Annotated in this window: 50 protein-coding genes, 1 pseudogene and 1 riboswitch (1 of these 52 cut by a window edge); of the genes and pseudogenes, 34 read left to right on the top strand and 17 right to left on the bottom strand. The window is 72.9% G+C overall.

Annotated features, from left to right (window positions below; all coding sequences use genetic code 11):
* Positions 1–4,944, top strand: partial view of a DNA repair ATPase gene (locus FGW31_RS07085; protein ID WP_142192503.1) — the 3' portion only. 6 nt of this gene lie to the left of the window's left edge; only the last 4,944 of its 4,950 coding nucleotides appear in the window; its start codon lies off the left edge, out of view; its stop codon occupies positions 4,942–4,944.
* Here FGW31_RS07085 and FGW31_RS07080 read toward each other — a convergent pair.
* Genes FGW31_RS07080 through FGW31_RS07065 form a run of 4 tightly spaced genes read right to left on the bottom strand, consistent with a single transcriptional unit; the run spans position 4,862 to position 7,997 of the window.
* Positions 4,862–5,776 (bottom strand): energy-coupling factor ABC transporter ATP-binding protein, encoded by a 915-nt coding sequence (locus FGW31_RS07080; protein WP_142192502.1) that lies wholly within the window; start codon positions 5,774–5,776, stop codon positions 4,862–4,864. The genes FGW31_RS07085 and FGW31_RS07080 overlap by 83 nt on opposite strands.
* Complete coding sequence (gene cbiQ, locus FGW31_RS07075) at positions 5,773–6,522, bottom strand: cobalt ECF transporter T component CbiQ (RefSeq protein ID WP_142192501.1); 750 nt, start codon at positions 6,520–6,522, stop codon at positions 5,773–5,775. Before cbiQ ends, FGW31_RS07080 begins: the two co-directional genes overlap by 4 nt.
* Positions 6,523–6,528: 6 nt before the next feature.
* A complete protein-coding gene (locus FGW31_RS35555; protein ID WP_233452420.1) occupies positions 6,529–7,290 on the bottom strand; it encodes an energy-coupling factor ABC transporter substrate-binding protein in 762 nt (253 codons plus the stop codon).
* Positions 7,287–7,997, bottom strand: coding sequence for an energy-coupling factor ABC transporter permease (locus FGW31_RS07065; protein ID WP_142192500.1), 711 nt, complete (start codon positions 7,995–7,997; stop codon positions 7,287–7,289). Before FGW31_RS07065 ends, FGW31_RS35555 begins: the two co-directional genes overlap by 4 nt.
* A gap of 30 nt (positions 7,998–8,027) precedes the next feature.
* Positions 8,028–8,210, bottom strand: a riboswitch (cobalamin riboswitch).
* 201 nt (positions 8,211–8,411) lie between these two features.
* Here FGW31_RS07065 and FGW31_RS07060 point away from each other — a divergent pair.
* From FGW31_RS07060 to FGW31_RS07040, 5 genes are read left to right on the top strand one after another with little or no spacing between them, the layout of a single operon-like run.
* Complete coding sequence (locus FGW31_RS07060; RefSeq protein ID WP_142192499.1) at positions 8,412–10,001, top strand: ABC transporter substrate-binding protein; 1,590 nt, start codon at positions 8,412–8,414, stop codon at positions 9,999–10,001.
* A 20-nt stretch (positions 10,002–10,021) separates the two neighbouring features.
* A complete protein-coding gene (locus FGW31_RS07055; RefSeq protein ID WP_142192516.1) occupies positions 10,022–10,990 on the top strand; it encodes an ABC transporter permease in 969 nt (322 codons plus the stop codon).
* A 5-nt stretch (positions 10,991–10,995) separates the two neighbouring features.
* Positions 10,996–11,898, top strand: a complete 903-nt coding sequence (locus tag FGW31_RS07050; RefSeq protein ID WP_142192498.1) for an ABC transporter permease — start codon at positions 10,996–10,998, stop codon at positions 11,896–11,898.
* Positions 11,895–12,881, top strand: coding sequence for an ABC transporter ATP-binding protein (locus FGW31_RS07045; protein WP_142192497.1), 987 nt, complete (start codon positions 11,895–11,897; stop codon positions 12,879–12,881). The genes FGW31_RS07050 and FGW31_RS07045 overlap by 4 nt, the downstream gene beginning before the upstream one ends.
* On the top strand, positions 12,874–13,581 hold the full coding sequence (locus FGW31_RS07040) for an ABC transporter ATP-binding protein (RefSeq protein ID WP_142192496.1): 708 nt from the start codon (positions 12,874–12,876) through the stop codon (positions 13,579–13,581). The genes FGW31_RS07045 and FGW31_RS07040 overlap by 8 nt, the downstream gene beginning before the upstream one ends.
* A gap of 346 nt (positions 13,582–13,927) precedes the next feature.
* Here FGW31_RS07040 and FGW31_RS07035 read toward each other — a convergent pair whose 3' ends face one another.
* Positions 13,928–14,665 (bottom strand): SAM-dependent methyltransferase, encoded by a 738-nt coding sequence (locus FGW31_RS07035; protein WP_142192495.1) that lies wholly within the window; start codon positions 14,663–14,665, stop codon positions 13,928–13,930.
* Positions 14,666–14,828: 163 nt separating this feature from the next.
* Positions 14,829–15,956 carry a hypothetical protein gene (locus tag FGW31_RS07030; protein WP_220510652.1) on the bottom strand — a complete coding sequence of 376 codons (1,128 nt, stop codon included), beginning with the start codon at positions 15,954–15,956 and terminating at the stop codon, positions 14,829–14,831.
* A gap of 812 nt (positions 15,957–16,768) precedes the next feature.
* Here FGW31_RS07030 and FGW31_RS07025 point away from each other — a divergent pair.
* The 18 genes from FGW31_RS07025 to FGW31_RS06940 all read left to right on the top strand — a co-directional run bounded on the left by FGW31_RS07025 (position 16,769) and on the right by FGW31_RS06940 (position 31,654).
* On the top strand, positions 16,769–17,608 hold the full coding sequence (locus tag FGW31_RS07025; RefSeq protein WP_142192494.1) for a sensor histidine kinase: 840 nt from the start codon (positions 16,769–16,771) through the stop codon (positions 17,606–17,608).
* The gene (locus FGW31_RS07020; protein ID WP_142192493.1) at positions 17,605–18,267 is read left to right on the top strand and encodes a response regulator; all 663 of its coding nucleotides are present in this window, start codon (positions 17,605–17,607) and stop codon (positions 18,265–18,267) included. Before FGW31_RS07025 ends, FGW31_RS07020 begins: the two co-directional genes overlap by 4 nt.
* A 144-nt stretch (positions 18,268–18,411) precedes the next feature.
* On the top strand, positions 18,412–18,534 hold the full coding sequence (locus tag FGW31_RS07015; protein WP_142192492.1) for a lasso RiPP family leader peptide-containing protein: 123 nt from the start codon (positions 18,412–18,414) through the stop codon (positions 18,532–18,534).
* A 167-nt stretch (positions 18,535–18,701) separates the two neighbouring features.
* On the top strand, positions 18,702–19,625 hold the full coding sequence (locus FGW31_RS07010; protein WP_142192491.1) for an ABC transporter ATP-binding protein: 924 nt from the start codon (positions 18,702–18,704) through the stop codon (positions 19,623–19,625).
* On the top strand, positions 19,618–20,388 hold the full coding sequence (locus tag FGW31_RS07005; RefSeq protein ID WP_142192490.1) for an ABC transporter permease subunit: 771 nt from the start codon (positions 19,618–19,620) through the stop codon (positions 20,386–20,388). The genes FGW31_RS07010 and FGW31_RS07005 overlap by 8 nt, the downstream gene beginning before the upstream one ends.
* Before the next feature lie 162 nt (positions 20,389–20,550).
* Positions 20,551–20,676 (top strand): lasso RiPP family leader peptide-containing protein, encoded by a 126-nt coding sequence (locus FGW31_RS07000; RefSeq protein WP_142192489.1) that lies wholly within the window; start codon positions 20,551–20,553, stop codon positions 20,674–20,676.
* 305 nt (positions 20,677–20,981) lie between these two features.
* A complete protein-coding gene (locus FGW31_RS06995; protein ID WP_142192488.1) occupies positions 20,982–21,116 on the top strand; it encodes a lasso RiPP family leader peptide-containing protein in 135 nt (44 codons plus the stop codon).
* Between the two features lie 88 nt (positions 21,117–21,204).
* Positions 21,205–23,040, top strand: a complete 1,836-nt coding sequence (locus FGW31_RS06990) for an asparagine synthase-related protein (protein WP_142192487.1) — start codon at positions 21,205–21,207, stop codon at positions 23,038–23,040.
* Positions 23,037–23,297 carry a lasso peptide biosynthesis PqqD family chaperone gene (locus tag FGW31_RS06985; protein WP_142192486.1) on the top strand — a complete coding sequence of 87 codons (261 nt, stop codon included), beginning with the start codon at positions 23,037–23,039 and terminating at the stop codon, positions 23,295–23,297. Before FGW31_RS06990 ends, FGW31_RS06985 begins: the two co-directional genes overlap by 4 nt.
* Positions 23,294–23,725, top strand: a complete 432-nt coding sequence (locus tag FGW31_RS06980) for a lasso peptide biosynthesis B2 protein (protein WP_142192485.1) — start codon at positions 23,294–23,296, stop codon at positions 23,723–23,725. The genes FGW31_RS06985 and FGW31_RS06980 overlap by 4 nt, the downstream gene beginning before the upstream one ends.
* On the top strand, positions 23,722–24,687 hold the full coding sequence (locus FGW31_RS06975) for an ATP-binding cassette domain-containing protein (RefSeq protein WP_142192484.1): 966 nt from the start codon (positions 23,722–23,724) through the stop codon (positions 24,685–24,687). Before FGW31_RS06980 ends, FGW31_RS06975 begins: the two co-directional genes overlap by 4 nt.
* A gap of 2 nt (positions 24,688–24,689) precedes the next feature.
* Positions 24,690–25,589, top strand: a complete 900-nt coding sequence (locus tag FGW31_RS06970; protein ID WP_142192483.1) for an ABC transporter permease — start codon at positions 24,690–24,692, stop codon at positions 25,587–25,589.
* Between the two features lie 107 nt (positions 25,590–25,696).
* Positions 25,697–26,914: a sensor histidine kinase gene (locus FGW31_RS06965; RefSeq protein ID WP_142192482.1), complete on the top strand. Its 1,218-nt coding sequence runs from the start codon at positions 25,697–25,699 to the stop codon at positions 26,912–26,914.
* The gene (locus FGW31_RS06960) at positions 26,911–27,594 is read left to right on the top strand and encodes a response regulator (protein ID WP_142192481.1); all 684 of its coding nucleotides are present in this window, start codon (positions 26,911–26,913) and stop codon (positions 27,592–27,594) included. Before FGW31_RS06965 ends, FGW31_RS06960 begins: the two co-directional genes overlap by 4 nt.
* 33 nt (positions 27,595–27,627) lie before the next feature.
* Positions 27,628–28,839, top strand: a complete 1,212-nt coding sequence (locus FGW31_RS06955; protein ID WP_142192480.1) for an FAD-dependent monooxygenase — start codon at positions 27,628–27,630, stop codon at positions 28,837–28,839.
* 102 nt (positions 28,840–28,941) lie between these two features.
* The gene (locus FGW31_RS06950; protein ID WP_142192479.1) at positions 28,942–29,718 is read left to right on the top strand and encodes a hypothetical protein; all 777 of its coding nucleotides are present in this window, start codon (positions 28,942–28,944) and stop codon (positions 29,716–29,718) included.
* Positions 29,718–30,476: a hypothetical protein gene (locus FGW31_RS06945; RefSeq protein ID WP_142192478.1), complete on the top strand. Its 759-nt coding sequence runs from the start codon at positions 29,718–29,720 to the stop codon at positions 30,474–30,476. Before FGW31_RS06950 ends, FGW31_RS06945 begins: the two co-directional genes overlap by 1 nt.
* 11 nt (positions 30,477–30,487) lie before the next feature.
* Entirely contained in the window at positions 30,488–31,654 is a 1,167-nt protein-coding gene (locus FGW31_RS06940) for an inositol-3-phosphate synthase (protein ID WP_142192477.1), read from the top strand.
* Positions 31,655–31,949: 295 nt separating this feature from the next.
* On the opposite strand, the gene FGW31_RS06935 is transcribed toward FGW31_RS06940, so the two are convergent.
* Positions 31,950–32,735, bottom strand: a complete 786-nt coding sequence (locus tag FGW31_RS06935; protein ID WP_142192476.1) for an AfsR/SARP family transcriptional regulator — start codon at positions 32,733–32,735, stop codon at positions 31,950–31,952.
* Positions 32,736–32,950: 215 nt separating this feature from the next.
* Between FGW31_RS06935 and FGW31_RS06930 the strand changes: the two genes are divergently transcribed.
* Both FGW31_RS06930 and FGW31_RS06925 read left to right on the top strand, forming a co-directional pair.
* Complete coding sequence (locus tag FGW31_RS06930; protein WP_142192475.1) at positions 32,951–33,643, top strand: DUF3105 domain-containing protein; 693 nt, start codon at positions 32,951–32,953, stop codon at positions 33,641–33,643.
* Positions 33,640–34,302: a DUF305 domain-containing protein gene (locus FGW31_RS06925; RefSeq protein ID WP_142192474.1), complete on the top strand. Its 663-nt coding sequence runs from the start codon at positions 33,640–33,642 to the stop codon at positions 34,300–34,302. Before FGW31_RS06930 ends, FGW31_RS06925 begins: the two co-directional genes overlap by 4 nt.
* A gap of 43 nt (positions 34,303–34,345) precedes the next feature.
* On the opposite strand, the gene FGW31_RS06920 is transcribed toward FGW31_RS06925, so the two are convergent.
* From FGW31_RS06920 to FGW31_RS06885, 7 genes are all read right to left on the bottom strand, one after another.
* Positions 34,346–35,614 carry an ABC transporter substrate-binding protein gene (locus tag FGW31_RS06920; protein ID WP_142192473.1) on the bottom strand — a complete coding sequence of 423 codons (1,269 nt, stop codon included), beginning with the start codon at positions 35,612–35,614 and terminating at the stop codon, positions 34,346–34,348.
* Positions 35,611–36,633: a hypothetical protein gene (locus tag FGW31_RS06915; RefSeq protein WP_142192472.1), complete on the bottom strand. Its 1,023-nt coding sequence runs from the start codon at positions 36,631–36,633 to the stop codon at positions 35,611–35,613. Before FGW31_RS06915 ends, FGW31_RS06920 begins: the two co-directional genes overlap by 4 nt.
* Positions 36,630–38,030 carry a vWA domain-containing protein gene (locus FGW31_RS06910; RefSeq protein WP_142192471.1) on the bottom strand — a complete coding sequence of 467 codons (1,401 nt, stop codon included), beginning with the start codon at positions 38,028–38,030 and terminating at the stop codon, positions 36,630–36,632. Before FGW31_RS06910 ends, FGW31_RS06915 begins: the two co-directional genes overlap by 4 nt.
* 249 nt (positions 38,031–38,279) lie before the next feature.
* A complete protein-coding gene (locus tag FGW31_RS06905) occupies positions 38,280–40,649 on the bottom strand; it encodes a tetratricopeptide repeat protein (protein WP_142192470.1) in 2,370 nt (789 codons plus the stop codon).
* Entirely contained in the window at positions 40,636–41,958 is a 1,323-nt protein-coding gene (locus tag FGW31_RS06900; RefSeq protein WP_142192469.1) for a S1 family peptidase, read from the bottom strand. Before FGW31_RS06900 ends, FGW31_RS06905 begins: the two co-directional genes overlap by 14 nt.
* Positions 41,959–42,494: 536 nt before the next feature.
* Complete coding sequence (locus tag FGW31_RS06890) at positions 42,495–43,556, bottom strand: branched-chain amino acid aminotransferase (RefSeq protein WP_142192468.1); 1,062 nt, start codon at positions 43,554–43,556, stop codon at positions 42,495–42,497.
* An 18-nt stretch (positions 43,557–43,574) separates the two neighbouring features.
* Complete coding sequence (locus FGW31_RS06885; RefSeq protein ID WP_142192467.1) at positions 43,575–43,961, bottom strand: nuclear transport factor 2 family protein; 387 nt, start codon at positions 43,959–43,961, stop codon at positions 43,575–43,577.
* 183 nt (positions 43,962–44,144) lie between these two features.
* Between FGW31_RS06885 and FGW31_RS06880 the strand changes: the two genes are divergently transcribed.
* The 5 genes and pseudogenes from FGW31_RS06880 (at position 44,145) to FGW31_RS35545 (ending at position 48,817) form a co-directional block, all read left to right on the top strand.
* Positions 44,145–44,840 (top strand): phosphatase PAP2 family protein, encoded by a 696-nt coding sequence (locus FGW31_RS06880; RefSeq protein ID WP_142192466.1) that lies wholly within the window; start codon positions 44,145–44,147, stop codon positions 44,838–44,840.
* Positions 44,841–45,145: 305 nt separating this feature from the next.
* Positions 45,146–46,681 (top strand): sensor histidine kinase, encoded by a 1,536-nt coding sequence (locus FGW31_RS06875; RefSeq protein ID WP_142192465.1) that lies wholly within the window; start codon positions 45,146–45,148, stop codon positions 46,679–46,681.
* Positions 46,682–46,773: 92 nt separating this feature from the next.
* Positions 46,774–47,412, top strand: coding sequence for a response regulator (locus FGW31_RS06870; protein WP_142192514.1), 639 nt, complete (start codon positions 46,774–46,776; stop codon positions 47,410–47,412).
* Between the two features lie 14 nt (positions 47,413–47,426).
* A pseudogene (locus FGW31_RS35550) lies at positions 47,427–48,296 on the top strand (aldehyde dehydrogenase family protein).
* Positions 48,242–48,817 (top strand): aldehyde dehydrogenase family protein, encoded by a 576-nt coding sequence (locus FGW31_RS35545; protein WP_233452423.1) that lies wholly within the window; start codon positions 48,242–48,244, stop codon positions 48,815–48,817. The pseudogene FGW31_RS35550 and the gene FGW31_RS35545 overlap by 55 nt, the downstream one beginning before the upstream one ends.
* Positions 48,818–49,231: 414 nt before the next feature.
* On the opposite strand, the gene FGW31_RS06860 is transcribed toward FGW31_RS35545, so the two are convergent.
* The 3 genes from FGW31_RS06860 to FGW31_RS06850 all read right to left on the bottom strand — a co-directional run bounded on the left by FGW31_RS06860 (position 49,232) and on the right by FGW31_RS06850 (position 52,681).
* A complete protein-coding gene (locus FGW31_RS06860) occupies positions 49,232–49,957 on the bottom strand; it encodes an SDR family NAD(P)-dependent oxidoreductase (RefSeq protein WP_142192464.1) in 726 nt (241 codons plus the stop codon).
* A gap of 246 nt (positions 49,958–50,203) precedes the next feature.
* Positions 50,204–51,733, bottom strand: coding sequence for a helix-turn-helix domain-containing protein (locus FGW31_RS06855; RefSeq protein WP_142192463.1), 1,530 nt, complete (start codon positions 51,731–51,733; stop codon positions 50,204–50,206).
* A 333-nt stretch (positions 51,734–52,066) separates the two neighbouring features.
* Positions 52,067–52,681 carry a dihydrofolate reductase family protein gene (locus tag FGW31_RS06850; protein ID WP_142192462.1) on the bottom strand — a complete coding sequence of 205 codons (615 nt, stop codon included), beginning with the start codon at positions 52,679–52,681 and terminating at the stop codon, positions 52,067–52,069.
* A 280-nt stretch (positions 52,682–52,961) separates the two neighbouring features.
* On the opposite strand from FGW31_RS06850, the gene acnA reads away from it, so the two are divergent.
* From acnA to FGW31_RS34945, 3 genes are all read left to right on the top strand, one after another.
* Complete coding sequence (gene acnA / locus FGW31_RS06845; protein WP_142192461.1) at positions 52,962–55,676, top strand: aconitate hydratase AcnA; 2,715 nt, start codon at positions 52,962–52,964, stop codon at positions 55,674–55,676.
* A gap of 105 nt (positions 55,677–55,781) precedes the next feature.
* On the top strand, positions 55,782–56,195 hold the full coding sequence (locus tag FGW31_RS06840) for a hypothetical protein (RefSeq protein ID WP_233288541.1): 414 nt from the start codon (positions 55,782–55,784) through the stop codon (positions 56,193–56,195).
* Positions 56,196–56,208: 13 nt separating this feature from the next.
* Positions 56,209–57,343 (top strand): caspase, EACC1-associated type (locus tag FGW31_RS34945; protein WP_185907420.1); only part of this gene is annotated, 1,135 nt, incomplete at its 3' end.

The following is a 57,343-nucleotide window of genomic DNA, read 5'->3' as shown; positions in this document are numbered from 1 at the left end:
ACCGGTACCCACGAGCCCGCCGCCCCGGCCCCGCACCGGACGCCCGCCGGCGAGGAGGCCGTCGACGCCGGCGCCTACCAGGTGCTGCGCGACCGCCTCGGCGCCCAGGCCGCCGAACTCGCCCGTCGGGCCGAGACGCTGAACCGGCTGCGGGCCGAACAGTTCGGCGCCCCGGAGCTGCGCCTGGCCGGCACCGAGCGGCTGCGCACCGACCGCACCGCCGTGCCGCGCGACATCGTCGCCGTGGGTGACGTACTCCTCTTCGGCTACGAGACCCGGCCCCGGCCGGACGGCGACACCACCGTCGCCGACGTCCTCGCCCCGCACGACCGCGACCTGAACCGGCTGCCCGCCGACGCCGTGCCCGGACTGCTCGACGACCCCGCCTTCGTCCGCGAGTTCGCCGCCCTCCACCGCTACTACCGCCAGGCACGCCTGCTGCGGCTGCGCCGCGTCGAGGGCAGACTCCTCGCCGTCTTCCAGACCGGCGACAAGCCCGGCGACATCCGCGTGCTGCGCTGGTCGGTGACCGAGGACGGCCGGGCCGCCTTCCTCGACGCGCGCGGCGACCGCGACCACGCCTCCACCCCGCCCGACGACATCCACTGGACGCCCGCCACCCGCGAGGACCACGTCCTCGGCCGCCACCCGCACGTCTCCGTGCAGGGCGAGGTGTTCGTCGACACCCTCGGCGGCACCCTCACCGTCAAGACCGACAACGACACCGGCACACCCGACGGCATCCACACCGAACCGGTCGACGAACCCCTCCAGTCCCTCGCCGACGCCGACATCGCCCACGCCCGCGTCGGCCCCCTGATCCTGTTGCGGATCCTCCCCTACAAGGAGACCGCCCACCGCCACCTGGTCTTCCACACCCTCACCCGGACCGTCGTCCGCCTCGACGCCATCGGCCGGGGCGTGCGCCGGCTCCCCGACGACCAGGGCATCGTGTTCCCCGGCGGCTACTGCCTGGCCACCGGCAGCCACAAGACGTACGAACTCGACACCGACGGCATGGAGTTCGTCCGCGAGGTGCGCTCACCGCACGGCGAGGACGTGCTCTACGCCTTCCACGCACCCGCCCGCGGACGCGGACTGCTGCTGTCCTACAACCAGATCCGGGAGGCCGTCGCCACCCCGCTGACCTGCCACGGCTGGGCCCTGTTCGACGACGGACGGCTCGCCCTGCTGCGCCCCGACGGCGACGACCCGGCCCGTGTCCACCCGCTCCAGCTGTGGCACTCGCCCTACGTCTCCGACACCCACGCCGCGGCCCGGCCGGCCGGCGAGGGCCGCCTCGCCCGGATCGGCAACGCCGACCTGGTGCGCGGCATCTCCGACTGCCTGTCCCTGGCCCGCTCCGCCACCGAGACCGACCCGACGGCCGAGCGGTACCGCACCCTGGCCGCCGACTGCGCCCGCGCCCTGGACGCCCACCACTGGCTGGGCGAGGAGGAACTAGGCGACCTGCGCACCCCGCTGGCGCACCTGCACGCCACCGCCGAGCAGGTGCTGGCCGAGTTCGAGACCGTACGCGACCTCACCCGCCGCGCCACCGAGGCCCTCGACGAGAGCGCCCGGCGGATCGCCTCGGTGGTGCGCCGGCTGCGCGGCGAGCAGCCCCGCGAGGCCGCCGCCTGGGTCACCGGACTGACCGAACTGCGCCACGCCCAGGGCCACCTGCTGACGCTGAAGGACCTGCGGTACGCCGACCACGACCGCATCGACGCGCTGGCCGCCGAGGCCGCGACGGACCTCGCCTCCTTCGGGCAGCGCGCGGTCGCCTTCCTGGCCCGCGAGGACGTCTTCGCCGCCCACCACGCGGACGTCGAACGCCTCGTCGCCGAGGCCGGGTCCGTCACCACCACCGCCGAGGCCGCCCCGGTCGCCGCCCGCCTGGACGCCCTGACCGGCGAACTGGCCACGGTCACCGAGGTGGTCGCCGGGCTCGACATCGCCGACGCCACCGTCCGCACCTCCGTCCTGGAACGCATCGCGGAGGCACTGGGCGGCGTCAACCGTGCCCGCGCCGTCCTCGACTCCCGCCGCCGCGACCTCCTCGACCGGGAGGCGCGCGCCGCCTTCGCCGCCGAACTCGCCCTGCTCGGCCAGACGGTCACCGGCGCCCTCGCGGCGGCGACCGACCCCGACGCCTGCGACGACCAGCTCGCACGGGTCCTCGCGCAACTGGAGGCCCTGGAGTCCCGGTTCGCCGAGTTCGACGACGTCCTCGACGAACTCGCCGGCCAACGCACCGAGGTCCACGAGGCGTTCGCCGTCCGCAAGCAGAGCCTCACCGACGCCCGCGCGCGCCGCGCCGAACACCTCGCCACCGCCGCCGACCGCGTCCTGCGCACCGTCGCCCGGCGCTGCGCGGCGCTGCCCGACGCCGACGCGGTCAGCACCTTCTTCGCCTCCGACCCGCTCGTCGCCAAGGTCCGCCGCACCGCGGACGAACTGCGCGCCCTGGGCGACACGGTGCGCGCCGAGGAACTCGACGGCCGGCTGGCCGCCGCCCGGCAGGAGGCCGACCGCGCCCTGCGCGACCGCGGCGACCTCTACACGGACGACGGACGCGTCCTGCGCCTGGGCGGCCACCGGTTCGCCGTCACCACCCAGCCCTTCGACCTCACCGTCGTCCCGCACGGCGACGGCCTGGCCGTCGCCCTCACCGGCACCGACTACCGTTCGCCCGTCACCGACCCGGACCTCCTCGCCGCCCGCCCGCTGTGGAACCGGCACCTGCCGTCCGAGTCGCCCGAGGTCTACCGGGCCGAACACCTCGCCGCCCGGATGCTCCACGAGGCCGGCCCCGACGCGCTGACCGCCACCGACGACCTGGCCGGACTGGTCCGCCGGGCCGCCGAGGAGGCCTTCGACGAGGGCTACGAGCGGGGCGTCCACGACCACGACGCCACCGCCGTCCTCACCGCCGTACTGTCCCTGTACGACGGCGCCGGACCGCTGCGCCACGCCTCCGCCGCCCGCGCCCACGCGCTGCTGTACTGGGCGCACGGCACCACCGCCGAGCAGCGCGCGGACCTCTCCCGCCGCGCCCGGTCGCTGGCCCGGGTCCGCGACGCCTTCGGCCCGCCGCCCGCCCTGGACGCCCTGCGCGCCGAACTCGCGGCGGCCGTGCGCGACTGGGACGCCTCCGCCGGCGTCCGCCCGCAGGCCTGCGCCGCGTACCTCGTCGACGAACTGACCGGAGGAGGCGAGGACTTCGTCATCAGCGCCCGGGCCCGCACGCTGCTCGACGCGTTCCGCCGCGCGGCCGGGACCGACGCCTACGGCGACGACCTGCCGGCCCTCGCCGGCCTCGCCGCCCGCCGCCAGCTGGTGGAGGCGTGGCTGACCGCGTACACCGCCGCCACCGGCGACGAGGTGAGCGACGGCGACCTCGCCGAGGCCGTCGCCGCCGAACTCTGCCCGCACGTGCCGCGCCATGTGTCGGACGCGCCGCTGACCGTCACCGTGGAGGGCCTGCTCGGCACCCACCCCCGGATCACCGACCGCCGCCTCACTCTGCGCCTGGACGAATTCCTGGCCCGCACCGAGGAGTTCAGGGAGCGGGACGTGCCCGCCTTCCGCGCCTACCAGCGTCTGCGGACCGGTCTGGTGACCGCCGAGCGCGCCCGGCTGCGCCTGGACGACCACCGGCCGCGCGTGATGGCGTCGTTCGTCCGCAACCGGCTGGTGGACGAGGTCTACCTGCCGCTGGTCGGCGACAGCCTCGCCAAGCAGCTCGGCACCACGGGCGCGTCCGGCCGCCCCGGCACCGGTGGACTGCTGCTGCTCGTGTCCCCGCCCGGTTACGGCAAGACGACCCTCATCGAGTACGTGGCCCACCGGCTCGGCCTGGTCCTGGTGCGGGTCAGTGGCCCGGCGCTCGGTCACGCCGTCACCTCGCTCGACCCCGCCGAGGCGCCGAACGCCACCGCCCGCCAGGAGATCGAGAAGATCAACTTCGCGCTGGCCGCCGGCAACAACACCCTGCTGTACCTGGACGACATCCAGCACACCTCGCCCGAACTGCTGCAGAAGTTCATCCCGCTGTGCGACGCCACCCGCCGCATCGAGGGCGTGTGGCAGGGCGAGCCGCGCACCTACGACCTGCGCGGCAAGCGGTTCGCCGTCTGCATGGCCGGCAACCCCTACACCGAGTCCGGCGAGGCCTTCCGGGTGCCCGACATGCTCGCCAACCGCGCCGACGTGTGGAACCTCGGCGACGTCCTCACCGGCAAGGAGGACGTCTTCGCGCTCAGCTTCGTGGAGAACGCGCTCACCGCGAACCCGGTGCTCGCGCCGCTCGCCGGCCGCGACCGCGCCGACCTGGACCTGCTGATCCGCCTCGCCGAGGGCGACCCCACGGCCCGCCCCGACCGGCTCGCCCACCCCTACGCGCCCACCGAGCTGGAACGGATCCTGGCCGTGCTGCGCCACCTGCTCACCGCCCGCCGCACGGTCCTCGCCGTCAACGCGGCCTATATCGCCTCCGCCGCCCAGTCTGACGACGCCCGCACCGAGCCGCCGTTCCGGCTCCAGGGCTCCTACCGGAACATGAGCAGGATCGCCCAGCGGATCCAGCCCGTCATGAACGAGGCCGAGCTGACCGCCGTCGTGGACGACCACTACACGGCCGAGGCGCAGACCCTCACCAGCGGCGCCGAGGCGAGCCTGCTGAAGCTCGCCGAACTGCGCGGCACCCTCACCGCCGACGGGTCGGCCCGCTGGGCCGAGCTGAAGGCCGCCCACGTCCGGGCGACGGCACCGGGCGGCGCGGCCGGGGACGCGATGGCGCGGGCGGTGGAGGCCCTCGCCGTCCTCGCCGACCGGGTCGCCGCCGTCGAGTCGGCCATCAGCCGCGCGACCGGCCCGCGCCGGTCTCCGGCCGCTCCACCGGACGACCACCTGCCGGGTCCGACGGCGGCGGAACGCTGACGGCGGCGGTCAGCGCCACCAGTTCCTCCGGGGTGCGCGGGCCGGTGCCGCCGTCCGCCAACCGGCCCTCGGCGTGCAGCAGATGCCGCACCGCCACGCCCCACGGCAGGCGCAGTCCGGCCGCCGTGAGGAGGTCCGTGCGGGCCAGCGTCCCGGCCGCCGGACCGGTGTGCGCGCCCGACGGGGTGAGCAGGGCCGCGTCGTCGGCCCAGCGCAGCGCGAGATCGACGTCGTGGGTGGCCATGACGACCGTGGTGCCGCCCGCGCGCAGCCCGTCGAGCGTGTCCAGCAGGCGTTCCTGGCCGTCGGGGTCGAGGCCCGCCGTCGGCTCGTCCAGGATCAGCACGCGCGGCCGCATCGCGACCGCGCCCGCGATCGCCGTCCGTTTGCGCTGCCCGTAGGAGAGCAGGTGCGTGGGCCGGTCGGCGAGCGCGGTGATGTCCAGCGCGGCCAGTGCCTCCGCCACCCGGGCGCGCACCTCGGCGTCGGACAGGCCGAGGTTCAGCGGCCCGAACGACACATCCTGCCCGACGGACGCGGCGAACAACTGGTCGTCCGGGTCCTGCACCACCAGCTGCACGGTGGTCCGCAGAGCCGTCAGCCCCTTGCGGTCGTGGCGCACCGCCCGCCCCTCCACGAGCAACTCGCCGGCGTCCGGGCGCAGTCCGCCGCTCAGCAGCCGCATCAGGGTCGTCTTGCCGCTGCCGTTGCGCCCGAGCAGGGCCAGCGCGCGTCCCTCGCGCACCTCGAAGTCGAGGCCGCTGAGCACGGTGGGCCCGTCCTCGTAGGCGAAGGACACGCCCCGCAGGGCTACCGGCACGGACTCGGTCACGACAGTGGCCTTTCCAGGACGAGGGTGAGGACGGCCAGCGCCGCCAGGAGCGCCAGGCTCGCGGCCGTGAAGCGCACGGAGACACGGGCCTCGGGCACCAGGACGCGCAGGGTGCCGTCGTAGCCGCGTCCGGCGAGCCCGTTCTGCAGCCGGGCCGCCCGGTCGAAGGCCCGCACGAACGCGGTGGCGCCGAGCCCGCCGAGCGAGCGCCAGGCCGCCGCCCGGGTGGTGTGCCCGAGCCGGGCCGCCTGCGCCTGCCGGATCCGGCGCACCGAGTCGAGCAGCAGGAAACTCATCCGGTACGTCACCAGCGCCACGTCGACGAGCGGCGCGGGCACTCCGGCGCGGACCAGGCGCGGCAGCAGGTCGGACATCGGCGTGGTGAACGCGAACAGCAGCACCCCGAGGGACGCCGCCGACGTGCGCAGCAGCAGCTCCCCGGCGCGCAGCGGCCCGTTCCCGGCCCACGACACGAACCCGTCGGGCCCGCCCACCTGCACCAGCAGCGGGAGCGCCCCGGTGACGCAGAAGCCCAGCGGCACCCGGTAGGCCCGCCAGAGCCGCCGCGCCGGCACGCCGGCCGGGCCGAGCAGCACCGCGAGCGCGGTCACCAGCACCAGGGCCGCGCCCGGCCATGGCGGCAGCGAGATCGCGAGCACGGTGAGGCCCAGGCCCAGCACGGCCTTGTCCGCGGGATGGCGGCGGCGCCAGCGGCTGCTGTGCGCCGCCGCGTCGATCGGCAGCACGGAGCCTCAGCCCCGCCGCGGGGACACACCGTCGCCGCGCCCGCCGACGGCGGCACCGGCGCCGTCACCGGCGGCGTCCCCGGAGCCCGCTGCCGCCCCGGAGCCCGCTTCCGCTCCGGCGTGCGCTTCGGCTTCGGTGTCCGCTTCGGCTTCGGCGTCCGGTGCCGCTTCGGCGTGCGCTCCGGCTTCGGCGTCCGCTTCCGCTTCGGCGTGCGCTGCCGCTTCGGCGTCCGCTTCGGCTTCTGCGTCCGCTTCCGCTCCGTCCTCGGTCCCGGTGCCCGCTCCGTCCTCGGTCCCGGTGCCCGTTTCGGTTTCGGTCCCGGTCCGGGAGTCGGTTCCTGCCCAGGTGCCGGTGCGGGCGTCCGCCCCGGCTCCGGTGCCGGTCTCGGTGTCCGTCCCGGCCATGGCGTCCGTCCCGGCCCCGGACCCCGGCCCGGCGTCCGTCTCCGCCGTCAGGCGGGCCCGTGCCCGCTCCTCGCCCTGGCGGCGTCCGCGGCGCACCCCGAAGTAGTACGCGAGGACGCCCGCGCCGATCGCCGCCTGGAGGGCGAACAGTGCCGACTCGATCTCGCCGGACGGCGGTTCGTACAGCGGCGAGAACCACGGCTCGTAGTCCGGGTCGATCTCGGTGATCGCCGTCTCCGCCTCGGCGTCGGCGCCCGCGAACGGCTCCTCCTTGTGGTCGCCGAGCCCGAGCGCGAGCGGCAGCACCGCGAGCGCGGCCACGAGGACCAGCAGCAGCGTGTTGATCTTCGCGTTGCGGCTCATCGGCCCACCGCCCCGGTCGTGTCCGTCGGCTTCCGTCCCGCCGCCGAGGCCACCAGCACCCCGAGCCGGGTCAGTTCGCCCGTGCTCGACTGCACCAGCATGCGCATCACCAGCACGGTCAGCAGGCCCTCGCTCACCGCGAGCGGGATCTGCGTGACGGCGAAGACGGACCCGAACGTGCCGAGCGCGCCCAGGAATCCGCTGCCGGGGTCGGGGAAGGCGAGCGCCAGCTGCACGCTCGTCACGCAGTAGGTCGCCAGGTCGGCGACGAACGCGCCGCAGAACACGGCGGCCATCAGCGGCACGTCGTACCGGCGCAGCAGCCGGTACACGCCGTATCCGGCCCACGGCCCGGCGATCGCCATGGAGAAGACGTTGGCGCCCAGGGTGGTCAGCCCGCCGTGGGCGAGCAGCAGCGCCTGGAAGAGCAGGGTGATGGTGCCCAGCACCGCCATGACCGGCGGCCGGAACAGGATCGCGCCGAGTCCCGTGCCGGTGGGGTGGGAGCAACTTCCGGTGACGGACGGCAGTTTCAGCGCGGACAGCACGAACGTGAACGCTCCCGAGGCGCCGAGCAGCAGCGTGCTCTCGGGGTGTTCTCTCACGTCACGGATGAGCGACCGGGCGCCGTGGACGACGAACGGCGCCGACGCGACGCCCCAGGCGACCGCGTGCACCGGTGGCAGGAAACCCTCGGCTATGTGCATGGCTCGGCGGACCCTCTCCAGCACCTCGTGGATGGTTGACGCGCCTTGGCCGGTCTCCTGGCTGACGGGTACCACCGCCCGTGCTCCGCCTTCCCGGGTCCGCGAGGACCCAGTGGCCGTCCGTGAGGACTGGAGCCGGACTTCCCGATCACAGTGGCGAGGGCCGCACCGGTGTCGCACCGATTTCCCGTCACCAAGGCGTGGCGACAGTAGTGCGCGTTCCGGCCCGGTGACAAGCGGGCCTCAGGGGCGCGCGGACGGCGCCCGGCGGCTCGCACCCCGGCGCACACCTGCGCACTTGACACGGAGGGCACCGGCCTTCGAAGCGGTGGACTGGAGGGTACCCGCCGTGGGTAGAGCCTTGCTGCATTTAATATGCAACAACGATTTCCAGGCAACAGGAAGTGAGGTCCGATGACGACCCGACGTATACGGGGTGCCGCCGCCGCGGTGGTCCTGGCCGGAGCGGCGGCCGCCTGCTCGGCACCCGGCGGCGGTGGCGCGGACGGCGGCGCCGCCACCGATGCGGTCGTGATCGGCGTCCCCACCGAACCCGACACCCTCAGCCCGCTCCTCGGCTACGGCAAGGACGGCAACTCCAAGATCTTCGACGGCCTCCTCGCCCGGGACGCCGAGATGGGCCTGAAGCCCGCGCTGGCCAAGGCCCTCCCCGAGGTCACGGACGGCGGCCGCACCTACACGTACACCCTGCGCGAAGGCGTGAAGTTCAGCGACGGCGAGCCGCTCACCGCCGACGACGTCGTCTTCACGTACCGCACCGTGCTGGACGAGAAGACCAACAACACCGCCAAGAGCGAACTCGACGTCATCAAGAGCGTGCGGGCCGACGGCGACGACAAGGTCGTCTTCACCCTCGACCACCCCTACGCCGCCTTCGCCGCCCGCACGGTCCTGCCCGTCGTCCCCGAGCACGTCGCCGGCGACCAGGACCCCAACACCGGCTCCTTCAACACCGAGCCCATCGGCACCGGACCGTACGTCCTCACCGGCTGGAGCAAGGGCGAAAAGCTGACGTTCAAGGCGAACCCGGACTACTGGGGTGGCGCGCCGAAGGTGAAAAAGCTCACCATGGCGATCATCGCCGACGACGACGTCCGCGCCACCCGGCTGCGCTCCGGCGACCTCGACGGCGCGACCCTGCCGCCCAACCTCGCCGCCACCTTCAAGAGCGACGACGACAAGAAGACCTACCGGGCGACGTCGTACGACTTCCGCGCCGTCACCCTGCCCACCGGCAACCCGGTCACCGGCGACACCGCGATCCGCCGCGCCCTCGACCTCGCCGTCGACCGCGACGCCATGGTCGACAAGATCCTCGACGGCGCCGGCCGCCCCGCCTACGGGCCGCTGCCCCTCGACGACCCCTGGTTCGCCAAGGACGTCGAACGCCCGCAGAACCTCACCGAGGCCGGGAAGATCCTCGACGCGGCCGGCTGGAAGCCCGGCGCGAACGGCATCCGCGCCAAGGACGGCCGGCCCGCCCGCTTCACCCTCTACTACCCCTCCGGCGACAAGGTCCGCCAGGACCACGCCCTCGCCTACGCCTCCGACGCCAAGAAGGCCGGCATCGACGTCCGGGTGGAGAGCGCCACCTGGGAGGTCATCGAACCCCGGATGAAGCACGACGCCGTCCTCGCCGGCTTCGGCAGCACCGGCGACCCCGACTTCGGCCTCTACACCCTGCTGCACTCCTCCCTCGCCGGCGACGGCTTCAACAACATGGCCCACTACGACGACCCGGCCGTCGACAAGGCCCTCGACACCGGCCGCCGCGCCCAGGACACCGCGGACCGCAAGGCCGCCTACGACGACCTCCAGCGCGCCCTCGTGAAGAACCCCGGCTACACATTCCTCACCCACATCGACCACCTGTACGTCCTCGCCGACCGCTGGCAGGGCCTGACCACGCAGACCGAACCGCACGAGCACGGCTTCGCCAGCGGCCCCTGGTGGAACGTCGAGGACTGGCAGCCCCGCGCATGACGTCCCCGCCCTGGGGCGCGATGGCACGGCTGACGGCACGGCGGGCCCTGGTCGCCGTGCCCGTCCTCCTCGTCGTCACCTTCGGCGTGTTCGCCGTCGCCGCCGCCTCCCCCTTCGACCCCGTGAAGGCCTACGCCGGCACCGCCGCGCTCGGCGCCGACCAGGAGACCCTGGACCGGCTGCGCGACAACCTCGGTGTGGACCGCCCGTTCACCGCCCGCTGGTGGGACTGGCTGACCTCCGCACTCGGCGGTGACCTCGGACAGTCCACCGTGATGCGCCAGCCCGTGGCCGAGGTCATCGGCGAACGCCTGGCGTGGTCGGCGCTGCTGTGCGCCGTCGCGTTCGCCGTCGCCGTCCTCCTCGGCACCGTGCTCGGCGTCCTCGCCGCCCGCCGCCCCGGCTCACCCCTCGACCGCACCGTCACCTCCCTCGCGTACTCCCTGGAGGCGGCGCCGGTCTTCTGGATCGCGCTGCTCGCCATCTGGCTGTTCGCCCTCAACCTCGACGTCCTCCCGGCCGGCGGCCTCACCGACACCGGCAGCGACCACGTCACCGCCGGCCAGGTGGCGAGCCACCTCGTGCTGCCCGCCGGCGTCCTCGCCGTCTCCCAACTGCCCTGGTTCGTCCTCTACGTCCGCCAGGGCGTCGGCGACGCCCTCGCCGAGGACCCGGTGCGCGGGGCCAGGGCCCGCGGCCTGAGCGAACGCACCGTCCTGCTCGGCCACGCCCTGCGCTCCGGACTGCTGCCCGTCCTCACCCTGATCGGCTCCCGCGTCCCCGAACTCATCACCGGCGCCCTGCTGGTGGAGACCGTGTTCAGCTGGCCGGGGATCGCGGCGGCCACCGTCGAGGCGGCCACCGCCGTCGACTTCCCGCTGCTCGCCGCACTGGCCACCCTGGCCACCGCCGCCGTCCTCGCCGGCAACCTGCTCGCCGACCTGCTGTACGGACTGATCGACCCGAGGGTGAAGCTGAATGAGATGTGACCCGCATGGCTGACACCACCGTCGAGAAGAGGCGCACCACCGCGGCGGAACCCGCCTGGCGCGCGCACGGCACCGCCCGCCGCTCCACCCACACCCTCCGGCTGCGCGTCAGCGCCGCCCTGGTCGGCGTGACCGTCCTCGCGGTGCTCCTCGTACCGCCCCTGGTCCAGCTCGACCAGCAGGCCGTCGACCTCGCGGCCAAACTCCGACCACCCACCTGGGCCCACCCGTTCGGCACCGACGACGTCGGCCGCGACCTGCTGCTGCGCTGCGTGTACGGCCTGCGGGTCTCCCTGCTCGTCGGCGTGGTGGCCGCGCTCACCGCCACCGTCATCGGCACCGCCGTCGGCGCCACCGCCGGGGCGCTCGGCGGCTGGGCCGACCGCGCCGTCATGCGGCTGGTCGACACCCTCTCCTCCGTGCCGCACCTGCTGCTCGGCGTCTTCATCGTGGCCATGTTCCGCCCGGGCGTCTGGCCCGTGGTGATCTCCGTCGCGCTCACCCACTGGCTGTCCACCGCACGCATCGTGCGCGCCGAAGTGCTCTCGCTGCGCTCCCGCCCGTTCATCGACGCGGCCGTCTCCGGCGGCGCCTCCCGGTGGCGGATGACCGTACGGCACCTGCTGCCCGCCGTCCTGCCGCAGGCCGGCCTCGCCGCCGTACTGATGGTGCCGCACGCCATGTGGCACGAGTCCGCGCTGTCCTTCCTCGGCCTCGGCCTGCCCACCCACACCGCCAGCCTCGGCACGCTCATCCAGGGCGCCCGCGGGTCCCTGCTCGCCGGGCAGTGGTGGCCGACGCTCTTCCCCGGCATCTTCCTCATCGTCCCCACCCTCGCCGTCGCCGGACTCGCCGGGGTCTGGCGGGAACGGATCAACCCCCGCCGCCGATCGGAGCTCATGCTGTGACCGAGCGACCCCCCGTCCTGTCGGTACGCGGCCTGTCCGTGCGCTTCCTGATGCCCGGCGGGCGCCGCGTCGCCGCCGTCACCGACGCCCACTTCGACGTGGCGCCCGGCGAGTGCCTCGCCCTGATCGGCGAGAGCGGCTGCGGCAAGTCCGTCCTCGCCTCCGCGCTGCTCGGACTGCTCCCGGCCAACGCCCGCACCGCCGGGCAGGCCCGGCTCGGCGACCTCGACCTGCTCACCGCCGACGAACGCACCCTGGCCCGCACCGTGCGCGGCCGCAGGATCGGACTCGTCCCGCAGAGCCCCGCCGCCCACCTCACCCCCGTCCGCACCATCCGCTCCCAACTGGAGGAGACGGTCGCCGAACTGACCGGCGTGCGGGGCCGCACCGCGCTGCGCGCCGCCGCCGAACAGGCGGCCGCCCGCGCCGAGTTCCCGGCCGGCCACCTCGACCGGTACCCGCACGAACTCTCCGGCGGCCTCGCCCAGCGCGCCGCCACCGCCCTCGCACTGGTCGGCGACGCACCCCTGCTGCTCGCCGACGAACCCACCACCGGCCTGGACCGCGACCTGGTGGACCGCACCGTCGACGAACTGCGCCGCCACGTCGACACCGACGGCGACCGGGCCCTGCTGATGATCACCCACGACCTGGCGGCCGCCGAACGCATCGCCGACCGCGTCGCGGTCATGTACGCGGGCCGCATCGTCGAACTCGCCGACGCGACCGCCTTCTTCGGCACCCCGGGCCCCCGCCACCCCTACAGCCGCGGCCTGCTGGAGGCACTGCCCGACCGTGCCTTCACCCCCATCCCCGGACTGCCCCCCGAACTCGGCGACCTCCCCGACGGCTGCGCCTTCGCCGCCCGCTGCCCGCGCGCCACCGACGCCTGCACGGCACTCCCGCCCTTCACCGGCTCGGTCGCCTGCCACCACCCGGCCCCCGCGGACCGTGCCGCCGCGACGGAGGACATCCGTGCTTGAACTGCGCGCCATCACCGCCGGCTACGACCGCCGCGCCCCCGCCGTACGCGACGCCTCCCTGACCGTCGCGCCCGGCGAGGCCGTCGGCCTGCTCGGCCCCAGCGGCTGCGGCAAGTCCACCCTCGCCAAGGTCGCCGCCCTCCTGCACCGCCCCGACGCCGGAACCCTCCTGGTCGACGGCACCCGCGTACGCCACTGGCGCCACCGCGCCCCGCGCGCCCTGCGCACCGCCTTCGGCGTCGTCTTCCAGCAGCCCCGCCTGGCCGCCGATCCCCGGCTGCGCCTCGCCGACCTGATCGCCGAACCGCTGCGCGCCACCGGCCGGCGCGAGGACGTACGGGACCGTGTCCCCGAACTCGCCGGAACCGTCGGCCTGACCACCGACCTGCTCACCCGCCGCCCCCACGAGGTCAGCGACGGCCAGCTCCAGCGTGCCTGCCTCGCCCGCGCGCTGGTGCTGCGCCCCCGCTGGCTGATCTGCGACGAGATGACCGCGATGCTGGACGCCTCCACCACGGCGGCGCTGGTCGCGGTCGTCGAGGACTACCGGGCGTCCACCGGCGCGGGCCTGCTGGCCGTGGGCCACGACCGCACCCTGCTCAACCGCTGGTGCGACCGCACCGTCCACTGGGACGCGGTGACGTCCGGCGCGGCGGAGAAGACGGGCGGGGGAGAGCCTGCTGGGCACGTGACGCGGTGACCGTGGGGTGCCGCGTCGGTGCGCATGACTGCGCCGCGTCCCGGCTGCCGGTGCGTACGGCCGGGGGCATTCGGCTGCTGGTGCGTACGGGCGTGAGCGGACGCCCGCCGGGCTGCCTCCGCAGAGGTCCACGACGGCGGTCGGCCGGTCGGGGCTCCGCCGGTCAGCGGGCAGGTCTGCGGGGCCTGCCGGTCGGGCCGGTCGGGCCGGTCAGCCGGTCGGCCCGGTCATCGTGCTCAGCCGGTCGGGCGTCATCGTGCTCAGCCGGTCAGCGGGGCTGTCGGTCGCGTGGGTTGTGCCGGTCGGGCCGGTCTCTCGGTCGGGCCGGTCAGCCGGTCGGGCCGGTTCAGCCGGTGGTCGAACGCAGGACCAGGCAGACGAAGCCGAACGCGTCGCGGTAGCCGCGCAGCCATTCGTCGCGGTGCGCCGCGGCCGTCTCCAGCGCCTGCGAACTGCCGGGATCCGCGGGGTGGTCCAGCGCCCACGAGGCCAGCGACCCGGTCCACGCCCACTCGTAGGCGTCGAGTTCCCGGCGGGTGCTGATGTGCCCGTGGACGGGCGTCCAGCCGTCCGCGACGACACGGTCCACGGTGGTCGGCAGGTCGGCGAGGTCCCCGAGCATCGCGACGGCCTCGGCGGAGGGCTCGCGCTCCCAGTACCCGTCACCGACCAGTACCCGTCCGCCGGGCGCCAGGTGCCGGCGGGCCGCCGCGAGGGTGGCGCCCGGACCGCCGAAGGCGTGCGCCGCCCCGACGCTGATCACCAGGTCGAAGGCGTGGTCGGCGGCGAAGTCCGCGGCGTCCCCGTGGTGCAGGACGAGACGGTCGCCGAGACCGCGGCGGCGCGCGGCCGCACGCGCCTGCTCCAGCGCGCCCTCGGACACGTCGACGCCCTCGGCCCGCAGGCCGGGACGCGCGGCCAGGGCCCGCAGCAGCCACTCGCCGGTGCCGCAGCCGAGGTCGAGGACGCGCGCGTCGTCGCGCGGGACGGCGTGTTCCAGCAACGCGCGCACGGAGTCGTCGTCGAGCGGGGCGGCGATCGGATGATCGGCGTGGGCGAGCCGGGAGATCTGTTCACGATGCATCGCCGGAGCCTGCCAGGGGCGACGGCCGCACGCACCCGGTTTTCCCGCAGCGGCCTCGGGAAGACGCCGGGCTCCTGATCCCGGTCGTCGCCGGACCGCGGGTGCGTACGAAGGCCGCCGGTCCGTCCCGGTGGGCCGGACCGGCGGCCCGGTGCGCCGGGTGTCAGCCCTGCGGGGCCTCCGCGAAGTCCTCCTCGGTGAACGCGCCGTCCGGGGCGCCTCCCATGAAGCCCTCCATCAGCTCGTCGATCCGCACCTCGGTGGCGCCCGCCGGGGCCGTGGCCTGCTCGCCCTTGCCCAGGCGCAGCACGACCGCGAACTTCTTGACCTTCGTGTTCTCCGCCAGCTCGGCCAGGTCCACGGACACCTCGGTCAGATCGCCGTTCTTCAGCGTGAAGTCGGCCGTGACCTTCTTGTTCGGGGCGTCCTCGAGGTCCTTGGCCGTCGGCAGCTCGGCGCCCGGCGGCAGCTCTTCCGTCAGCGGACGGAGCTCGTCGAACAGCTCGGTCAGCAGCGTACGGAAGGGCGCGGTGGCCTCGATGTGCTCGGTGCCGTCGTCGCCGCCGGAGGTCCTGAAGTCGACCTCACGGGCGATGACCTGACGCAGCGCCTTGGTGATCTTCTTCTGGGTCCTGGCGTCGAGGGTGGGCTCGGCGGAGGGGTCCTCGTCCCCGAGGGGCGGCCCGCCCGCGATCGAGCCGGCGGTCCGCTCCATCTCCTTCGTGTTCATCTTGAGCCACTCGCCGGCGACGAGCTTCTTGAACGCCCCGGCGCTGTCGGGCAGTTCGTCCGCGGACATCTCCGGTCCGCCCGAGATCCTCGAGACCGCCTCCACGTCGGCCCGGACATAGGTGTAGTCACCGACCAGCCGGTACTCGAACAGGGCACCGTCCGGGCCGCTGAGCTTCACCGCCATGGCCTTGAAGTCCTTCTCGCCGGACTTCTCGAGCGGCTTCCTGGACTGCACGGAAACGGAGATCCGCGCGTCACTGAGCAGTTCGGCGGCCTCGTCGGGCATCCTCTCGCCGGGCTCTGCCCCGGCGTCCATCGCCTTCAGCGTCGCGGCGTCGGCGTCCAGGTCCAGCTCGAAGGAGAGCGAACGCTCCTTGCCGAGTTTCTCGAAGGCCCGGTCCAGCTTCTGACCGGCGGACAGGTTCTCGACCGTGCCGCAGGCGGCGGAACCGGCCAGGACCACGGTGGCGACGGCGGTGGCGGTGAAGGTCTTGCGTATGGCGGAAATGACGGTCTCCTCGTAAATGCGACCAGAGCGGTCACTGAAGAGACCGACCAACTGCCCCCATGGTTGTACGCCTTTCCCGGGAACCGGCCTCGCCCCGGCGGCCGACGAGACCCGCCGCGGCCGGACAGCAGGGTCCGAACCGAAGCCGGACAGCAGACTCTGACGGAAGCCGGACAGCAGGGCCCGAACGGAAGCCGGACAGCAGGGCCCGAACGGAAGCCGGACAGCGGGGCCCGACGGGAGCCGGGCGCGATCCGCCTCCCGAGTCCGGCCGTGTCCGCGGCCCGTGGCGCGGTCCGTCGCAGCGCGCAGAGATCGCGCCTCCGTTTCCGCGACCGGTGCCTTTCGGTGCCGCCAAAACCGCGGACCGACAGGTCGACGGCGACCGCGCCCGGCGCCGATTGCCGAGTTCGATCCGTGCCCGGCAACGGCGTTTTCGCGGCCCGTTCCGGGCGGCATTCGACGGTGAACGGCCGAACATGCCGACCGGTCGGGACAGCGCGCAAAGATCGAACACGAGACGATCTCCCCGTACCGGGAGGAGAACACCGACCGGCGGTGCGCGGCGGTATTCCGAGCCGGAGACGCCTGGTGGCAAGGGGTGCGGAAAGGTGAAGCGGCCTTTCCGCTAGTGGAGGTTTGTTTGCGGAAGGGTGAAGTCGCCGGAGTGGGTCCACGAAGTGCGCGGGCCCGGTTAAACAGCGTCTCGGATTTCCCCGTTGCGGCCGGAATCCGGCTCCCTGGTTTACCGGAAACGAGTTAACTTGGGCGCCATGAGAACGCATCGGGGGAGAACGTCTCAAGAGTGGAGAACCGGACACAACGACGATCGAGCGGAGGAATTCTCGTCCTCCGCGTTACGGGTGCGCGGGGCAGCGGCACTGGTCTGCCTCGCCGCCATCGGCCTGCTCGGAGTGCTGCCCAGGCCCTCGGACCTCGACCTGGCCGTCGGGGCGTCCGTCATCCTGTGTGTCCTCGGCCTCGTGGGACACGCCTGGGGAGTCCTGCCGCACTGGCGTCTGGCGCGACACGGCGACGTGTTCGTCGGCGGGCTCGGGGAGCAACTGGTCGCAGCCCGCGAGGACGAACGCAGCCGCCTCCGGGTCGACCTGCACGACAGCCTCGGCCCGGCGCTCGCCGGCATCCGGCTCCGGCTGGATGTCGCGGCCGAGCGGGTCGCCCAGCCGGGAACCCGGCAGCTCATCCTCGACGCGGCGGCCGAAACCGCGCGCACCGTGGACGACATCCGGCGCATCATCGACGACCTGCGACCTCCGGACCTGGAGGGCGGCGGTGGACTCCCCGGAGCCCTGCGCCGGCTTGCACACCGCGCGGGCGCCACGGGACAGCTCGACGTCCACGTCGATCTGCCGGAGCCCGAAACGGCGCGCAGGCTGTCCTTCGCCACCGAACTCGCCGTCTACCGCATCGCTTCGGAGGCTTTGACGAACGTTCTGCGCCACGCCCGGGCCCGGACCGCCGAGGTACGGCTGACCGAGCACGAGGGCTGGCTGACGCTCGAGGTGACCGACGACGGGAGCGGGCCGCCGCGCCCCGGGGCCCTCCGGCGCCGGCGCGGCATCGGGCTCGCGTCCATGGCCCGGCGCGCCCAGGACACCGGAGGCACCTGCGAGGTGCTGCCGCGGCCCGACGGCACACCCGGAACCCTCGTCCGCGCCAGGCTGCCGCGGAGCGAGACATGACCATACGCGTCTTCCTCGTGGACGATCATCCGCTGTTCCGCGCGGGCGTACGGCTGGCGCTGGAGGACGTGGAGGACATGGAGGTGGTCGGGGAGGCGGACAGCGGCGAGGAAGCCGTGCAGGCCCTCGTGCACGAAAGGGTCCGCGCCGACGTGGTCCTGATGGACGTCCAGATGCCGGGCTCGTCGGGTGTCTCCGCGCTGCCCGCCATCACGGCCGCCCACCACCCGGGTGCCGAGGCCCCCCGCGTGCTGATGATGTCCGTGACCGATGACGACGACATGGTCGTCGCGGCGCTCCGGGCGGGCGCGCACGGCTATCTCCTCAAGGGGGCGCCCCGGACCGAACTCATCAGGGCCGTGCGCACCGTCGCCGGGCAGGGCGCGGTCTTCAGCCCCACCGTGGCCGCGCGACTGAGCGGCTACTTCTCCGCCGTCCACGAACTGCCCAGCCGTGCCGCCTTCCCGCAGCTCACCGAGCGCGAGCGGCAGATACTCGACCTGATCGCCCGGGGCTACACCAACCGGCGGATCGCCCGCGAACTGGTGCTGGCCGAGAAGACCGTGCGCAACCACGTCTCGCACGTCTTCGCCAAGCTCCAGGTGAGCGACCGGGCGACGGCCGTGGTGCGCGCCCGGGACGCCGGACTCGGCGTCTGAGCACAGGGCGGGACCTTCTCGGGCCCGCGGCCCCAGGAGCCCGGGACGACGGGAGTCCTACGTTGGCGGCGCAGCGCCGGGGCGGCCGGCGGAAACGACCGGCGGCCCGCCCCGGCCCAACCGGAAACGAAGGACGGTGATCACATGGCCCTGTACGACGAGTACGAGACGCCCGAGCTGGTCGAGGTCGGCGAGTTCTCCGAGCTGACCCTCGGCTGGGACAACCAGTGCGTCGACTGGTACGGCGGCGGTGCCTGGGTCTGCTGACCCGGTTCCACCCGTACCGAAGAGGGCCGGTGACGGCCCGCCCCACCCGGCGGCGGTGGAGGGACTGCCCTCCACCGCCGCCGGCCTGTTCCCCGCCCGGATTCGGTCCCGGGGATGACATCCTCCGGCCCGATGTGCCCGGCCGGGCCGCGCGCCATGGTGAGCCCATGATTGAGGTACAGCAACTCACCAAACGGTACGGGAGCACCCTGGCCGTCGACGGGCTGTCGTTCACGGTCGACCCCGGCCGGGTGACCGGCTTCCTGGGGCCCAACGGAGCGGGAAAGTCGACCACCATGCGGGCCATGATCGGACTCGACCGCCCCACCTCCGGACGGGTCCTCATCGACGGCCGGTCGTACACGGACCTGCGGTACCCCCTGCGTGAGGTCGGCGCGCTGCTCGACGCCAAGGCACTCCACGGCGGCCGCACCGCCCGCGCCCACCTGCTGGGCCTGGCCCGCAGCAACCGCATCCCGGACCGGCGCGTCGACGAGGTCCTGAACACCGTCGGACTCACCGGCGCGGCGGACAGGCGCACCGAGGGCTTCTCCCTCGGCATGGCCCAGCGGCTCGGCGTCGCCTGCGCACTGCTCGGCGACCCGCCCGTCCTGCTCCTGGACGAGCCGGTCAACGGCCTCGACCCCGAAGGCATCCTGTGGATCCGCGGGCTGATGCGGCAACTGGCGGAGGAAGGCCGCACCGTCTTCGTCTCCAGCCACCTGATGAGCGAGATGGCGCTCACCGCCGAGCACCTCATCGTGATCGGCCGCGGCAGGCTGCTCGCCGACACCTCCGTGGAACAGTTCATCGCCCGCAACTCCCGCGCGTACATCCTGATCCGCACCCCAGAACCGCAGCGGATGCGCGACGTCCTCACCGACGCCGGCGTCCACACCGACGACGGACCCGACGGCACGCTCGAAGCGGTCGGGACCAGCTCGGAGAAGGTCGGCGAACTCGCCTCCCGCCACGGGGTCACCATCCACGAGATCAGCCCCCGTACCGCCTCCCTGGAGGAGGCCTTCATGCAGCTCACGGCCGACGCGGCCGACTACCGTGCCGAGAGCAGGAGCGCTGACCATGGGTGACCCGCGCGCGGCCATCGCGTTCGAATGGACCAAGATCCGTACGGTGCGCTCCAGCCTGTGGAGCCTCCTCCTGTGCTTCCTCGTCAGCGTCCTGATCGCCCTGCTCTTCGGCTGGGTGCTGCGCGGCGCCTACGACGACATGAGCGCGCAGAGCAAGGCCGACTTCGACCCGGTCGGCTCCGGCTTCAACGGGCTGCGGCTCGGCATGATCTCCCTGGTCGTCTTCGGCACGCTCACCGTCACCGGTGAGTACACCTCCGGCACCATCCGCGCCTCCCTCGCCGCCGTCCCGCGGCGCGGTGTCTTCTACGCGGCCAAGGTGCTCACCGGCACCGCCATCGCCCTGGCCGTCTCCGTCGTCGTCGTGCTCGTCACCTTCTTCACCGCCCAGACCGCCATCGGCGAGGCGCACAACGCCTCGATCACCGACGACGGGGCACTGCGCGCGGTGGTCGGGTCGATCCTCTACATGACCCTGATCTGCGCCTTCTCCATGGGCCTTGCGACCGTGCTGCGCACACCGGCGCTCACCCTCGGCATTCTCGTGCCGCTGTTCTTCATGGTCTCGGAGATCCTCAACAACCTGCCCGGCGTGCAGAAGGCCGCCCAGTTCCTGCCTGACGCGGCCGGAGGCATCATCATGCGCCGGGAAGCGCAGGAGCACATGATCCTCGACGCGTGGAGCGGCATGGCCGTCCTCGTGGCCTGGGTGGTCGTCGCCCTCGCCGGCGGCTATCTGGCGCTGCGGCGGCGCGACGCCTGAACCGCCGCGGCGGGCGCGGACGCGGGACGGGGACGGGACGGCGCGCCCAAGAGCCCGGGACCGCGGGCCGCCTACGTTGTGCGTGACCCGGGGTGCGGCCGCGGTGGCGTGAACGCGCCGGCCGCGGCCGCACCCCACCGTCTGAGAAGAAGGAGGGTGAACATGGGCACGCACGAGGAGTACGAGACGCCCGCGCTCGTCGAGGTCGGCGGCTTCGCGGAGCTGACGCTCGGCGCCGGTCCCGAGGACTGCGTCGACTGGTGGGGCGGCGACGCCTGGTTCTGCTGAGCACCGTCGTGAGGCGGTGACCGCCGCCGCACACCCGGCGGCGGGGCGATCCCTGAGGAGCCGCTCCGCCGCCGTACCCCTGCCGCCCGGGAACCCCGGACGACGGCGGTGAGCACGCCGCACGCCGAGATCCCGTGCGGCAACCGCTCGGCGGAGCCGGTGCGTTCACCCGCCCGACGCCGGGCCGTCCTCCGGGGCGGCGCAGACACGTGCCCGACAGGACCCGGACGGTGGGGCGGCACCGGTGACCACTGCCGGTGCGGCCTCGCCGCCGCGTTCCCGCACGCGATCCGAAGGAGACCGGCATGACGGCGAACGACGTCCTCGACGCCTACGAGGCACCGCAGTTGGTGGAGGTCGGCGACTTCTCCGACCTGACGCTCGGCGCACCGCTGACCGACTGCGTGGACTGGCTCGGCACCTCCGCCTGGGTCTGCTGACCCCGACGCGTGGCGGCCGTCCGCCGCCACGCGTCCGCATGTTCGCGCCCAACCGAAGCCCAACCGAAGCCCAACCGAAGAAGGGGACATGGAGTTTCTGATCCTTCCCGACTGCGCCGCGGCGCAGCCCTTCGCGCGTGCGGCGGCCGGGCCCGGCACCCGGAGCGTCGCCCACGCCTCGGGCCGTCCCTGGCTGGTCGGCCGCTGGGAGGACGAGGAGTGCGTCCTCGTCGACGGCGGCCGCAACCGGCTCGCGCTGCTCGGCCCCACCCGCGCCGACACCGGCCCGCTCGCCCGGCTGCTGGACAACTCCCGAGCGCCGCACGACCTCGACTCCCTCGCCCGCTCGCTCCCCGGCAGCTTCCACCTCGCCGCCTCCTTCGACGGCCGCACCCGGACGCAGGGCTCCCTGTCCACCGCACGGCACGTCTTCCACGCGCGGATCGGCGGCGTCACCGTCGCCGCGGACAGCCCGAGCGGTCTGACCGCCCTCATGGAGACGCGCCTGCACGAGGAGACGCTCGCCCTCCAACTCCTGCTCCCCGTCCCCTGGCCGCTGTCCGGACGCCCCGTCTGGACCGGTGTGGAAACCCTCGGCGTCGGCTGCTGGCTGGACGTGCGGCCGGACGGCGACGCACGTGAGGTCACCTGGTGGACGCCGCCCGAGCCCGACACCCCCGTCGCACGGGCGGCCGACGCCATCCGGGACGCGCTGGTCGACTCCGTGGCCGTACGCGCCGACCACCAGGACGTCATCAGCGCCGACCTGTCCGGCGGCCTCGACTCCACCAGCCTCTGCTTCCTCGCCGACGCGACCGACGCCCGCCTGCTCACCCACCACTGGGAGCCGATGGACCGCGCCAACGCCGACACCCGATGGGCGCGGCGGGCCGCCGACCTCATGCCGGACGCCGGGCACCGCTTCGCGACCGCCGCCGACGGCCCGGTCTGGTACGAGGCCGCCCCCGACCGCGACGGCGCGAGCGACGACGTCGAGGGCCCCCTGGTGTGGACGCGCAACCGCGCCCACACCGAGAGCCTCGCCCGCACCGTCCGCGACGCGGGCGCCACCCGGCACCTCATCGGCGTCGGAGGCGACGAACTGTTCGGCATATCGCCCCAGTTCGGCTGGTCACTGATCCGCAGCGACCCGCTGCGCGGCATCCGGACCATGCGCAGGTTCCGCTCCGTCAACCGGTGGCCGCTCGGCGCGACCCTGCGCTCGCTCGCCGACCGCACCTCCTTCGCCGACACCATGGCGCGCGCCGCCCAGGGCATCGACGCCCCGCCGGCGCCCCGCTTCACCCCGCCGCTCGGCTGGGGCCGCGGAGACCCCCGCATGCCCGAGTGGGCCACCCGGGACGCCGTCGCGACCGTCAGGCGCCTGCTGAACGAGACCGCCGCGCGCCGCCCCCGGCCCCTGCACCCCGACCGGCTCCAGCACCAGACGCTCGAGGTCACCGTGACCAGCGGGCACGCCGCCCGCCAGCTCAACCGCTCCCTGCGCCCGCTGGGCGTCACCTTCGAGACGCCGTTCCTGGACGACCGCGTCATCGACGCCGCCCTCTCGGTCCGGGTCGCCGACCGGGTGATGCCCGGCCACTACAAACCGGTGCTCACCACCGCCCTGCGCACCACCGTGCCCGACGCCGTGCTCAACCGCCGTGACAAGGGCGCCTTCGGCCAGGAGGCCTACGAAGGGCTCTACCGCAACCGCGAGCGGCTCGCCGAACTCTGCGACGCACTGCGCCTCGCCGACCTCGGACTCGTCGACGCCGGTGCGCTGCGCGCCGCGCTGTACCGGCCCACCCCCGACACGCGGGCGCTCAGCCCCTTCGAGAACACCCTCGCCTGCGAGACCTGGCTGCGGTCACCCAGTGCCGTCGCTCCGCTCGCCGCGTCCCCCGCGGGAGGACCCCGATGAACTGCACCCTGGAACCCGACGTGATCGTCACCGACGTCGAGGACGGAGTCGTCCTCCTCGACCAGCGCACCGGCCGCTACTGGCAGCTCAACCGCTCCGGCGCGGCCACCCTGCGGCTGCTCCTCGACGGCAACTCCGCCGAGGAGGCCGCCCAGGCGCTCACCCGCAACCGCCCGGAGGCCGCCGAACGGGCCCGGACCGATGTGCGCGTCCTGCTGCAGTCCCTGGTCAAGGCCCGTCTGGTGGTGGTCTCATGAGCATGCCCGTCGTCTCCGAACAGTCCGTCAGGATCAGCTGGCACCGGCACGTCACCGCCCGGTGCGCGGTCGGAGCCGCGCACCTCCTCGCCAAGGTGCCGCCGCGTCGCCTGCGCCGCGTCCTGCGGGCCGTCTCGCGCGGCGCCAAGCCGGCCACCGCCGCGCAGACCCTCGACGCCCGCAGCTCCGTGGTGTCCGTCAGCGCCTGGTGCGCCGGACAGGGCTGCCTGGAGCGGTCCGTCGCCACCGTCCTGCTGTGCCGGCTGCACGGCACGTGGCCCGACTGGTGCACGGGCGTGCGCACCCAGCCGTTCCGCGCCCACGCCTGGGTCGAGGCGGAGGGCCGGCCGGTCGGCGAACCCGACGACACCGGGCTGTTCCACGCCGTGATGAGCGTCCGCCACCCGTCCGCGGAGACGAAGCGGTGAGCGGCCCGCACGCGGTGCTCGTGGAAGGGCTGCGCAAGACCTACGGCACCCATGAGGCCGTCGTCGACCTGGACCTGGCCGTCGCACCCGGCGAGACCTACGGCTTCCTCGGACCCAACGGCGCGGGCAAGAGCACCACCATCGGCATGCTGTGCACCCTGCTGCGGCCGTCGGCCGGCCGGGCCGAGGTCGCCGGGCACGACATCACCCGCGAGGCCGACGCCGTCCGGCGCGGCATCGGCCTGGTCTTCCAGGAGTCCACGCTGGACGGCGAGCTGACCGCCGAGGAGAACCTCCGCTTCCAGGCGGACCTGTTCGGGCTGCCCCGCGCCCGCGCCCGACGGGCGATCAGCGAACTGCTCGACCTGGTGGAGCTGACCCACCGCAAGGACTCGCCCGTGCGCACCTTCTCCGGCGGCATGCGGCGCCGGCTGGAGATCGCCCGCGGACTGCTGCACACGCCCCGCGTGCTCTTCCTGGACGAGCCGACCACCGGCCTCGACCCGCAGACCAGGGTGTCCATCTGGGAACACCTGCACCGGCTGCGCGCCGAGCAGGAGATCACCATCTTCCTCACCACGCACCACCTGGAGGAGGCCGAGCACTGCGACCGGATGGCGATCATGGACCAGGGGCAGCTGGTGGTCGAGGGCACGCCCGCCGGGCTGAAGGCGGTCGTCGGAGCGGATCTGGTCGTCCTGCGGACCGACGACGACGAGCGGGCGGCCCTGGCGGTGCAGGACCGCTTCGGCCTGAAGGCGGACACCGGGCCCGACGGCGTGCGCCTGCGCACCCAGGACGGCGCCGGATTCGTGCCCCGGCTCTGCGCCGAACTCGCCGTCCCCGTCCACGCGGTGACCGTCACCCCGCCCACCCTCGACGACGTCTTCCTGCACTACACCGGCCGCACCATCCGGGAGGCCGACGGTCCCCAGCAGCCCCACTTCGGGCCGAGGAGGTAGCCATGGCACAGACCGAGGTGCACCGGGCACGGGCGGAACGGGCGGGCCCGCCCGGCCGGGCCCGGCCCGCACCCGTCCCACCGGGCTCCGCCGGCGGCGGCCGGGCCGCCCGGGACCTGCGCACCGTGAAGGTGCTCTGGCACCGGGAGACCATCCGCTTCAGCCGCAACAAGCTGCGCATCGCCATGGGCATGGTCACACCGCTGATGTTCCTGCTGGTGCTCGGCACCGGCCTGAACTCCGCCATGTCCGAGGACAGCCTGCGTGACTTCCGGGCGTTCCTCTTCCCCGGAGTCGTGCTGATGTCGGTCCAGGCGCCGGCCATCGCCGTGGGCGCGTCCATCGTGTGGGACCGGCGGTCCGGCTTCCTGCGGCAGATGCTGGTGGCGCCGGTCCGCCGCAGCGCCATCCTGGTGGGCACCTGTCTCGGCGGTGCCACCTCCGGCGCGGCCTACGGCGTGCTGGTGCTGCTGCTGGGCCCCGTCGCGGACGTGCCGTACCACCCGCAGCTCCTGCTGGTGCTCCTGCAAGTGGTCCTGGTGTCCTTCGCGTTCACCGCGCTCGGCGTCGCGGCGGCCGTCTGCATCCGGCGTCCGGAGACCTTCCAGGTCGCGGTCAGCCTGTGCATGCTGCCGCTCTTCTTCCTGTCCGGCGCCATGTTCCCCGTCGACGGACTGCCCGGCTGGCTCGGCACGGTGGTCCGGCTGAACCCGCTGACCTACGCCGTGGACGCGCTGCGCCGCACCATGCCGGGCGACGGCGCGACGGCCATGGGCGGCGGGTCGGTGAGCCCCGAGTGGTGGGGCTGGACGCCGCCCGTCCTGGCGGAGACCGGCTTGATCGCGGCCTTCGCCCTGCTCTCCCTGACCATCGCGACCCGCAGGTTCTCCCGTGTGGAATGAGCCGAGCCGCCACCGGCCCGCGGGCCCGTCACCGGCCGGGCTCCTCCGGAAGTCTGTCATTCCCGGGCACGAAGCCACGGCCGTCCGGCCGCGGCTAGGGTCGGACGATGGATCATCCCCACGCCGGGCCGCTGACCGGCGGCCGGTTCACATCCGCGCAGCTCATCGCCCTCGACGGCCTGGCCGCGGCGGGCTACGCGGCGCTCCTGCTGGTCCTGTGGCACACCCGGGCCGCGCCCGGACCCGCCGACCTGCCGGCAGCGGCGGCCGCGGGCCTGGCGGCCGCCACCGCGCTGCCCCTGGCGGTCCGTCGGCTGTGGCCGCTGCCCGTGCTCGGCGTCACCCTGGTCGTGTCGCCGCCGGCGGTGGCCCTCGGAGTGGTCACGGACCCGTTCCTCGCCGTGGCGTTCGCGGTCTATCCCGTGGCGCTGTCCCGGGTGACGCAGCGCCTGCTGCCCTTCGCGGCGGCCGCGGTCATCGGACTCGGCGGCATGATCGCACCGGAACCCCGCAGCCCGTACACCTACTGGTGGTCGCAGGGGCCGGGCCTCATGATCCTCGGCTGGGCCCTGATCGCGGGCTCCTGGGCCCTGGGCACCGCCGCGCGGGAAGGACGGGCGTACGCGGCCCAGGCCGCCCGGGAACTCGCCGAGCGGGCCGTCGCCGAGGAACGCATGCGCATCGCCCGGGAGTTGCATGACGTCGTCGCGCACAGCATCGGTGTCATCGCCGTCAAGGCGGCCGTGGCCAACCACGTCGTCGCCACCCGGCCCGAGGAGGCGGGCGACGCGCTGCGCGTCGTCGAGACCACCAGCCGCGACGCGCTCCGGGAGATGCGCCACCTGCTCGGCGTGCTGCGCTCCGAGCGCACCGGTGCCCTCACGGACGCCGACCTCAGCCCTGTCCCGGGCACCGCCGGCCTCGCCGGGCTGGTCCGCAACGCCACCGAGGCCGGGCTGCGCGTCCGGCTCGACGCACCGGACCTGGACGGCCTGCCCGAGGCGCTCGGCCTGACCGTCTACCGCCTCGTCCAGGAAGCCCTGACCAACGCCGTGAAGCACGCGGCTCCGGCAGACTGCCGAGTCGTGATCACCAGAGACGAACGACAGGTGAAGATCGAGGTCAGCGACGACGGCGGCCCGGGCCGCGGCACGGGCCCGGACCGGGGCACCCCGGCCGGCTCCGGCGGCGGACACGGCCTCATCGGCATGCGCGAGCGGGTCGCCGTCTACGACGGGGAGTTCACGGCCGGGCCGCGGCCCGGCGGAGGCTTCCGTGTCGTCGCCCGGCTGCCGCTCGGTGCCTCCCGGGGAGCGGTCCGATGAGCGAGGACGTGCGGGTGCTGGTGGTGGACGACCAGGCCCTGCTGCGGGGCAGTTTCCGCCTGCTCGTCGACAACGAGCCGGGCCTGACCGTCGTCGGTGAGGCCGCCAACGGGCGCGAGGCGGTCGAGGCGGCCGCACGGGAACGGCCCGACGTCGTCCTGATGGACGTGCGGATGCCCGAGATGGACGGCATCGAGGCCACCCGCAGGATCTGCGGCTCGCCGGCCACGTCCGGCAGCCGGGTCCTGATCCTCACCATGTTCGACCTGGACGCCTACGTGTACGCCGCGCTGCGCGCCGGTGCCAGCGGCTTCCTGCTCAAGGACACCCCGCCCGGCGACCTGCTCGCCGGAGTACGCGTGGTCGCCTCCGGCGAGGGGCTGCTCGCCCCGTCCGTGACGCGGCGCCTCATCGAGGAGTTCGCCGGCGGTACCGAGCGCGAACCCCGGCCGCGGGCCCGCGCGCTGGAGCGGGCCGGGATCACCGACCGCGAGCGGGAAGTGCTCGTCCTGATCGCCCGTGGGCTGACCAACGCGGAGATCGCCGAACGGCTCCGGCTGAGCGTGCCCACCGTCAAGACCCACGTCAGCCACCTGCTGACCAAACTCGACAGCCGCGACCGGGCCCAACTGGTCATCGTCGCCTACGAGACGGGACTGGTGTCGGCCGGTTCGCGGTGAGAACAACCGTGACCACACACAGGGGGAAAACCCATGCCGAACACCGTGCCCGTACCCCGCGTCGCCGTCGTCGGAGCCGGCCTCGGCGGTCTCGCCGCGGCCGACGCCCTGCTGCGCGCCGGGGCCGCCGTCGACGTCTACGAACAGGCGCCCGCCCTGCGCGAGGCGGGCGTGGGAATGCACCTTGGCCCCAACGGCTCCCGCATCCTGTTCCGCCGGGGACTGGAGGACGCGCTGCGCGCGGTCGCCGTCCGCCCCGAGGCGCTGGAGGTGCGCACCGGGGACGGCCGGCTCCTCACCCGCCGGCCCATGGGCGACACCTGGGAGAAGCAGTACGGCGCCCCGCACCTCACCGTGCTCCGCAGCGACCTGCACGCCCTGCTCGCCGACCGGGTGCCGTCCGCGCACATCCGGCTGGGCGCCCGGCTGACGTCCTTCGCCGAGCACGACGGCGTCGTACGGCTGCGGTTCGCCGACGGGCGGGAGGCGACGGCCGACCTGCTCGTCGGCGCCGACGGAGTGCACTCGGCGGTGCGGCGCGCCGTGGCGGGACGGGAGCGTCCCGTCTTCTCCGGGGCGAACGCGCTGCGCGGCGTGGTGCCCGCCGACCGGGTCCCCGCGCTCGCCCCCGACACCATGTACATGTGGGTCGGGCGGGAGGCGCGGCTGCTGGTCGTACCGGTCGCCGCCGGACGGCGGTTCAGCTATGTGGCCGTCCTGCCGGACACCGGTGACCCCGAGGAGTCGTGGAGCGCCACCGGTGACGCCCGCGAGATGGCCCTGGCGTTCGACGGCTGGCACGACGACGTGACGTCCCTGGTGCGGGCCGCCGGCACGCCGGGCCGCTGGGCGCTGTACGACCGGGAACCGCTGCCGCACTGGGGCCGCGGACGCTGCACGCTCCTCGGCGACGCCGCCCACCCGATGCTGCCGCACCACGGCCAGGGCGTCGGACAGGCCCTGGAGGACGCCGTGGCCCTCGCGCACTTCCTCGACGGCACGCCCGCCGGACTGCGCGGCTACGAGGAGTTCCGCCGGCCGCACACGACCCGCGTCCAGCTCGGTTCCCGCGGCGGCGGAGGACAGAAGGTGCGACCCGCCGCGGGCCCGGCCGCCGGCGGGGGCGGCGGCGGCCTGGACGAGGTCGTGGAGGACCTGTCCTGGGTGCACCGCTACGACGTCGAGGCCGCCCTCGTGGAGGCCGCCGCCGACGCGCGGCCGGACCGTCCCTCCGCACGGCCGTGACGCCGGACGTATAGACGGACGCACAGAACAACGACAGGCGGCCGTATAGCCCCCGTTCCTAGCCTTCCGGCATCGCAGTCGCAGCCGGAGGAGGACGTCCACGTGTCGCATCACGTCGATCGACGACAGGTCCTGAGGGTCTCGCTGGGAGCGGCGGCCGCCGCGGCCGTCGGCACGGTCGCCGCGCGGCCGGCCGCGGCCGCCGGCCACCACGACGAGCTTCCCGAGGTCCCCGGAATGAGCGGAGACCGCCGTGCCAACGAGTTCTGGTACCGGCTGGACGAAGCCACGCTGTACAACTCCGGCCAGGAGGTGAAGGACGCGTACGCGGCCATCAGGGCGCACGTCGGCAACATCGAACGCGGCATGCGGGAGAAGTGGCTCGAACTCGTCGCACAGCCCGGCTACCCGCACACCTACGCCGAGTTCCTCGCACCCGTGAAACAGCCCCTGGAAGTGCTCTCGCGCACCCAGCTCGGCGTGATGGACCGCTACTACGGCCGGCGCCACCCCCACCTCGTGAAGGCCTTCGGCTGGTTCGGCGAGGGCGTGCTGTACGACCCGCGCGGACACGCCCCGTTCCTGGTGCACACCATGAACGCCACCCCGGACTTCCCGCCGCCCGGCTACCACACCTGGTACGCCTACCTGCGCGGCATGATGCTGCTGGACATCGACCGCCGGCGCTGGCAGCGCATCGCGCCCGCCCTGGCCTTCGCCTGGGCCGTGCAGAGCACCGCCAAGCCCGCGCAGGACCGCATCAACCCGCCGCTGCCGGCCCGCACCGTGCGCCGGCTCGCCACCACCTGGCTGGTCAAGGACACCGACCGGCTCGACCAGGACTTCCGGTCCTTCCCCTACCCACAGGGGATGAGCTGATGGCGGCCCGTCCCGCGCGCCGTGACGTGCTGCGGGCGTCGGCCGTACTGGCCGCCGGGACCCTGACCGCGGTGGGCGGCGCCCGGCCGGCCGCCGCGGCACCGGGCGACGGCGACCTGCCGGACGTCCCCGGCATGCTGGGCGACCGCCGCGCCAACGAAGTGTGGTACCTGCTGGACCAGGCGACGCTCTACGAGCCCTCGCAGGAGTTCACCGACGCGTACTACGCCCTCGTCGCGCTCTACGGCGGCGGCTGGGACAACACGGTGCTCAACACCTGGCGCCGCATGGTCACCTCACCCGAGTACCCGGACGACTTCACCGCCTTCGTGGCCCCGGCGCGGGAACCGCTCGCGGTGATGTCACGGGTCCAGCTGGACGTGTTCGACGCCGTCTACCGTCCACGCGACCCGCGACTCGTGCGGGCCTTCGCCGAGTTCGGGCAGGGCATGCTGTACGACCCGCGCACCCGGGCCCTGCACATCATGACCGGCCGGCCCCCGGGCGGCTACGCCGTCTGGCACGTCGTCATGCGGGCCATGATGTTCCTCGGCATCGACCGCGGCCGCTGGGCCGCCATGGCACCCCTCAACGCCTTCGGCTGCGCGGTGCAGCTGACGGCCGACCCGGACCTGGAGAACGTCAACCCGCCGCTGCCCGAACGAACGGTGCGGCGGCTCGCGGCGCACTGGCTGCACCGGAACATGCGGCAGCTGGACGCCGGCTTCCAGTCCTTCCCCTACCCGCAGCAGCCGTGAAGGAAGGTTCCATGCGCACTGGTGTCTGGCTGGTGGGCGGTCGCGGGTCGGTCGCGGCGGCCACCGCGGCCGGTACGGCGGGCGTCCGCGCCGGAGCGCTGCCGGCGACGGGCCTCGTCAGCGAACTCCCCGCCTTCCGGGACGTGCCCCTGCCCGCCCTCGACGACCTCGTCTTCGGCGGGCACGACCCCGCGACCGAGGGCCTCGTCAAGCGCGTCGAACGCCTCGCCGCGGACGGAGTGGTCCCGCACGGCCTGCCCGCGCTGGTCCGCACCGACCTGGAAGCCGCGGACGCCGAGATCAGGCCCGGCCTCACCGGCACCGGTCGTACCGCGGGCACGGCGGACGCCGCGGTCGACGCGCTCGCCGCCGACATCGCGGACTTCCGCCGCCGCACGGGCGCGGCCGACGTCGTCGTGATCAACGTCGCCTCCACCGAGCCGCCCGCGCGGCCCCACCCGGCACACGCCTCGTGGGAACTGCTCGGCGCCGCCCTCCACCGCCCCGACGACGCCGGCGTCCTGCCGCCCAGTTCGTTGTACGCCTGCGCCGCCCTGCGCGCCGGCTGCCCGTTCGTGGACTTCACCCCCTCGACCGGCGCCCGCCTCCCCGCCCTCGACGAACTCGCCCGCCGGCAGGGGCTGGCGTACGCGGGCAGCGACGGAAAGACCGGCGAGACGCTGGTGAAGTCCGTCCTCGCCCCGATGTTCGCGCTGCGCGCGCTGAGCGTGCGCAGCTGGTCGGGCACCAACCTGCTGGGCGGCGGCGACGGCGCCGCCCTCGCCGACCCCCGGCGGGCCGCCGCCAAGATCCGCTCCAAGGACAGGCTGCTGCGGGAGCAGCTGGGCGGGCCGGTGCAGGGCGGTGTGCACATCCACGAGGTGCCGGACCTCGGCGAGTGGAAGACCGCCTGGGACCACATCGGCTTCGAGGGGTTCCTCGGCGCGCGCATGACCCTGCAGTTCGTGTGGCAGGGCTGCGACTCCGCGCTCGCCGCACCGCTCGTCCTCGACCTGGCACGGTTCATGGCGCTCGCCCACCGGTCCGGGGTCGGCGGACCCGTGCCGGAGCTGGGCTTCTTCTTCAAGGACCCCGTGGCCTCGGCCGAGCACGACCTGAACCGGCAGTTCGACCAACTGGTCACCTGGGCACGGGGCCTGAGCGGGGCACACCGGTGACCTCGCGCGACCGCCCGGTGCGGACGCCCGCGCCGCCCACGGTGCCCGGCGACGTCCTCGCCGGCGCCGTGGCGGTCGGCATCCCGCTCCGACCCGGCCCGCCCGGGCCGTCGGCCTCCCCGCGAAGGTGGCCGTTCAGTCGGCGCTGACGGCCGCGGCCGGACGCAGCGGGGCCGGACCGTGCCCGCTCGCCGCCCGCCCGCTCGACTGCCCGGACCACCGACGACTGCGCGGGCCGCATCACGCGACGGCCCCGCCCGCGTGGTCGACCGCCACCTCACCGGGACGACCGACGTCAGGCTCCCGCCGCGCCGGGCAGGACTGCCGGACGAGCCGCCGGATCGTCGAGCGCCAGCCTCCCGTCGAGCACGGCGTGCAGCGTCGCCGTCAGGACGGCGCCGGGATCGACGCCGAGTTCCTCGGCGAGCAACCGCCGGCCCTCGTGGTACACGGCGAGGGCCTCCGCCTGCCGCTCGCACCGGTAGAGCGCGGTCATCCACTGCGCGCGCAGCCGCTCCCGCAGCGGGAAGCGGGTGACCAGACCGGTGAGTTCGGCGACCAGCTGGCGGTGCTCGCCGAGGGCCAGCTCCGCCTCGAGCCGGCTCTCCAGAGCGGCCATCCTCGCCTCGTCCAGCTGAGGGGTCTCGGCGTCCCGGAGGAAGTCGGTGACGCCGCCCAGCGCCGGCCCCCGCCAGAGGTCCAGGGCCGCGCGGAGCAGCCGCGCCGCCCGGTCGGGCCGGCCCTCGCGCAGCGCCGTGTGGCCCGCGCGGGACAGCCGGTGGAACTCGGCCGCGTCGAACACCGCGCCCCTGGTGCCGAGCCGGTAACCGGCCGGTTCGCGGACGAGTTCGACCGCCGGGCCGAGCCGTTGCCGCAGCCGTGAGACGTACGTGTAGAGCTGGGCGCTCACCGTGGCCGGCGGTCTTTGGCCCCACAGCAGCGCGGTCAGGCGTTCGTCGGACAGGACCTCTCCCCGGGCCAGCAGCAGCGCGGCGAGCAACGCCCGCTGCTTGCGCCCCGGAATCGGGATCTCCCGGCCTTGGTGACGCACTCTCAGTGGTCCCAGGATGCCGAATTCCACGCGTTCTCCACCCCCGTTGTCCGTGCACGCCGGCACCGCGGCCGAACGGCCGGGCCCTGGCGATCGCTCAGCGTAGGTCGCCCCGTGTCCCGGGAGCGTGGGACAGCCGCCCCGGAAGCGTCCTGGGAGCACGTCGGGACCGTGGCCCCGGGACTCCGGGACCGGACGCTTCCTACCGTGGGGACACGTCGATCCCGTGCAGCGAGAGGCCGCCCATGTCCCAGGACCAGCGACAGCACGCGCCCGTGCCGGCCGGCGACGACGACGCCCGGCGGGCCCGGCTCGACGAGCTGCGCCGCCAGGACGCGCTGCGGGCCCGCCGCGGCAGACGGCTGCGCACCGGTGCGACGGCCGGCGGCGTCCTGGCGGCGGTGGCCGTCGTCCTGGGCCTGGTCGCGAGCATGCACGGCCGGCCCGCCCAGGACCCGGACGACGCATCCGGAATCGACCCCGACCGGGTCAACGTCCGCGGCGAGCGGGTGTACGAGGACCTCGAACGCGACCACGTCAAGGGCGAGGTCGACTACCCGGCCGACGTGCGGCCGCCCGTGGGCGGCCGTCACGACCCGCAGTGGCAGAACGCCAACGGCGACGTCTACACCCGGCCGCTGCGCGAGGAGAACGCGGTGCACTCCCTGGAACACGGCACCGTGTGGGTGACGTACTCCACGGACCTGCCCCAGGCCGAGGTGGAGGAGCTGCGCGCCAAGGTGGCGGGAGTGCCGTACCGGATGATGAGCCCGCTGCCCGGCCAGGAGAGCCCCGTACGGCTCACGGCCTGGGGACACCAGCTGTCCGTGGACTCCGCCGCCGACCCGCGCGTGGACGCCTTCTTCGACGCTTATGTCCAGGGCCCCCAGGCACCGGAGCAGGGCGCCCCGGTCACCGGCGGGAAGGCGACACCGTGACACGGCGCCGCCAGGGCCGAGGCCCGTCCGCCCGCCTGCCGGTGGCGGCCCTGGCGATCGCGCTGCTGGCCGGGGCGCTGCTGCTGACCCGCCTGTCCGGCACGGCCCCCGCCGACAGCGGGACGCCGGCCGAGGACTCGGACGCGGTCGGCTTCAGCCGTGACATGGCCGTCCACCACCAGCAGGCGGTGGAGATGTCCTTGTCGGTGCTCCGCCACGGCACGTCCCCCGAGGTGCGTACCCTGGCGTACGACATCGCCAACACGCAGGCCGCGCAGCGCGGCATGATGCTCGGCTGGCTCCGGTTGTGGGGCCGCACCGCCACCACGAGCGGACCGCCCATGCGCTGGATGGACATGCCGCCGACGAGCGCCGAGGACCGTCGCCGGGGCGTGCTGATGCCCGGTATGGCGAGCCGCGCCGACCTGTCGGCGCTCGCCGCGGCACGGGGACACCGGGCCGACGCCCTCTACCTGCGCCTGATGATCACGCACCACCGGGGCGGTGTGCACATGGCCGAGGCGGTCACCGCGGACGGCACCCCCCAGGCCGTGCTCCGGATGGCCCGGGAGATGGTGCGCAGCCAGCGCACGGAGATCGACCTGATGAAGGACATCGCGGAGCGCCTCGGCGGCGCGGAGCACGCGAGAACCGGATAGGTGCCGGGCCCCCGGGACCGTCCGCCGTCCCGCGCGCCCCGGCTCACGTCGTACTGCACACCGTCCTCGGCGCCGCGCTCCGGTCGGTGCCCTGTGCTGTCTGCGCGTCCTGCACCCGCTGCACGTCCGCCAGGACGCCCGGGATGTCGATGTCCCGGCCGGCGGCCGCGCGCGCGATGGTCAGCAGGACGGCCTCGTAGAAGGCGTCCCGTACGGCCGGTGGCATGACGTCCGAGGCGTCCAGGCAGCGGGGCCCTTCGCCGAGCCGCCGCGCGATCTCGCGTTCGACCGCGCTGCCGTGGGGCGCCACCCGGCGGTTCGCCGAGAAGACGTTCGTCGTCGCGGCCCACTTCTGCTGGCCCTCCTTGGAGGCGAGCCGCCGGATCAGCTCCCGGGCCTGCGGCCGGTCGCCGAACAGGGCCGCGAAGTCGCCCGTCACCTCACGGCCCCGGAGCCGGCCGTCGCCGCCGGGAAGGAGCCGGGCGGAGTCCGTCATGCGTGCGCGGCGGGCCTCGTCCTTGTAGAAGGACGGCGCGAAGGAGCCCTGGTGCTCCAGGGTGCAGCCGCCCCAGCCCTCGAACAGCAGCCCGTTGCCGTCCGGGTCGCCGCGGTGGTCGGTGAGCAGGGCGTGCCGGGCGGCGGCCCGGTCCTGCCGGAGCAGGGACGCCCACGACTCCCAGGCGGTGCGCACCGCGTCGCCCCGCCACCAGTCTCTCCGCTCCTTGTTCAGCGCCCACTTCTCGTAGACGTCGGGGCCCTGCTGCTGGAGCACCAGGTCCTCGATCCAGTCGGTGCCGGGCCAGCCGGAGGTGCCGTCGTCGCTCATGCCCATGCACCAGCTGCGCAGCGGGGCCGGGGAGGCGGCCGGACGCTCGCCCTCGCGGTACCAGACGATGCTCTTCAGGTCCGCCTTGACGGGCACCCAGTAGACGTGCCCGGAGCCCGAGCCGGTCGGCTTCCAGGGGCCGCCGTACTCCTCGGGGTCGTAGAGCGCGTCGAGCGGTTCGAGGAGATCCTGTTCGGCGTATTCGGCGAGTTCGCCGATGCTCGGCATGATCACGATGTCCGGTGGTTCGCCCGACTGCACCTTGGACAGCAGCACCTCCCGCTGCGCCGCGGTGCCCTGGTAGCGGAAGGGGATGCCGAAGCTCCGCAGCACGGCCTCGAACTGCTCGCCCTGCTTGGCCGTCCACGTCCCGAGGATGGTCACCGGCTCGCGGTCGTCGTGCCGCGCCCACAGCACCACCGTGCCGACCGCGGTGATCACCAGCATGACCACGACGAGGACCAGCATCCTGAACCGTCGGGTCACCGCCGCCTCCAGTAGTCGTTGTCGAGGCGGCTGCCGAGCCCCAGCGCGGGCAGCACGATCGCCATCAGGCTGCCGACGAAGGCGACGAGGTACACGGTGTCGGTCCGGGCGGCGGTGGCCAGTTGCTCGCGCACCTCCTCCGCCCGCTCCGTGACGTGCTGCTGCGCGACGGCCGGTGCCGCGGCGTGCTGCCGGGACAGCGCGGTGATCTGCCGGAGGTCCGCGACCGCCCCGCCGCGTTCGTCCTGGGTGAAGTACGTCACCGACAGCGGAGCCACCGCGAGCAGCACGGTGAGGACGAACGCCACCAGCAGGGACGGGTTCCAGTCGCGGCCGCAGCGGTCGCGCAGCACGAACAGGGCCGACAGCAGCGTCAGGGCCGCAGCGGCCAGCGCCAGTTCGGCGATCCACCACCCGGCCCGCTGCCACCACCCCATGGCGGCCGTCGCCTCCGCGTGCCGCAACTGCGTCCGCTGCAGGGCGTCCAGGCGCGGTGCGAGCCCCACCGTGCTGCGGGAGAGCAGCGACTTCGCCTCCTGGAGCTTCTGCTGCTGCATGAGCGGCTGGTCGCGGTAGAGGGACGTGCCGAGGCCGAGCGAGTTGCTGTAGGTGGCGAGCAGCCCCTTGACCGTGCCGAGGTCCTGGTCCGTGCGGTCGGCGATCCGGGACAGGCCCTGGTCGGCCGCCGACAGCTGGGACCGGTAGGTCTCGCCGGATCCCGCGACACCGACGAGCCGCATCTCCACCAGCGCCTCCGCCTCCTGGTGGGCGCGCAGGGCCGCGAGCCGGGTGGCGGCCAGCCCCTGCACCGCCGGTGCCTCCCGGGACGCGAGCGCCTCGGTGCTCCGCTGGATCTGCCGGCACGACAGGAACAGGGCGGTGGACGCCACGGCCGTCAGCACGAGCAGCGCCACCAGGTGCGCCTCCAGCAGCCGGCGGGTCCGCCAGGGGCGCAGGCGCCTGCGCCAGTACGCGGCGGGGGAGTGCCGGCGCCACACGGTGGCGGGTCCGTTCGTCACCGCAGCTCCTTCCCGCACGCGATGCAGAAGCGGGCCGCGCTCCCGGCCGGTGCGTTGCAGTCGACGCAGCGCGGGCCCGGCCGCGCCGCGACGGTGTCGGGCGGGGGCCAGTCGGGACGGGATCCGGCGCGCAGGATCATCGGGCCGAGGCTGCCGGCGTCGACGTCGCGCAGTCGCACCCGCATTCCGGGCGGGTCCCCGATGTCGGCGACGGTGCGGATCACGTCCAGCACCCAGTGGGTGCCGAGCCGCGCCGCGAGCCGGGCGGCCCGCCCCAGGCACTCCTCGGCGACGTCCCGTTGGCCGTTCTCGGCGGCGACGAGCCCTCGGCGCAGCGCGTTGCCCATCCGGGCCGTGTCGTTGAGCCCCCGTACGCTGCCGGTGCCCGCGCGGGCGTGCGGCGGCAGCCGGCCCGGCAGGCGCCAGCGGGCGGTGACGGGCTCGTGGACGTCACCGATGGAGACCATGGCGAACTGCAGCTCGGTGTCGAGCGGGTCGGCGTCCGCGTCGGCGACCAGGGTGAGCAGGTAGTCGCGTCGGCCCTGTTCCCACTGGTGGGTGGGGAAGCTCCAGCGGTGCGGCAGGCCGGCCAGGAGCCGCCCGCCGAGCTGGTGCGGCCGCGGTGACCGCTCATTGAGCGACACCTCGCGCACGGTGGGCCGCACGGTCACCTCGATCGGCAGCCGGGGAGTGTGCACCCGGCGCAGCCGGTGGATGGCCTCGGTGATCGCCCGGCCGAGCCCGTCGTCCACGAAATCGGCGGTCCCGTGTAGGCGTTCGGCGAGCGTCAGCAGCGGGTCGGGCGCCCAGTCCGAGCCGACGGCGAACACATGGCAGCTGAACTGGCCCGCGCAGGCGTCCAGTTCCTCCTCCAGGCGGGTCTCGCCCGCGGCGCTGCTGCCGTCGGTGATCAGCACCAGATGCCGTACGGACACCGGCCGGCCGGCGAGCAGGGCGCGCGACGCGGCGACCCAGGCGGCGTACCCGGCCGGACGCGGCCCCTCCCGGTGCAGCGGGAGCGACCCCACGACGAACGCGGCGCGGCGTCGTTCGTCCCGGTCGGCGACGGCCCACTCGGCGTCCCCGCGCGGATAGCACCGCACCGGCTCGGGGCCGCTGCCGAGCACGGCGAAGGAGATCCGGTCGGGCAGGGCCCGCAGCACCGCCGGCAGGGCGTGCCGGACGGCCGCCCGGTTGGACTCGGCGACGTCCACCGCGATCACCACGGCGAGCTGGACCGCGGGCAGGTCGCCGGGGACGCCGTCGGCGGACACGTCGACGCGGAGATGCGCCTCGATCTTCGCGTTGCGGTGCGGCTGCGGATCGTCGTCGAGTTCGACGCGCAGCCGGATGCCCGGCTGCGGCGGCCGGCTCCGGCCGCTCCTGTCGTACGTCACCGATCCCTCACCTCCCTCACCTCCGTCACTTCCATCACCTCCGTCGCCGCGGCGCCCCGCGCGTGCCGGGTGCCGGGTGCCGGTCCGTCCGTCGTGCCGTGTCCTGCCGTGTCGTGTCCTGCCGTGTCCTGCCGTGTCGTGCGGTGCCGTGTCCTGCCGTGCGGTTGGTGCGCGGTTCGTGCCGTGTCGTGCGGTGGTTGGTGCGCCGTTCGTGTCGTGCGGGAGACGGCCGTGTTCCAGGTCGTGCGGTCAGAACACGGTCTGGGGTCGTATCGCGTGCATGAGGTCCACCAGATGCTCGTGCGCGGCGGACGGCTCCTGGTGGCGGGCCGCCAGCCGCCGGTACAGCTCCTCCAACTGCTTGCGCAGCATCCGCTCCGGAGCGCTCAGCCGGCGCAGCGCACGGGCGTCGAGCCGCCGGGCACGCCGGCCCGGCGGGCCGTGCCGGTCGCTGAGGTGGTGCACCGCGTCCAGTTTCCATTCGTGCAGTTCGGTGCTCAGCCGCAGCGCCTCGTCCTCGGACAGGCTCGGCTCGCCTGCGCCGGGGCTGCGGCCCACCAGACCGGGCAGTTCGGCCAGCACCGCGTCGACCTCGGCCGGCGCGGGCAGCGGATCACCGTCTCCGGGCAGCCGGGCCGCGCGGATGCGCAGGGAGGCGATCCGGGCGACGGTGTGGTCCAGGGTGCCCGGCCGGACCCGGCCGAGCACGTCGATGGCCGCCCGGCGGTCGTGCGCGCGCAGCGCGAGCCTGGCCAGGCCGAGGGCGGCGCCGCCGTGTGCGGGATTGCGGGCGAACACCGCCTCGTACAGTTCCCTGGCCGTGGGCTCGGAGGTGTCGTCGCCGAGCCACTCCGTGCAGTAGGCCAGGGCCAGTTTGGGCGCGTACTCGCCGGGCAGTTCCAGGCCGGCTCGGGTGAAGTGGGCCCGGGCCTCGGCGACCTGTCCCCGGTCGCCGTGGTGGCCGGCCCGGCGCAGCGCGAGCAGGGCGCGGTGCCACTCCAGCCGCCAGCGGCGTACGGCGGGCGGCCCGGGGACGGAGTCGGCCGTGTCGAGTTCCTCCTGGGCCAGGTCCAGGTCCTGCGGGGTGTTCCGGCTCAGCAGGACGCGCACGTTGTGCAGGCAGATCTCCACCGAGCGGGGCTTGGCGCCCTCCTGCGCCAGGAGGCGGAGCGGGTCGTAGCCGCTGCTCACCTCGAACCGTGCGGCCTGCGGATCGCCCGGATACGGCCTCGGCACCGGCAGGCAGGCGGCGATCTCGGCGGGTGTGGGCGCGCCGGGGTCGAGGGCCGGCGCCACGGGCGGCTCGTACCGGTCGCGGGGGAGCCGGTGCAGCCAGTGCTCGATGCCCGGCACCGTGCCCAGCCGCGCGCCGAGCAACTGCGTGGACGGCCGGAAGTAGTCGGACGGCTCGGGCGGGTCGCTCTTGCCGCGCAGCGCGCGGATCTCCCGCAGGGCGCCGCGCAGTTGGCCGGCCATTTCGCGGGCGTCGGTGAAACGCCGGTCCGGGGCGGTCCGCACGGCGCGCTCGACGACGCCCCGGAAGGAGGCGGTGCCGAGACCCGGTACCTCCGCGACCGCCCAGCGGGCGAGTTCCCGCAGGGTGACGCCGACCGTGTACAGGTCGTGGGCGACGGTGAGCGTGCCCGACCTGCCGGTCTCCGGCGCCATGTAGTCGGCCGTGAGGTGGGCGGGCGGCTGGCTCCGGCCCTGTTCGCGCATGCCGCCGAGGTCGATGACCTTGACGCCGTCCCCGTGGTGCACGACGTTGGACGGCTTCATGTCGCCGTACACGAAGACCCGTTCGCCGCCGTCGTGCAGATGGGCGAAGGCTTCGAGGATCTGGCAGCCGTACGCCGCGACGTGCTCGATGTCGAGGACGTACTCGGCGCGCCGGACCTCCTCGACGACCTTCACCAGGGTGCCGTCGCCGACGTCGTCCATGACGATGTACCCGCCCGTGACCTGACCGGTGTCGTCGCTCCGGGCGACGAAGTCGCGGATCTGGACGATGCGGGGATGGCGGATGGCGACGAGGTTGCGGCGTTCGACGTCGGCCAGCCGGGCGCCGTCGTGCTCGTAGCGGTTGAGCAGGCCCTTGACGGCGACGACCTCACCGAGATGGGTGTCCTCGGCGAGGTAGACCCAGCCCTGGCCGCCGTGCGCGATGGGACCCAGGATCCGGTACTGGTCGCGCAGCACGTCGCCCTCGGCGAGTTCCGGCCGGTACGAATAGCGCAGGCCGCAGGCCGGGCAGTAGCCCTCGAGCGGCACCGGACCCTCGGTGTACGGCGGGGCGAAGGTGATGCCGCAGTCCTCGGACGAGCAGCTCATGCGGATCCGCAACGGCATCCGGGGATCGATGAGGCGTTCCTCGGCGGCACGCGGCTCCCGCTCGGGCAGCGACAGCAGTTCGCGGGGCCCGAGTTCCCGCGGGTCCTCGGGCAGCGCGGGCAGCCCGGGGCCGTTCCGCGCGCGGCCGCACACCGCGCAGTGGCCGGTGGGCAGCAGCGTGCCGCCGCAGCGGGCACCGGTGAAGTGCCGGTGCGGGCAGACCGTCCTGCTCGCGGGGTCCTCCGGCCCCGCCCCGGGCGGGCGGAGCGGCGCGTCACCGTAAACCATGGCGGCTCAGATCGGCGCGCAGGTCCTTGATCAGTGCGCGCAGCCGGGTGAGTTGCTGCTGCGGGTCGCGTACGTCGTCGATCAGGCGGCGCACGGCCCGGTGCCGGTCGGCGGTCTCGGTGACGGAGTCGAGGGAGGCGCTGTCGACGAGTCCGCGGCGGATCGCCTGGCTGAACTCCGCGCGCTGCAGACGCTCGAGCAGCAGGTCCGCGTGGGCCAGGAGGGCGGGCTGCAGCAGGCGGTCGCGGGACGCGGTCCAGCCGAGGCCGCCCTCCTGGCGGAACACGAGCAGCAGCCGGAAGCCGAGCACCCGCAGCCGGGCCAGGATGTCGATCAGTGCGCCCGGCCGGGGCTCCTCGTCGAGACCGTCGACGAGGACGGTGACGGGCCGGCCGGGCGCGCAGTCGGCCGCCCGCGCGGGCCGGGGCTTGGCGCCGCGCAGCCAGTCCCAGTACGCCAGGTACTCACTGGCCGGGAAGGCGATCCGGCCCAGCGCGTGGTCGATGAGGTCCGGCCTGCTGGCTCCGCCGCGGTGGACGACGTGGGCGCGGTGCGTCAGCTGCCGCAGCGAGCGGTCCTTGCCGCTGCCCGGCGGCACCACGGTGATCTTCACCGGGTCCTCGTCCGGGTCGTCGAACCAGCGGTGCAGCCGCTCCTCGAAGCCGTGGTCCCAGGCGTGCGGTCCGATCAACTCCTTGACGACGGGCGAGAGTTCCGCGATGCGCTCGACCGGGACCAGGTACGAGAAGGAGAGCCGCTTGTCGTCGGGCAGCACCGCGACCGGATCGCCACGCCGGCTGACGACGAGGCCGACCACCCGCACGGGGGACCCCTCCCGGGGCCGGGTGCACACCGCGGCGCCGCCGAAACCGGCCCGCACCGCCTCCGACTCGATGACGGCGTCGAGCTGCACCCGCTCACCGCTGACGCCGCCGATGCGCCCCCACAGGCTCACGCCGCCGTCGAAGCCCTCCGCGTAGCCGGTGGTGTACACCTCCATGCCGCCCCACAGGCCGGGATCCAGCAGGGCACGGCGGGCCTGCGGGCGCGGGCTGTCCAGGCGCAGCACGGCGACGTCCTCGCCGTCCGCGCGCTCCGGCAGCCAGCCGCCGGGCAGGACGCGGGCGGAGACCGGTTCGAGCGCGCTGTTCTCGGCGAACTCCAGCCACATGACGGCGTCGGGACGGCGCACCACGTGCGCACACGTCAGCGCGGTGTACTGGTCGACGAGCACGCCGGCACCGCAGACAGGGCCGTGCGCGTCCTCGCGCCGCAGCCTGAGCCTCCAGTCCGCACGCAGTTCCCCCATGCCGCCTCACATTACGTGCAAAGGGTGGTGCGTCCCTAGACTTGTGTGCAGCGTGACCCGGTCAATCGACGGGGGACGACGGTGCGTTGACGGCACGCGGCCGTCGTTGCGGCCGTCCGCGGAGCCGCGGCGGGGACCGTCAGGTGAACAGATGTACGCCGGCCGCCTCGACCAGGACACAAAGCGGGTCCGAGGGGTGTGCGCACAGCGTAATCCATTACTTTCGTTGGGTCGATGAATTACGAAAGTTGGTTGACGGTCGAGGTGTTTTCCGGGGCGGCCGAATTTCCTTGACGCGCCTCAGGAGATCAACCTACGCTCCCGTGGGCAGTACCGGCCGGTGGCGGGACTGCCCCTGTGGCATTCTCGGGGGAGCTTTAGGGCGCCAGGGCGACCTGATGGTGGTGGACAACGTGGCCGTCGGCCATGGCCGACGGCCCTTCACCGGCGATCGGCGGGTCCTGGTCGCCATGTCCGGCTGACCGACGCACGTGCAGGTGGCCGCCGTCCCTGGACGGCGGCCCCACACGTGTGTCTCACCGCCGGGGCGCGACCGTCCTGACCCAGCCCTCCGGGGACCGCGAGCCGCCCGTCTGCGCGTCGATCAGGGCGTCCCGCAGCGCGAGGGTCACCGGGCCCGCGCCGCCGGTCCCCACCTTCCACTCCTCCTCGCCGTACCGCACCGTCCCCACCGGCGTGACCACGGCCGCCGTACCGGACGCGAAGGTCTCGGTGATCGTGCCCGCCGCGCACTCGTCCCGCCACTGGTCGACCGCGATGCGCTCCTCCCGGGGCTCGTAGCCGAGCCGCGCCGCCAGCCGGAGCAGCGAGTCCCGCGTGACGCCCGGCAGCAGCGTGCCGCCGAGCGGTGGCGTCACCACATGGGCGCCGGAACCACTGCCCCGCACGAAGAACAGGTTCATCCCGCCCAACTCCTCCACCCACCGCCGTTCCTGGGAGTCGAGCCAGACCACCTGCCGGCAGCCCGCCCGCAGCGCCTCCTCCTGCGCCAGGTAGGTCGGCGCGTAATTGCCGGCGAACTTCACGCCACCCGTCCCGCCGGGTGTCGCCCGGGTGTAGCGCGAGCTGACCCAGACGGGCACCGGTTCGGGCCCGTCCGCGAAGAAGCCGCCGGTGACGAAGGCGATCAGGACGAAGGTGTACTCCCGGGCGGGCCGCAGTGCGAGGTTGGCCTCGCTGGCGAACAGCAGCGGACGCAGGTACAGGCTCAGCCCCGGGTCGCTCGGCAGGGCGTCCTGGTCGGCGGCGACCAGGAGGTCGACGGCCCGCAGGAACATGTCGCCGGGCACCGGCGGCATGGACAGGCGCCGGGCGGAATCGGCCATGCGCGCCGCGTGGTCCTCCGGCCGGAACACACCGACCGTCCCGTCGGCCCCTCTGTGCGCCTTGAGCCCCTCGAACACGGCCTGGCCGTAGTGCAGACCGACGGCGGCCGGTGACAGGGACAGCGCGGCGTGCGGCCCCAGCCGCAGCGGCGACCAGCCCTCGTGGGCCGTCCATACGGACGTGACCATGTGGGCGGTGAAGGACTCACCGAACTGCGTTCGCTCCGGGGATCCCCCGCTGGTTTCAGTCATCGTGTCCCCCGGAAATCCTCAGACCAGCGGTGTGTAGAAGAATGTCTTCCGCCGGGAGAACCTCCCGGCGGGTGTCACGGTGAAGAAGTCCGCGAATTCGACAGACGCTTTCCGGCCATCCCGCAGAATTCCGCGGAACTTTCCCTGGACGGCCACCTCGCGGTCCGCGGTGACGAGCCCGCGTATCGTGTGCCGTCCGCTTTCTATCACCCGTTCCTCGCGATAGAAGCGCTCCAGCTCGTCATGGCCGGTGAGCTTGTCGTAGCCGGGGCGGTGGTACTCGGCGGTGGGCTCGAACAGCTGGATCAGGCCACCGACGTCACCGTCGTCCACGAGACGGTAGTAACGGCGGACGGCATCGGCCGGGGCACGCTCGGTTTCGGGTGCATTCGAGTGCTCGGACATGGTCCTCCTGACGGTTCGGCGTCCTGAGCGATTCAACAAGAAGCACCGGGAGATTGTCGAAGGTCCCGTCCGAAGTCCTGACTAAAGTAAGGGTTCATTGATTGCCTTCGTGCAATGTGCCGCCGCCTGATCGGGCCTTACGTTCTGGTGAGGAAGAAAGCTGATGAGGCTGGGAGCACATCGATGATCACCCTGCAGGGGCTGACCGAACCGTACGGCGATTACGTCGCGGCGGACAGCAATGGTGCCGGCGTCTACCGGGACATCACGGAATGGGCCGACTCCACACCGGGCTGGATGCAGAAGCTGGGTGAGATCGGCACCGAAGGCGGCATTCTCGTCTTCGTCGCGCTGCTGCTGTTCCAGTGGTGGCGGGCGCGCAGGCGGGACGACCGTTCCATGGCGCTCGCCCTGCTCGCTCCGGCCGCGGTCGCCGTCGTCTACATCCTGAGCGAGGGCATCAAGCTGCTCGTACGGGAGGAGCGCCCCTGCCGGGACGTCACGAACGTGACGGTGATCGCCGAGTGCCCCGAACCGGGTGACTGGTCATTCCCCAGCAACCACTCGGTCATCGCCGCCGCAGCCGCCGCCACGCTGTTCGTCACCTGGCGCGTGATCGGCCTGCTCGCCCTTCCCCTCGCCGCCGTCGTCGCATTCAGCCGGGTCTACGTCGGCGTGCACTACCTGCACGACGTCGCGGCCGGATACCTGCTCGGCGTTCTGCTGGCCCCCCTCCTCCTGCTCGCCCTGAGGACCCCGGGCACCCGGGCCGTCACCAGGCTCCGGCAGCAACGCCCACTCGCTCTCGTCCTGGGTGCCTCGCCGTACGCACCGCCGGCCCGCGCTCCGCAGCACGCGCGCCACTCCACGTACCGCTGACCCCCCTGAGCGCGTTCCGGTGACGAGCCGGAGCGCGAGGGCGTTGTGCGCCGGGAACCCCCGCTCGGTGCACAACGCCCTTTCCTCATTCGCGAGGCCGACAGAACCGCTTCGGCAACACAATTCTTCGTAGACTTTCGTCAGTACCGCAGCCCGTGGCCGCTGACTACTCTGACGCTGTGACAACCATGATCACTGGCCTTGCCCGACTCGTTTGCGCAATTCCCCCGTCGGAACGGCCCCCGCGGCCCAAGCGCTGGCCACTGATCGCGTTCCTCGTCTGGGCGGGACTCAACCTTCCTGCCGTGCTGCTCGTCCCCGGACCGTTCTCCGACGCGACCCGGATGTGGCGCATTCTCGTCGGCGCCGTCGTCATCGCCGTCGCCGTGGCGCTGCACCGCGCGCTGCCCCTGATCTCCTTCGCCCTGTGCGTGGCCCTGTGGTGGGTCAGCGGGGTGTCCCACAACGACGTCGGCGCCATCGTCGTGTCGCCGTACCTCCTGCCGGTGTTCATCACGAGCTTCACCGTGGGGCGCCTGCCGGTGAACCCGCAGGCGGTGCTCGGGGCGCTGGGGCTGGTGGCCTTCGCCGGGACGGCCGCCATGGCCGTCGCCGGCCTGACCATGCCGATGTGGTTCGTCCTCGTGACCGTCCTGATCTTCGCCTGCCTGCTGCCGTGGCTGGTGGGCCGGTACAACCGCCAGCGGCACGAACTGCAGCACGCCGGCTGGGAACACGCCCGCCAGCTGGAACTGCAGCAGCGCATCAGCGTGGAACAGGCCAGGCTGCGAGAACGCACCCGGATCGCCGAGGACATGCACGACTCCCTCGGCCACGAGCTGAGCCTGATAGCGCTGCGCGCCGGAGCCCTCCAGATCGCCCCGAACACCGACGAGCAGTTCCGCGACGCGGCGGGCGAGCTGCGCGCCAGCGCGGCCAACGCGATGGAACGCCTGCGGGACATCATCGGCGTACTGCGCGAGGACGACGCGCCCGCCCCCATGGACCCGTCACACGCCGACGTCGACGTTCTCGTCGACCGGGCCCGCAAGTCAGGGGTGCCCGTCGAACTGGAGCGCACGGGCGATGTCGGGACCCTGCCGAACATGACCGACAAGGCCGTGTCCCGGGTGGTGCAGGAGTCGTTGACGAACGCCGTGAAACACGCCCCCCGGGCGAAAGTGAACGTCACGCTCGCCTACACGGCCACGGAAGTGTGTGTGACCGTACGCAACGGGGCTCCGCCGGAGCTGCCGCCGCAGGGCCGTCCGCAAGGGCGGCGAGGGCTGATCGGGCTGGAGGAACGGACGCGGCTCGCGGGCGGTGAGTTCCACGCGGCCGCGCTGCCCGACGGCGGCTTCGAGGTCGTCGCGCGCCTGCCCCGTACCCCCACGACCATCAGGAACGCCGGAAGCCCGCCTCCGGTGGACCCGTGGGCGGACTCGACGTCCAGTGGCCTCGCCCAGGCCACCACACGCCTGCGGCGCCGCTTCATCACCGTGGTCTTCCTCCCGCTCGGGCTGTTCGCCTGCCTCACCATCGGCATGCTCGGGTACTACGCGTACCTGTCGACGACGTCCGCGCTCGCTCCCAAGTACTACGCCCAACTCCGGATCGGGGACAGCACGTCCAAGGTCGCGCGCCTGCTGCCCGACAACGAAATGAGCGATCCGCCGAACGAGTATCAACCCGAACCCGCGGGAACCACCTGTCGCTACTATCGCGCGAGCGAGGCCCTTTTCGTCCGGGTGGACGTCTACCGGCTTTGTTTCGACGACGGACGACTGGTGGCGAAGAGCGTCATCACCGCGGAGTCCCGGGCACCCGTGGACCACGACTGAAGCGACTGTCGCGACAAGCCGCCGACAGTTTCACGACAGAACAGGAGAAGGCAATTCCTGCAATTCGACTCATCCTTGCCGACGACGAGCCGATGATTCGCGCCGGTGTGCGGGCCATTCTGGCCGCCGATCCGGAGATCGAGGTCGTCGCGGAAGCAGTGAACGGCTCCGAAGCTGTCGACCTGACGACGAAGCACCGCCCGGACGTGGTGCTCATGGACATCCGCATGCCGGTGATGGACGGGCTCGCCGCAACGGCTGAGATCAAGCGCCGTGTCCCGGACACCTCCGTGCTCGTCCTCACCACCTTCTCCGAGGACGAATACGTCGCCCGTGCCCTCGGTGACGGAGCCAGTGGCTTCATGCTCAAGTCCGGTGACCCCCGTGAACTGCTGACGGGCGTGCATGCGGCGTCCAGGGGCGCCGCCTACCTCTCGGCCAAGGTGGCCACGCGGATCATCGCGGAACTCAACCGCGGTTCGGCCGGGCAGCGCATGGTGCGCAGCTCCGAATCGCGCGGGCGCCTCGAAGGGCTGACCGAACGGGAGCGGGAGGTGCTCGCCTTCCTCGGCAGGGGGCTGTCCAATGCCGAGATCGCCAAGCGCCTGCATGTGGTGGAGGGCACCGTGAAGAGTTATGTGAGCTCCATTCTCACCGGGCTCGGAGTGCGCAACCGCGTGCAGGCGGCGATCATCGCCTACGAAACCGGACTCGTGGACGAGGACCGGTGAACACAAGGGGGAACATGATCACTGAAACCGTGGACGCGGCGATACACCGTGCTCGCCTCGCCCAGCAGGAAGCAGCGTCGTGGACCCAGGAGCGGGTCGATGAGATCGTGACTGCGGTCGGTTGGCAGTGCTACCGGGAGGAAAACGCCCGGCGACTCGCTCTGCTCAGCCATTCCGAGACGTCTCTCGGAAATCCGGAGCACCTTTATGCCCTGCAGCGACGACGGGTTCTGGGAATACTCCGTGACCTGCACGGTGAGACCACCGTAGGAGTCGTGGAGGATCTGCCGGAACTGGGCCTGCGCAAGCTCGCCAAGCCGTTGGGAGTCATCGCCGTGGCGACGCCCGCCACCGCTCCCGCGCCCGGAATCATCTGCAATGTGCTGCCCATGCTCAAGACGCGCAATGCGGCGGTCTTCAGCCCCAACCCGCGAGCGGCCGGCACGGCCGGGGAAACGATCCGCATCATCCGGGCGGCACTCGCCGAGGTCGGCGCACCGCCGGATCTCGTCCAGTGCCTGGAGACCACGGGCCGGGCGGCGAGCAGCGAACTGATGGCCGCCGCGGACTACGTCGTCGCCATCGGCGGTGTGTGAACGGTGCGGCGCGCCTACGAAAGCGGCACCCCGACCATCGGCGCGGGGGTGGGGAACCCCACCGTCGTCGTGGACGAGACCGCTGACCTGACGGACGCGTCCGAGAAGATCCTGACGGGAGCGAGCTACAACAACGGCACCTCGTGCTCGTCGGAGAGCAACGTACTCGTCCACGCATCGATCGCTGCCGGTTCTCCGCCGAACTCGTCCGCCGGGGCGCCCACCTGTGCACCGTGGAGGAGACCGCTCGCCTACGTGCTCTGCTCTGGCCCGACGGCGTGGCACTGAACCGGGAAGCGATAGGCCGACCGGCATCCGACCTCGCGGAACTGGCCGGAATCCCCGTCGAGCAGCCGGAGAAGACGGCGCTGCTGGTCCTCGCGGCCGAGGATCCCGGAAAGGACGATCCGGTTCTCCGGGAGAAGATCGCACCGGTGCTGACCCTGTCCGTCTTCGACGACTTCCGCCAGGCCGTGGAACTCGTACAGCTCCTGGCGGATCGCTGCGGCCGCGGCCACAGCTGCGGCATCCACAGCAACCGGTCGGACCGGGTGGCGGAGCTTGCGGAGGCGGTGAGCACCTGCCGGGTGGTGGTGAACCAGTCGACCATGACCAACACCGGAAGCTTCGAGAGCGGGGTGCCCTTCACCACGACGCTCTCCAGCGGCAGTTGGGGCGGATCCAGCACCTCGGGCAACATCACATGGCGTCACTTCCTCAACTACACGCTGATATCCCGCCCGATCCCCGCACGAGTCCCTGACGAACCGACACTGTTCGGCAAGTACTGGACCGAACGGGAGCGCTGACAGCCGGGCTTGCCGCACCCGGTGGCCGGCCTCGGCCGAGGCCGCGGAGGCCGACTCGTCGGACGAGAGCGCCTCGAACCCCGGTTCCGGCCCTGAGACCCTCAGGACTGCCGACGGTGCCGCCGCACCCCTCCCACCCGCGTTTCGCGCGACACAGGCAGGGGTGCGGCCTCCCGAGGTCCGCCGTCCCGCCGCCATCGAGCAGAAACCGCGCCGTCGCCCAGCGCGTCGTCCTCGAAGGCTCGAACCACACCCTGGACGCCTCGCGCATCGCGGTCGCGGACGACTCCGGGGGTGACGGGGGCAGGCGGCGAGCCGGAGCCGGTGGTGCCCGGTACGACCCCACCGATGCCCGGCACGACGTCCATGCCACCGGGAGGGGGTACCGCGACGTGGTGAGTGCCCGAACCGGACTCAGTCGGCCCTGAACTTGTCGGCGAGCCGGAACTCGAAGTCCTCGGGCAGGTCGTAGTGGAAGATCTCGGGGGCGTCGCGCTCGACGTGGGCCTTCCAGTAGAGGTCGGCGATCACGTCCGGCTCCGAGTTCGGCCGGCCGCTCCCGATCATCGCGCCCAGCGCGACGTGCGCGACGTGCACTCCACGGTCGGCGACGGACTCGTTCAGCGCGAGGAGCCAGTTGCGCAGGGCGGCGTTCGCGGCATTCGCGTTGGCGACCTGCGGGACCACCATCGGGCCCGATCCGGCACCGCTCGTCCCGATGACGGTGCCGGCACCACGGTCGATCATGCCGGGAAGCACCTGGCGAACCGCGGCGACCGCGCCGAAGAAGCTGGTCTCGAGCTCGGGCAGAACCGCCTCGACGGTGAGATCGACCGCGGAGACGAGCGGCCGGTCCGCCAGGTCGGACAGCGTCGGGGCGGGTGAGTACTCCAGGACGTCGATGGACCCGAAGTGTTCCTCCGCGGCCGCCAGCGCCTTCGCGAGGTTCTGGCGATCGGTGACATCGGCCGGGAAAGCGGCAGCCGACACCCCTGCGCTCCGGAACCTGTCGACCATGGCCTCGAGTTGGGATGCACGTCGCGCCACGAGCGCCACGTCGAAGCCGCCTCTCTCGGCGAACTTCGTACCGATGGCGAACCCGAGTTGCGGCCCGGCACCCACGATCGCAATGGTCGACACAGCTCGTCCTCCAACAGCAGATCCGTCTGCCCCGGTGCCGGCCGGCCCCGGCTCACCGATCAGCCGATGCTCGACCCCGCCGTCGAACTCCCGCTGAACATGGTGTCACGGCTTCTCCATCCCCTGGAGGCCGCCGATCGAGCAACCGTCGTCGACACTTCGGGGTTCTTGATCCCACAGGTGCCGCCGCACCCGCCCATGACCCGCACGACAGCAGGCCGGGCAGGGTGCGGCGGCACCGTCGCGTCAGATGTCCCGGAAGATCTCGATCTGCGCCCCGATCGAGTTCAGCCGCTCCGCCAGGTCCTCGTAACCGCGGTTGATGACGTACACGTTGCGCAGTACGGACGTGCCCTCCGCCGCCATCATCGCCAGCAGCACGACCACCGCGGGGCGCAGGGCCGGCGGGCACATCATCTCGGCGGCGCGCCAGCGGGTCGGGCCCTCGACCAGGACGCGGTGCGGGTCGAGCAACTGCAGGCGTCCGCCGAGGCGGTTGAGGTCGGTCAGGTAGATCGCGCGGTTGTCGTAGACCCAGTCGTGGATGAGGGTCTTGCCCTGGGCCACCGCCGCGATCGCCGCGAAGAACGGCACGTTGTCGATGTTCAGGCCGGGGAACGGCATGGGGTGGATCTTGTCGATGGGCGCCTCCAGCTTGGAGGGCCGGACGGTCAGGTCCACCAGGCGGGTACGGCCGTTGTCGGCGAAGTACTCGGGGGAGCGGTCGTGGTCGAGGCCCATCTCCTCCAGGACCGCCAGCTCGATCTCCAGGAACTCGATCGGCACGCGACGCACCGTCAGTTCCGACTCGGTGACGACGGCGGCGGCCACCAGGCTCATCGCCTCGACCGGGTCCTCGGAGGGAGAGTAGTCCACGTCGGCGTCGATGGTGGGCACGCCGTGCACGGTGAGCGTGGTGGTGCCGATGCCGTCGACCTTGACGCCCAGGGCCTCCAGGAAGAAGCACAGGTCCTGGACCATGTAGTTGGAGGAGGCATTGCGGATGACGGTGGTGCCGTCGTGGCGGGCGGCGGCGAGCAGGGCGTTCTCGGTGACGGTGTCCCCGCGCTCGGTCAGCACGATCGGGCGGTCCGGGGCGACGGAGCGGTCGACCACCGCGTGGTACTGGCCCTCGGTCGCGGCGATGTCCAGGCCGAACCGGCGCAGCGCGATCATGTGCGGCTCGACGGTGCGGGTGCCGAGGTCGCAGCCGCCGGCGTAGGGCAGCATGAAGCGGTCCAGGCGGTGCAGCAGCGGGCCGAGGAACATGATGATGGAGCGGGTGCGGCGGGCGGCCTCCGCGTCGATGGACGCGAGGTCCAGCTCGGCCGGGGGCACGATCTCCAGGTCGACGCCCTCGTTGATCCACCGGGTGCGCACGCCGATGGAGTTCAGCACCTCCAGGAGGCGGTACACCTCCTCGATGCGGGCCACGCGGCGCAGCACCGTGCGCCCCTTGTTGAGCAGCGAGGCGCACAACAGTGCGACGCAGGCGTTCTTGCTGGTCTTGACGTCGATGGCGCCGGAGAGGCGGCGGCCGCCCACCACGCGCAGGTGCATCGGTCCGGCGTAGCCGAGGGAGACGATTTCGCTGTCGAGGGCTTCTCCTATGCGGGCGATCATCTCAAGGCTGATGTTCTGGTTGCCGCGCTCGATGCGGTTGACGGCGCTCTGGCTGGTGCCCAGCGCCTCGGCGAGCTGCGACTGTGTCCATCCGCGGTGCTGCCGGGCGTCACGGATGAGCTTGCCGATGCGTACGAGGTAGTCGTCTGCCATGGGGTTGAGGCTATCTCAGATATGAGATGGCACCTCTCGGGGGGTCCGTTCGGGTGATGGGGTGTCAGTGTGCCCTCTGTGTGGGGGTGTGATGTATCCGGGCGTGAATGGCGGGTCGGGACAAACCGGTCTATGTCATATGACGTGTGGTCGTGCGATGGGTGTGCGGCCGCGTCCGCGGGCGCGGATGGGCGCTGTTGTGACGGCATCCTGTCGTGACTGCTGCTCGGGTGGAACGAGGGTGGGGGCGAGGGTGGAGCGAGGATGGAACGTGAAGAACGGCACCCCGCGGGGTGCCGTCGGCTTCTCGGTGGCGTTCCGTAACCGGCCTCCTCAGTGGATCTCGTAGGTCAGGTGCGTCGCGGTGGATGTCGGGGTGACGGTCCGCTGTACCAGCGTGCGCGGCTTTCCGCCGGTGAACAGTGGCGTCCCGGCGCCGAGTACGACGGGCGCGAGGTGCAGGCTCAGTACGTCGACCAGTCCTGCCTCGAGCGCCGAGCCGACGGTGGCGCCGCCGCCCATGAGGACGACGTCGAGGTCCTTGCCGCTGCTCGCCGACGCCGCCTCGGCGCGCTCGCGCGCGGCGGCGACCGCGTCGGGCAGGCCGGTGGTGACGAACGTCCAGTCGAGGTCGGTGAGCCGCACCGACGTGGGCGGCGAGCTCGTCACGACGACGAACGGGGGCTTGCCGACCTCGCCCGCGCCGTAGCCGACGGTGTCGTCCCAGCCGTTCGGGCCGTCGACCACGTCGAAGAGGTGGCGGCCGAGCACCACGGCGCCCGAGCGGTCGGTCGCCTCGCGCACGATCCGGCGGTCGTCGGGGTCGTCGGAGAACGCCCAGGTGTGCAGGGCGTCGCCGCCGGTGCCCAGACCGTTGTCCAGGCCGGGGTCGGGCCCGGTGACGAAGCCGTCGAGGGAAACCGAGATGTCAGCGATGATTCGGGTCATACGGGATGGACCGGATCCACCGCCGGAAGTCATCGCTCACTCGTCCCAGCCACGGGTTCGGTGGAAAACGGACAGAGGCGCGGGAAGAAGTGGCGGGGTCCCGGCATGACCATTCGGCCCCCGTGTACTAGAGTTATCTCGACATCGAGATATCTGCCGAGGCGCACCGCAGCCGCCACCCTGGTAAGGGATACCTAACTTAGCCTTACCTTAGCGGATCGGCCAGGGCGGCGTGGCGGCAGGATGCGGTGGTACGCGCACATCAATGAAGGAGACTGTCGTGTCGGCGAACAGCTTCGACGCCCGCAGCACGCTGCAGGTGGGCGACGAGTCGTACGAGATCTTCCGGCTGGACAAGGTCGAGGGCTCCGCGCGCCTTCCCTACAGCCTGAAGGTGCTGCTGGAGAACCTGCTCCGCACCGAGGACGGCGCCAACATCACCGCCGACCACATTCGCGCCCTCGGCGGCTGGGACTCGCAGGCCCAGCCGTCGCAGGAGATCCAGTTCACGCCCGCCCGAGTGATCATGCAGGACTTCACCGGCGTGCCCTGTGTCGTGGACCTCGCCACCATGCGTGAGGCCGTGAAGGAGCTCGGCGGCGACCCGGCGAAGATCAACCCGCTGGCCCCGGCCGAGCTGGTCATCGACCACTCCGTCATCGCCGACAAGTTCGGCACCAACGACGCCTTCAAGCAGAACGTCGACCTCGAGTACGGCCGCAACAAGGAGCGCTACCAGTTCCTGCGCTGGGGCCAGACCGCGTTCGACGAGTTCAAGGTCGTCCCGCCCGGCACCGGCATCGTCCACCAGGTGAACATCGAGCACCTGGCCCGCGTCGTCATGGTCCGCGACGGCAAGGCCTACCCGGACACCCTGGTCGGCACCGACTCGCACACCACCATGGTCAACGGCCTCGGCGTCCTCGGCTGGGGCGTCGGCGGCATCGAGGCCGAGGCCGCCATGCTCGGCCAGCCGGTCTCCATGCTGATCCCGCGCGTCGTCGGCTTCAAGCTCACCGGCGAGCTGCAGCCCGGCACCACCGCCACCGACCTGGTGCTCACCATCACCGAGATGCTGCGCAAGCACGGCGTCGTCGGCAAGTTCGTGGAGTTCTACGGCGAGGGTGTGGCGGCCACGAGCCTCGCCAACCGCGCCACCATCGGCAACATGTCGCCGGAGTTCGGCTCCACCGCCGCGATCTTCCCGATCGACGACGAGACCCTGAACTACATGCGCCTGACCGGCCGCAGCGACCAGCAGGTCGCGCTGGTCGAGGCGTACGCCAAGGAGCAGGGCCTCTGGCTGGACCCGAAGGCCGAGCCGGACTTCTCCGAGAAGCTCGAGCTGGACCTGTCCACCGTCGTGCCGTCCATCGCCGGCCCGAAGCGCCCGCAGGACCGCATCGTCCTGGCGAACGCCGCCGAGCAGTTCAAGCAGGACGTCCGCAACTACGTGGACAGCGTGGACGAGGCCGGCCAGGAGTCCTTCCCGGCCTCCGACTCCCCGGCCGTCTCCAACGGCGCCCCGAGCAACCCGGTCCCGGTCACCGCCCCCGACGGCACGACCTACGAGCTGGACCACGGTGCGGTGACAGTCGCGGCCATCACCTCCTGCACCAACACCTCCAACCCGTACGTCATGGTCGCCGCCGCCCTGGTGGCCAAGAAGGCGGTCGAGAAGGGCCTGACCCGCAAGCCGTGGGTCAAGACCACCCTCGCCCCGGGCTCCAAGGTCGTCACCGACTACTTCGAGAAGGCGGGCCTGACCCCGTACCTCGACAAGGTCGGCTTCAACCTCGTCGGCTACGGCTGCACCACCTGCATCGGCAACTCCGGCCCGCTGCCGGAGGAGGTCTCCAAGGCCGTCAACGACCACGACCTCGCCGTCACCTCGGTCCTCTCCGGCAACCGCAACTTCGAGGGCCGGATCAACCCCGACGTCAAGATGAACTACCTGGCGTCCCCGCCGCTGGTCGTCGCCTACGCGATCGCCGGCTCCATGAAGGTGGACATCACCAAGGAGGCCCTGGGCGCCGACCAGGACGGCAACCCGGTCTACCTGAAGGACATCTGGCCGACCGAGGCCGAGGTCAACGAGGTCGTCGCCAACGCCATCGGCGAGGACATGTTCTCCAAGTCCTACAGCGACGTCTTCGCCGGCGACGCCCAGTGGCAGGCGCTGCCGATCCCCACCGGCAACACCTTCGAGTGGGACGCCGAGTCCACCTACGTCCGCAAGCCCCCGTACTTCGAGGGCATGCAGATGGAGCCGGCCCCGGTCGAGGACATCGCCGGCGCCCGCGTCCTGGCCAAGCTGGGCGACTCGGTCACCACCGACCACATCTCCCCGGCCGGCGCCATCAAGGCCGACACCCCGGCCGGCAAGTACCTCACGGAGCACGGCGTCGAGCGCCGCGACTTCAACAGCTACGGCTCCCGCCGCGGCAACCACGAGGTCATGATCCGCGGTACGTTCGCCAACATCCGCCTGCGCAACCAGATCGCGCCGGGCACCGAGGGCGGCTACACGCGTGACTTCACGCAGGAGGGCGGCCCGGTCTCCTTCATCTACGACGCCTCGCAGAACTACCAGGCCGCCGGCACCCCGCTGGTCGTCCTGGCCGGCAAGGAGTACGGCTCCGGCTCGTCCCGCGACTGGGCGGCCAAGGGCACCGCGCTCCTCGGCGTCAAGGCCGTCATCGCCGAGTCCTACGAGCGCATCCACCGCTCGAACCTCATCGGCATGGGCGTCCTGCCGCTGCAGTTCCCGGAGGGCCAGTCCGCCGACTCCCTCGGCCTGACCGGCGAGGAGACCTTCTCCGTCTCCGGCGTGACCGAGCTGAACAACGGCACCACCCCGCGCACGGTGAAGGTCACCACCGACACCGGCGTCGAGTTCGACGCGGTCGTCCGCATCGACACCCCCGGCGAGGCGGACTACTACCGCAACGGCGGCATCATGCAGTACGTGCTGCGCAGCCTGATCCGCAAGTAAGCGGTACGGCAGGGCAGTTCAGGGCCGCATCCCCGGCGACGGGGGTGCGGCCCTCGCCGTTGTCCCCGTTGTACGCTGGGGCACCACGAGGTGACGGGGGTGGCGGTGAGCCGCGGTACACAGCGCATGCGTCTCGTCCTGACCGGACAGCGGGACGGCGACCAGGAAGAACTCGACGAGCTGACCCTGCGGTTGCGCGAGCGGCTGCTCGAACTGGACGTGGACGACGTCGAACCCGTCCGTTCCGAGGACGTCCCCGACGGCGCGAAACCGGTGGACGCGATCGCCGTCGGCGCCCTCGCCGTGACCCTCGCCCCCATCGCGCTGCGCTCGGTGCTGGACCTGGTGCGTACCTGGATCGAAAACCGCCCGGTGCGCACCGTCGCCCTCACCCTCGGCGAGGACAGCCTGGAACTGGAGGCCGTCTCCGCCGCCGACCAGCAGCGCCTGATCGACGCCTTCCTCGCCGCGCACGGCCCGGAGGCGGACGACCCGCCGCAGCCGGATCCGGCGCACTGAGGGACGTACGACCGTGTCCGCAGGCCGTTACGCGCTGCTCGTCGCGACGGGCACCTACGACAACCAGGCCCTCAGCCGGCTGCGTTCGCCCGCCAGGGACGCCCGGGAACTGGCTCAGGTGCTGCGGGACCCACGGATCGGCGACTTCGAGGTGGACATGGTCGTCGACGGCGCCCACCACCAGGTCACCCAGGCGGTCGAGCAGTTCTTCCTCGACCGCCGCAGGGACGACCTGCTCCTGCTGCACATCTCCTGCCACGGCCTGAAGAACGACAACGGCGAACTGCACTTCGCCGCCAGGGACACCGACCGTCGGCTGCTCGCCTCCACCTCCGTCCCCGCCCAGTTCGTGCAGCGCCAGATGCGCCAGTGCCGGGCCCGTTCCGTCGTGCTGCTCCTCGACTGCTGCTACAGCGGCGCCTTCCTGGCCGCCAGCAAGGGCGACACGTCCGTCCACATCGGGGACGACCTGGCCGGGCACGGCCGGGCGGTGATCACCGCGACCAACCGCACCGAGTACGCCTGGGAGGGCGAGAGGGTCACCGAACTCGACCCGGAACCCTCGCAGTTCACCGGAGCCCTGATCGAAGGGCTGCGCACCGGCAGGGCGGACCGCGACGGAGACGGCCTGATCGGCCTCGGCGAGCTGTACGACTACGTGTACGAGGAGCTGCAGGAGTCCCGCGTCCGGCAGCGCCCGCAGATGTGGGCCGAGCTGGAGTACCGGATCGTGGTGGCGCGGTCGGTCCGGCCGGCCGTGCCGCGACGCGGTGAGGACCACGAGCACCCCCTTCCGCAGCCGTCGCCCGCCACCACCACTCGCCACGCACCCGCACCGGCACCCGTACCCGAGCCGACGTCCGTCCGCGTGCCGGAGCCCGCCGGGCCCGGGACGGACGCACGTCCCCGGGACCCGCTGGCCCGGCTGGCCGTGCTGGCCGACGCGATGGCCGAACTGCCGTGCATGGAGGACCCGGGGGGCCGGGGGCACTTCGCGGCGGTGCTGGGGGACCTGCTCGCCCGCCCGGTCGACCTGCGCGGCGTCCGCCTGCGCGAGGACGTGGTCGCGATCGCGCGGACCGCGCTGCACCAGGACGGCGGGGAGGACGCGCTGCTGGCCGCGATCGAGATGTTCGAGGGCAGGCAGG

Source organism: Streptomyces calvus (genome assembly GCF_006782915.1).
Classification (GTDB): domain Bacteria; phylum Actinomycetota; class Actinomycetes; order Streptomycetales; family Streptomycetaceae; genus Streptomyces; species Streptomyces calvus.
The sequence above is the reverse complement of the archived record's forward strand: the minus strand, read 5'-3'. Positions and strand labels throughout refer to the sequence as shown.

What these genes read in the sequence shown, in the direction of transcription:
- FGW31_RS06880 (WP_142192466.1), top strand. Translation starts at nt 44,145, where the DNA reads ATGATCACCCTGCAGGGGCTGACCGAACCGTACGGCGATTACGTCGCG.
- FGW31_RS07000 (WP_142192489.1), top strand. Translation starts at nt 20,551, where the DNA reads ATGGGCACGCACGAGGAGTACGAGACGCCCGCGCTCGTCGAGGTCGGC.
- FGW31_RS06870 (WP_142192514.1), top strand. Translation starts at nt 46,774, where the DNA reads ATGATTCGCGCCGGTGTGCGGGCCATTCTGGCCGCCGATCCGGAGATC.
- FGW31_RS06980 (WP_142192485.1), top strand. Translation starts at nt 23,294, where the DNA reads ATGAGCATGCCCGTCGTCTCCGAACAGTCCGTCAGGATCAGCTGGCAC.
- FGW31_RS06885 (WP_142192467.1), bottom strand. Translation starts at nt 43,961, where the DNA reads ATGTCCGAGCACTCGAATGCACCCGAAACCGAGCGTGCCCCGGCCGAT.
- FGW31_RS06900 (WP_142192469.1), bottom strand. Translation starts at nt 41,958, where the DNA reads ATGGGGGAACTGCGTGCGGACTGGAGGCTCAGGCTGCGGCGCGAGGAC.
- FGW31_RS06960 (WP_142192481.1), top strand. Translation starts at nt 26,911, where the DNA reads ATGAGCGAGGACGTGCGGGTGCTGGTGGTGGACGACCAGGCCCTGCTG.
- FGW31_RS07015 (WP_142192492.1), top strand. Translation starts at nt 18,412, where the DNA reads ATGGCCCTGTACGACGAGTACGAGACGCCCGAGCTGGTCGAGGTCGGC.
- FGW31_RS07020 (WP_142192493.1), top strand. Translation starts at nt 17,605, where the DNA reads ATGACCATACGCGTCTTCCTCGTGGACGATCATCCGCTGTTCCGCGCG.
- FGW31_RS06905 (WP_142192470.1), bottom strand. Translation starts at nt 40,649, where the DNA reads ATGGTTTACGGTGACGCGCCGCTCCGCCCGCCCGGGGCGGGGCCGGAG.
- FGW31_RS06955 (WP_142192480.1), top strand. Translation starts at nt 27,628, where the DNA reads ATGCCGAACACCGTGCCCGTACCCCGCGTCGCCGTCGTCGGAGCCGGC.
- FGW31_RS06945 (WP_142192478.1), top strand. Translation starts at nt 29,718, where the DNA reads ATGGCGGCCCGTCCCGCGCGCCGTGACGTGCTGCGGGCGTCGGCCGTA.
- FGW31_RS06890 (WP_142192468.1), bottom strand. Translation starts at nt 43,556, where the DNA reads ATGACTGAAACCAGCGGGGGATCCCCGGAGCGAACGCAGTTCGGTGAG.
- FGW31_RS06850 (WP_142192462.1), bottom strand. Translation starts at nt 52,681, where the DNA reads ATGACCCGAATCATCGCTGACATCTCGGTTTCCCTCGACGGCTTCGTC.
- FGW31_RS07055 (WP_142192516.1), top strand. Translation starts at nt 10,022, where the DNA reads ATGGCACGGCTGACGGCACGGCGGGCCCTGGTCGCCGTGCCCGTCCTC.
- FGW31_RS06965 (WP_142192482.1), top strand. Translation starts at nt 25,697, where the DNA reads ATGGATCATCCCCACGCCGGGCCGCTGACCGGCGGCCGGTTCACATCC.
- FGW31_RS07050 (WP_142192498.1), top strand. Translation starts at nt 10,996, where the DNA reads ATGGCTGACACCACCGTCGAGAAGAGGCGCACCACCGCGGCGGAACCC.
- FGW31_RS07005 (WP_142192490.1), top strand. Translation starts at nt 19,618, where the DNA reads ATGGGTGACCCGCGCGCGGCCATCGCGTTCGAATGGACCAAGATCCGT.
- FGW31_RS06990 (WP_142192487.1), top strand. Translation starts at nt 21,205, where the DNA reads ATGGAGTTTCTGATCCTTCCCGACTGCGCCGCGGCGCAGCCCTTCGCG.
- FGW31_RS06995 (WP_142192488.1), top strand. Translation starts at nt 20,982, where the DNA reads ATGACGGCGAACGACGTCCTCGACGCCTACGAGGCACCGCAGTTGGTG.
- FGW31_RS06855 (WP_142192463.1), bottom strand. Translation starts at nt 51,733, where the DNA reads ATGGCAGACGACTACCTCGTACGCATCGGCAAGCTCATCCGTGACGCC.
- FGW31_RS06940 (WP_142192477.1), top strand. Translation starts at nt 30,488, where the DNA reads ATGCGCACTGGTGTCTGGCTGGTGGGCGGTCGCGGGTCGGTCGCGGCG.
- FGW31_RS07060 (WP_142192499.1), top strand. Translation starts at nt 8,412, where the DNA reads ATGACGACCCGACGTATACGGGGTGCCGCCGCCGCGGTGGTCCTGGCC.
- FGW31_RS06930 (WP_142192475.1), top strand. Translation starts at nt 32,951, where the DNA reads ATGTCCCAGGACCAGCGACAGCACGCGCCCGTGCCGGCCGGCGACGAC.
- FGW31_RS06970 (WP_142192483.1), top strand. Translation starts at nt 24,690, where the DNA reads ATGGCACAGACCGAGGTGCACCGGGCACGGGCGGAACGGGCGGGCCCG.
- FGW31_RS07065 (WP_142192500.1), bottom strand. Translation starts at nt 7,997, where the DNA reads ATGCACATAGCCGAGGGTTTCCTGCCACCGGTGCACGCGGTCGCCTGG.
- FGW31_RS35555 (WP_233452420.1), bottom strand. Translation starts at nt 7,290, where the DNA reads ATGAGCCGCAACGCGAAGATCAACACGCTGCTGCTGGTCCTCGTGGCC.
- FGW31_RS07035 (WP_142192495.1), bottom strand. Translation starts at nt 14,665, where the DNA reads ATGCATCGTGAACAGATCTCCCGGCTCGCCCACGCCGATCATCCGATC.
- FGW31_RS06985 (WP_142192486.1), top strand. Translation starts at nt 23,037, where the DNA reads ATGAACTGCACCCTGGAACCCGACGTGATCGTCACCGACGTCGAGGAC.
- FGW31_RS07010 (WP_142192491.1), top strand. Translation starts at nt 18,702, where the DNA reads ATGATTGAGGTACAGCAACTCACCAAACGGTACGGGAGCACCCTGGCC.